The sequence below is a fragment of the Cellulosimicrobium sp. NPDC055967 genome, from assembly GCF_042269845.1.
Lineage (GTDB): Bacteria > Actinomycetota > Actinomycetes > Actinomycetales > Cellulomonadaceae > Cellulosimicrobium.
The window spans coordinates 255,511-310,895 of record NZ_JBHJYJ010000005.1 but is presented as its reverse complement, the minus strand read 5'-3'; the positions used below and the strand labels follow the sequence as shown (position 1 = coordinate 310,895).

General features: G+C 74.4%; 56 protein-coding genes (1 of these 56 running past the window's edge). 36 read left to right on the top strand and 20 right to left on the bottom strand.

Features of this window, described 5'->3' with window-relative positions:
* Window positions 1–126: the end of a LamG-like jellyroll fold domain-containing protein gene (locus tag ACFC2L_RS09775; RefSeq protein WP_375824112.1), read on the top strand. 3,435 nt of this gene lie to the left of the window's left edge; 126 of the gene's 3,561 nt are visible here — the last part of the coding sequence; its start codon lies beyond the left edge, outside the window; the stop codon is at window positions 124–126.
* Window positions 127–217: 91 nt separating this feature from the next.
* Here the strand turns inward: ACFC2L_RS09775 and ACFC2L_RS09770 are convergent, their stop codons facing one another.
* From ACFC2L_RS09770 to ACFC2L_RS09755, 4 genes are all read right to left on the bottom strand, one after another.
* The gene (locus ACFC2L_RS09770) at window positions 218–679 is read right to left on the bottom strand and encodes an ATP-binding protein (protein WP_375824110.1); all 462 of its coding nucleotides are present in this window, start codon (window positions 677–679) and stop codon (window positions 218–220) included.
* Window positions 680–705: 26 nt separating this feature from the next.
* The gene (locus ACFC2L_RS09765; RefSeq protein ID WP_053369168.1) at window positions 706–975 is read right to left on the bottom strand and encodes a GlsB/YeaQ/YmgE family stress response membrane protein; all 270 of its coding nucleotides are present in this window, start codon (window positions 973–975) and stop codon (window positions 706–708) included.
* A 167-nt stretch (window positions 976–1,142) separates the two neighbouring features.
* The gene (locus ACFC2L_RS09760; RefSeq protein ID WP_375824108.1) at window positions 1,143–1,493 is read right to left on the bottom strand and encodes an STAS domain-containing protein; all 351 of its coding nucleotides are present in this window, start codon (window positions 1,491–1,493) and stop codon (window positions 1,143–1,145) included.
* A gap of 124 nt (window positions 1,494–1,617) precedes the next feature.
* Entirely contained in the window at window positions 1,618–1,965 is a 348-nt protein-coding gene (locus ACFC2L_RS09755; RefSeq protein WP_375824107.1) for a VOC family protein, read from the bottom strand.
* Window positions 1,966–2,224: 259 nt separating this feature from the next.
* On the opposite strand from ACFC2L_RS09755, the gene ACFC2L_RS09750 reads away from it, so the two are divergent.
* The 4 genes from ACFC2L_RS09750 (at window position 2,225) to ACFC2L_RS09735 (ending at window position 5,304) form a co-directional block, all read left to right on the top strand.
* On the top strand, window positions 2,225–2,566 hold the full coding sequence (locus ACFC2L_RS09750) for an S-adenosylmethionine decarboxylase family protein (RefSeq protein ID WP_375824105.1): 342 nt from the start codon (window positions 2,225–2,227) through the stop codon (window positions 2,564–2,566).
* A complete protein-coding gene (locus ACFC2L_RS09745) occupies window positions 2,563–3,318 on the top strand; it encodes a DUF4178 domain-containing protein (RefSeq protein ID WP_375824104.1) in 756 nt (251 codons plus the stop codon). The genes ACFC2L_RS09750 and ACFC2L_RS09745 overlap by 4 nt, the downstream gene beginning before the upstream one ends.
* Window positions 3,319–3,427: 109 nt before the next feature.
* Window positions 3,428–3,661 carry a DUF350 domain-containing protein gene (locus ACFC2L_RS09740; RefSeq protein WP_047231757.1) on the top strand — a complete coding sequence of 78 codons (234 nt, stop codon included), beginning with the start codon at window positions 3,428–3,430 and terminating at the stop codon, window positions 3,659–3,661.
* Window positions 3,662–3,663: 2 nt separating this feature from the next.
* Window positions 3,664–5,304 carry a polyamine aminopropyltransferase gene (locus ACFC2L_RS09735; protein WP_375824102.1) on the top strand — a complete coding sequence of 547 codons (1,641 nt, stop codon included), beginning with the start codon at window positions 3,664–3,666 and terminating at the stop codon, window positions 5,302–5,304.
* On the opposite strand, the gene ACFC2L_RS09730 is transcribed toward ACFC2L_RS09735, so the two are convergent.
* Entirely contained in the window at window positions 5,298–6,314 is a 1,017-nt protein-coding gene (locus tag ACFC2L_RS09730; protein ID WP_375824101.1) for an LLM class flavin-dependent oxidoreductase, read from the bottom strand. The genes ACFC2L_RS09735 and ACFC2L_RS09730 overlap by 7 nt on opposite strands.
* A gap of 99 nt (window positions 6,315–6,413) precedes the next feature.
* Here ACFC2L_RS09730 and ACFC2L_RS09725 point away from each other — a divergent pair, with 99 nt between their 5' ends.
* The 11 genes from ACFC2L_RS09725 to ACFC2L_RS09675 all read left to right on the top strand — a co-directional run bounded on the left by ACFC2L_RS09725 (window position 6,414) and on the right by ACFC2L_RS09675 (window position 19,460).
* Window positions 6,414–7,577 (top strand): serine hydrolase domain-containing protein, encoded by a 1,164-nt coding sequence (locus tag ACFC2L_RS09725; RefSeq protein WP_375824099.1) that lies wholly within the window; start codon window positions 6,414–6,416, stop codon window positions 7,575–7,577.
* Window positions 7,578–7,685: 108 nt separating this feature from the next.
* Complete coding sequence (locus ACFC2L_RS09720; RefSeq protein WP_375824098.1) at window positions 7,686–8,420, top strand: DedA family protein; 735 nt, start codon at window positions 7,686–7,688, stop codon at window positions 8,418–8,420.
* Window positions 8,421–8,548: 128 nt separating this feature from the next.
* Window positions 8,549–10,390, top strand: a complete 1,842-nt coding sequence (locus tag ACFC2L_RS09715) for a bifunctional lysylphosphatidylglycerol flippase/synthetase MprF (RefSeq protein ID WP_375824096.1) — start codon at window positions 8,549–8,551, stop codon at window positions 10,388–10,390.
* Window positions 10,387–11,220 carry a hypothetical protein gene (locus ACFC2L_RS09710; RefSeq protein ID WP_375824095.1) on the top strand — a complete coding sequence of 278 codons (834 nt, stop codon included), beginning with the start codon at window positions 10,387–10,389 and terminating at the stop codon, window positions 11,218–11,220. Before ACFC2L_RS09715 ends, ACFC2L_RS09710 begins: the two co-directional genes overlap by 4 nt.
* A 95-nt stretch (window positions 11,221–11,315) precedes the next feature.
* On the top strand, window positions 11,316–12,542 hold the full coding sequence (locus tag ACFC2L_RS09705) for a MalY/PatB family protein (RefSeq protein WP_375824094.1): 1,227 nt from the start codon (window positions 11,316–11,318) through the stop codon (window positions 12,540–12,542).
* 83 nt (window positions 12,543–12,625) lie between these two features.
* Entirely contained in the window at window positions 12,626–12,916 is a 291-nt protein-coding gene (locus tag ACFC2L_RS09700; protein WP_375824093.1) for a DUF1905 domain-containing protein, read from the top strand.
* Between the two features lie 176 nt (window positions 12,917–13,092).
* Entirely contained in the window at window positions 13,093–14,592 is a 1,500-nt protein-coding gene (locus ACFC2L_RS09695; protein ID WP_375824092.1) for a WXG100 family type VII secretion target, read from the top strand.
* Window positions 14,589–15,284: a hypothetical protein gene (locus tag ACFC2L_RS09690; protein ID WP_375824091.1), complete on the top strand. Its 696-nt coding sequence runs from the start codon at window positions 14,589–14,591 to the stop codon at window positions 15,282–15,284. Before ACFC2L_RS09695 ends, ACFC2L_RS09690 begins: the two co-directional genes overlap by 4 nt.
* Before the next feature lie 141 nt (window positions 15,285–15,425).
* Complete coding sequence (locus ACFC2L_RS09685) at window positions 15,426–17,417, top strand: penicillin-binding transpeptidase domain-containing protein (protein ID WP_375824090.1); 1,992 nt, start codon at window positions 15,426–15,428, stop codon at window positions 17,415–17,417.
* Window positions 17,418–17,550: 133 nt separating this feature from the next.
* Window positions 17,551–17,703 (top strand): putative leader peptide, encoded by a 153-nt coding sequence (locus ACFC2L_RS09680; protein WP_375824089.1) that lies wholly within the window; start codon window positions 17,551–17,553, stop codon window positions 17,701–17,703.
* A gap of 278 nt (window positions 17,704–17,981) precedes the next feature.
* Window positions 17,982–19,460, top strand: a complete 1,479-nt coding sequence (locus ACFC2L_RS09675) for a dicarboxylate/amino acid:cation symporter (protein ID WP_375824134.1) — start codon at window positions 17,982–17,984, stop codon at window positions 19,458–19,460.
* An 83-nt stretch (window positions 19,461–19,543) separates the two neighbouring features.
* Here the strand turns inward: ACFC2L_RS09675 and ACFC2L_RS09670 are convergent, their stop codons facing one another.
* The 6 genes from ACFC2L_RS09670 to ACFC2L_RS09645 form a co-directional block, all read right to left on the bottom strand.
* Window positions 19,544–19,852 (bottom strand): SHOCT domain-containing protein, encoded by a 309-nt coding sequence (locus ACFC2L_RS09670; RefSeq protein ID WP_375824088.1) that lies wholly within the window; start codon window positions 19,850–19,852, stop codon window positions 19,544–19,546.
* A gap of 133 nt (window positions 19,853–19,985) precedes the next feature.
* Entirely contained in the window at window positions 19,986–20,651 is a 666-nt protein-coding gene (locus ACFC2L_RS09665) for a response regulator (protein ID WP_375824087.1), read from the bottom strand.
* A complete protein-coding gene (locus tag ACFC2L_RS09660; protein WP_375824086.1) occupies window positions 20,648–21,892 on the bottom strand; it encodes a sensor histidine kinase in 1,245 nt (414 codons plus the stop codon). Before ACFC2L_RS09660 ends, ACFC2L_RS09665 begins: the two co-directional genes overlap by 4 nt.
* 123 nt (window positions 21,893–22,015) lie before the next feature.
* Window positions 22,016–22,495: an SRPBCC family protein gene (locus ACFC2L_RS09655; RefSeq protein WP_076403944.1), complete on the bottom strand. Its 480-nt coding sequence runs from the start codon at window positions 22,493–22,495 to the stop codon at window positions 22,016–22,018.
* A gap of 154 nt (window positions 22,496–22,649) precedes the next feature.
* Window positions 22,650–23,114 carry a hypothetical protein gene (locus ACFC2L_RS09650; protein ID WP_076403943.1) on the bottom strand — a complete coding sequence of 155 codons (465 nt, stop codon included), beginning with the start codon at window positions 23,112–23,114 and terminating at the stop codon, window positions 22,650–22,652.
* 127 nt (window positions 23,115–23,241) lie between these two features.
* Window positions 23,242–24,171 (bottom strand): zinc-binding alcohol dehydrogenase family protein, encoded by a 930-nt coding sequence (locus tag ACFC2L_RS09645; protein ID WP_375824085.1) that lies wholly within the window; start codon window positions 24,169–24,171, stop codon window positions 23,242–23,244.
* A 177-nt stretch (window positions 24,172–24,348) separates the two neighbouring features.
* Here ACFC2L_RS09645 and ACFC2L_RS09640 point away from each other — a divergent pair, with 177 nt between their 5' ends.
* Window positions 24,349–24,732 carry a TraR/DksA family transcriptional regulator gene (locus ACFC2L_RS09640; RefSeq protein WP_375824084.1) on the top strand — a complete coding sequence of 128 codons (384 nt, stop codon included), beginning with the start codon at window positions 24,349–24,351 and terminating at the stop codon, window positions 24,730–24,732.
* A 99-nt stretch (window positions 24,733–24,831) separates the two neighbouring features.
* Here ACFC2L_RS09640 and ACFC2L_RS09635 read toward each other — a convergent pair whose 3' ends face one another.
* Both ACFC2L_RS09635 and ACFC2L_RS09630 read right to left on the bottom strand, forming a co-directional pair.
* Window positions 24,832–25,596 (bottom strand): glucose 1-dehydrogenase, encoded by a 765-nt coding sequence (locus tag ACFC2L_RS09635; protein WP_375824083.1) that lies wholly within the window; start codon window positions 25,594–25,596, stop codon window positions 24,832–24,834.
* A gap of 125 nt (window positions 25,597–25,721) precedes the next feature.
* On the bottom strand, window positions 25,722–26,384 hold the full coding sequence (locus tag ACFC2L_RS09630; RefSeq protein ID WP_375824082.1) for a TetR/AcrR family transcriptional regulator: 663 nt from the start codon (window positions 26,382–26,384) through the stop codon (window positions 25,722–25,724).
* A 176-nt stretch (window positions 26,385–26,560) separates the two neighbouring features.
* Between ACFC2L_RS09630 and ACFC2L_RS09625 the strand changes: the two genes are divergently transcribed.
* From ACFC2L_RS09625 to ACFC2L_RS09610, 4 genes are read left to right on the top strand one after another with little or no spacing between them, the layout of a single operon-like run.
* A complete protein-coding gene (locus ACFC2L_RS09625) occupies window positions 26,561–27,967 on the top strand; it encodes a glutamate decarboxylase (protein ID WP_085386818.1) in 1,407 nt (468 codons plus the stop codon).
* Window positions 27,968–27,994: 27 nt separating this feature from the next.
* Window positions 27,995–29,638, top strand: coding sequence for an APC family permease (locus ACFC2L_RS09620; protein ID WP_375824081.1), 1,644 nt, complete (start codon window positions 27,995–27,997; stop codon window positions 29,636–29,638).
* Complete coding sequence (gene lysX / locus ACFC2L_RS09615) at window positions 29,635–32,976, top strand: bifunctional lysylphosphatidylglycerol synthetase/lysine--tRNA ligase LysX (protein WP_375824080.1); 3,342 nt, start codon at window positions 29,635–29,637, stop codon at window positions 32,974–32,976. Before ACFC2L_RS09620 ends, lysX begins: the two co-directional genes overlap by 4 nt.
* Before the next feature lie 2 nt (window positions 32,977–32,978).
* Window positions 32,979–34,172, top strand: coding sequence for an alpha/beta hydrolase (locus tag ACFC2L_RS09610; RefSeq protein ID WP_375824079.1), 1,194 nt, complete (start codon window positions 32,979–32,981; stop codon window positions 34,170–34,172).
* A gap of 7 nt (window positions 34,173–34,179) precedes the next feature.
* On the opposite strand, the gene ACFC2L_RS09605 is transcribed toward ACFC2L_RS09610, so the two are convergent.
* The 3 genes from ACFC2L_RS09605 to ACFC2L_RS09595 form a co-directional block, all read right to left on the bottom strand.
* Window positions 34,180–34,602 carry a hypothetical protein gene (locus tag ACFC2L_RS09605; protein ID WP_076403937.1) on the bottom strand — a complete coding sequence of 141 codons (423 nt, stop codon included), beginning with the start codon at window positions 34,600–34,602 and terminating at the stop codon, window positions 34,180–34,182.
* Window positions 34,603–34,652: 50 nt separating this feature from the next.
* Window positions 34,653–36,167: a putative glutamine/gamma-aminobutyrate antiporter GadC gene (gadC, locus tag ACFC2L_RS09600; RefSeq protein WP_375824078.1), complete on the bottom strand. Its 1,515-nt coding sequence runs from the start codon at window positions 36,165–36,167 to the stop codon at window positions 34,653–34,655.
* Between the two features lie 79 nt (window positions 36,168–36,246).
* On the bottom strand, window positions 36,247–37,521 hold the full coding sequence (locus tag ACFC2L_RS09595; protein ID WP_375824077.1) for an amidohydrolase family protein: 1,275 nt from the start codon (window positions 37,519–37,521) through the stop codon (window positions 36,247–36,249).
* A gap of 586 nt (window positions 37,522–38,107) precedes the next feature.
* Between ACFC2L_RS09595 and ACFC2L_RS09590 the strand changes: the two genes are divergently transcribed.
* From ACFC2L_RS09590 to ACFC2L_RS09555, 8 genes are all read left to right on the top strand, one after another.
* Window positions 38,108–38,311: a cold-shock protein gene (locus tag ACFC2L_RS09590; protein ID WP_087472681.1), complete on the top strand. Its 204-nt coding sequence runs from the start codon at window positions 38,108–38,110 to the stop codon at window positions 38,309–38,311.
* Between the two features lie 206 nt (window positions 38,312–38,517).
* Window positions 38,518–39,213, top strand: coding sequence for a Pr6Pr family membrane protein (locus ACFC2L_RS09585; RefSeq protein ID WP_375824076.1), 696 nt, complete (start codon window positions 38,518–38,520; stop codon window positions 39,211–39,213).
* Window positions 39,214–39,223: 10 nt separating this feature from the next.
* Window positions 39,224–39,916, top strand: coding sequence for a hypothetical protein (locus ACFC2L_RS09580; protein WP_375824075.1), 693 nt, complete (start codon window positions 39,224–39,226; stop codon window positions 39,914–39,916).
* Window positions 39,917–40,005: 89 nt separating this feature from the next.
* Entirely contained in the window at window positions 40,006–40,704 is a 699-nt protein-coding gene (locus tag ACFC2L_RS09575) for a copper resistance protein CopC (RefSeq protein WP_375824074.1), read from the top strand.
* 88 nt (window positions 40,705–40,792) lie between these two features.
* Window positions 40,793–41,329, top strand: coding sequence for a hypothetical protein (locus ACFC2L_RS09570; RefSeq protein WP_375824073.1), 537 nt, complete (start codon window positions 40,793–40,795; stop codon window positions 41,327–41,329).
* Window positions 41,330–41,495: 166 nt separating this feature from the next.
* Window positions 41,496–42,233, top strand: a complete 738-nt coding sequence (locus tag ACFC2L_RS09565) for a YcnI family protein (protein ID WP_375824071.1) — start codon at window positions 41,496–41,498, stop codon at window positions 42,231–42,233.
* Between the two features lie 3 nt (window positions 42,234–42,236).
* On the top strand, window positions 42,237–43,952 hold the full coding sequence (locus tag ACFC2L_RS09560) for a FixH family protein (RefSeq protein WP_375824069.1): 1,716 nt from the start codon (window positions 42,237–42,239) through the stop codon (window positions 43,950–43,952).
* A complete protein-coding gene (locus ACFC2L_RS09555; RefSeq protein WP_375824068.1) occupies window positions 43,949–44,569 on the top strand; it encodes a DUF1775 domain-containing protein in 621 nt (206 codons plus the stop codon). The genes ACFC2L_RS09560 and ACFC2L_RS09555 overlap by 4 nt, the downstream gene beginning before the upstream one ends.
* 230 nt (window positions 44,570–44,799) lie before the next feature.
* On the opposite strand, the gene ACFC2L_RS09550 is transcribed toward ACFC2L_RS09555, so the two are convergent.
* On the bottom strand, window positions 44,800–45,240 hold the full coding sequence (locus ACFC2L_RS09550; protein WP_375824067.1) for an anthrone oxygenase family protein: 441 nt from the start codon (window positions 45,238–45,240) through the stop codon (window positions 44,800–44,802).
* Window positions 45,241–45,320: 80 nt separating this feature from the next.
* Between ACFC2L_RS09550 and ACFC2L_RS09545 the strand changes: the two genes are divergently transcribed.
* Complete coding sequence (locus ACFC2L_RS09545; RefSeq protein WP_375824066.1) at window positions 45,321–45,914, top strand: TetR/AcrR family transcriptional regulator; 594 nt, start codon at window positions 45,321–45,323, stop codon at window positions 45,912–45,914.
* A 6-nt stretch (window positions 45,915–45,920) separates the two neighbouring features.
* On the opposite strand, the gene ACFC2L_RS09540 is transcribed toward ACFC2L_RS09545, so the two are convergent.
* The gene (locus ACFC2L_RS09540) at window positions 45,921–46,616 is read right to left on the bottom strand and encodes an SDR family NAD(P)-dependent oxidoreductase (protein ID WP_375824065.1); all 696 of its coding nucleotides are present in this window, start codon (window positions 46,614–46,616) and stop codon (window positions 45,921–45,923) included.
* Between the two features lie 95 nt (window positions 46,617–46,711).
* Complete coding sequence (locus ACFC2L_RS09535) at window positions 46,712–47,398, bottom strand: helix-turn-helix transcriptional regulator (protein WP_375824063.1); 687 nt, start codon at window positions 47,396–47,398, stop codon at window positions 46,712–46,714.
* A 393-nt stretch (window positions 47,399–47,791) separates the two neighbouring features.
* Between ACFC2L_RS09535 and ACFC2L_RS09530 the strand changes: the two genes are divergently transcribed.
* Entirely contained in the window at window positions 47,792–52,285 is a 4,494-nt protein-coding gene (locus ACFC2L_RS09530) for a PQQ-dependent sugar dehydrogenase (protein ID WP_375824062.1), read from the top strand.
* A gap of 359 nt (window positions 52,286–52,644) precedes the next feature.
* Here ACFC2L_RS09530 and ACFC2L_RS09525 read toward each other — a convergent pair whose 3' ends face one another.
* The gene (locus ACFC2L_RS09525) at window positions 52,645–53,859 is read right to left on the bottom strand and encodes a CobW family GTP-binding protein (RefSeq protein WP_375824059.1); all 1,215 of its coding nucleotides are present in this window, start codon (window positions 53,857–53,859) and stop codon (window positions 52,645–52,647) included.
* Between the two features lie 175 nt (window positions 53,860–54,034).
* Between ACFC2L_RS09525 and rpmB the strand changes: the two genes are divergently transcribed.
* The 5 genes from rpmB to ykgO are packed head-to-tail and all read left to right on the top strand — an operon-like array spanning window position 54,035 to window position 55,220.
* Window positions 54,035–54,271 carry a 50S ribosomal protein L28 gene (gene rpmB / locus ACFC2L_RS09520; RefSeq protein ID WP_021483267.1) on the top strand — a complete coding sequence of 79 codons (237 nt, stop codon included), beginning with the start codon at window positions 54,035–54,037 and terminating at the stop codon, window positions 54,269–54,271.
* Window positions 54,271–54,438, top strand: coding sequence for a 50S ribosomal protein L33 (gene rpmG / locus ACFC2L_RS09515; protein ID WP_021483268.1), 168 nt, complete (start codon window positions 54,271–54,273; stop codon window positions 54,436–54,438). Before rpmB ends, rpmG begins: the two co-directional genes overlap by 1 nt.
* Window positions 54,438–54,743, top strand: a complete 306-nt coding sequence (gene rpsN, locus ACFC2L_RS09510; RefSeq protein WP_375824057.1) for a 30S ribosomal protein S14 — start codon at window positions 54,438–54,440, stop codon at window positions 54,741–54,743. Before rpmG ends, rpsN begins: the two co-directional genes overlap by 1 nt.
* Window positions 54,744–54,801: 58 nt before the next feature.
* A complete protein-coding gene (locus tag ACFC2L_RS09505; RefSeq protein ID WP_375824056.1) occupies window positions 54,802–55,101 on the top strand; it encodes a type B 50S ribosomal protein L31 in 300 nt (99 codons plus the stop codon).
* Window positions 55,098–55,220 carry a type B 50S ribosomal protein L36 gene (gene ykgO, locus ACFC2L_RS09500; RefSeq protein ID WP_047231790.1) on the top strand — a complete coding sequence of 41 codons (123 nt, stop codon included), beginning with the start codon at window positions 55,098–55,100 and terminating at the stop codon, window positions 55,218–55,220. The genes ACFC2L_RS09505 and ykgO overlap by 4 nt, the downstream gene beginning before the upstream one ends.
* Window positions 55,221–55,385: the final 165 nt, after the last annotated feature.

The following is a 55,385-nucleotide window of genomic DNA, read 5'->3' as shown; positions in this document are numbered from 1 at the left end:
TCGTTCGCGGTGCGCGGCACGTCCGTCGAGGCGGGCGAGGCGACCGTCACGGCGTCGGCCACGGTCGACGGCGAGCAGGTCTCCACCGAGGTCGTCGCGCCGTACGACGCGACCACCTGCGGCTGACCGGCAGGCGCCGACAGCAGACGCCAGGCCCGCCTCGTCCGGTTCTCCGGACGGGGCGGGCCTGGCGTCGTGTCGTGCGTGGAGCCGTCCGTCAGGCGGCGAACGTCGCCCACACGGTCTTGACCGTCTCGGTGCGGTACCACCCGACGTCCAGCGAGAGCTGGCGGGCCATGTGGAGACCGACGCCCCCGGCACCGGGGATGCGGCGCCCGGCGTAGACCGGCTCGTGCGAGACGTCGTGGTCGGCGACCTCGAGGAGGAACCGGTCGTCGGTGCGGGCGAGCCGCACGATCGTCGGCGGCAGCCCGTGACGCAGTGCGTTGGTCGCGAGCTCCGACGCGATGAGGACGAGCGTGTCGGGGGTGGCGGACAGCCGCCCGGTCGTGACCACGCCCTCCGCCTCCAGAGCCTGGACCACTCCGGAACGGAGTGCCGAGAGCCCCTCGGTCGTGCTCAGCACCCACTCCCGGACGGGGCGGTAGCCCTCGGGCGGGTGGGAGGCGGTGAGCTCGTCGTCGTCGGTCGGGACCGCGATGGTCGGCAGGTCGTCCATGAAGCCCCCCGGTCGGTCGGTGCCCGTCAGGCGTTGCGTCGGTTCCCCTTGGTGACCGCGCCGTAGATCCCGAGCGTGATCAGCGAGCCGAGGATCGCGAGGAGCCAGGTCCGGAAGTCGCCCAGGTCACCCAGCGCCGTGCCGAAGAAGACCGAGCCGAGCCACCCACCGAGCAGCGCCCCGAGGATGCCCAGCAGGATCGTGATGATCAGCGAGCCCGTCTGCTTTCCCGGCAGCACCGCACGCGCGATGAGACCGGCGACGAGGCCGAGGACGATGTACGCGAGCCAACCCATGGATTTCTCCTTTTTGTCTGCTGTGCGAGTTTTGCCCCCAGGTCCGTCAGCATGGCAGGGGCTGCCGGAGCTCGCACGCCGACAGCCCGGCCCCCGTGACGACGCGTCGGGCGGCGCGTCTCCGCGGAGAGCCCGTCGAGGGGCGGCGGGGAGGGGGAGCGCGCGGCTCAGCCGGCCGAGCGCTCGTGCGGAGGGTCAGGGTCCGGGGCGCCCGCAGCGGTCTCGGCGAGCTCGACGAGGTCGAGCGCCCCGCTGAACTCGAGCAGCTGGAGCACGTGCCCAGGCGTGCGCAGGAGCCGGGGGCGGTACCCCGTCCGCGTCCCCATGAGCACCAGATGGAGGCCGCCGGAGTCCATGAACGTGACCCGCGAGAGGTCGATGGTCCACGGCCGGTGGCCGATCGTCGCGGCGAGGCGCTCCTTGACCGCGTGGGCGACGGAGAAGTCGATCTCTCCCCACATCACCCAGTGCCGCGCGTCGTCCTCGATCTGGACGCCGCCGGTCGCTCCGTCCGTCATGGTGGAAGGTCTCCCGTCTCGTGAGCGGGACGACCCTACGTGCCACCCGTGTCGTTCGCTCCCTGGGGCACCTCCTCCGAGCTCGCGCCGCACGCCTGAGGGCAACCGGACCTGCGCGCCCCGATCAGGGCGTCGTGGCGCCGGCGACGTTCACCAGCCACCCGACGCCGAACCGGTCGGTGAGCATGCCGAACTCGTCGCCCCACGGCGCCGTCTCCATCGCCATGACCTCCCGTGCGCCGTCGGACAGCGCGGCGAACCAGGCGCGCAGGCGGTCGCGGTCGGCCGGCTCGCCGAACAGCGCGACCGACGCGTGGTCCGTGAGCGTCGTCCCCGGCGGGACGTCGGACGCCATGAGCGTCCCGACGCCCTCGATCGGGAGCTGGGAGTGCATGACCTTCTTCGCCTGCGCGGGATCGTCCACCGGACCGATCGAGTCGTAGGTGCTGATGTCCGGCGTGACGCCGAACACGGTGCCGTAGAACTCGACGGCCTAGCGGGCGTCGCCGTCGAAGTTCAGGTAGGGGCTGAGCCGAGCGGTCATGATGACCTCCACGTCGTGGGTGCGGACCTGACTCCTGTAGGGACCGGTCGCGGCGCCCGGACTGAGCGCACCCGCCGCTGCGTCGGTCGGCTAGGGTGTGCGCGGCCCGACGGCGCGGCCACCGGACAGCGGGCCGCTCACCCGCGTGCGGGCCACGGACCGAGGAGCGCGACAAGGGGGAGCGGGCGTGCAGCGCAACCTCGTCCACGTCTTCGACGTGACGGGCGCGGACCCCGCGCTGCTCGACGACGACCCGACCGTCCGCGGGTGCCTCGACGCGATCGTGCGGCACGCGGGGATGACGCCGCTCGGCGAGGCGTCCCACCGCTTCGAGCCCCAGGGCACGAGCGTCGTGATCCTCCTCGCCGAGTCGCACCTCGCCGTGCACACGTGGCCCGAGCACGGCACCGCCTACGTGACGCTCACGACCTGCCGGCCCCCGGCGTCGGCCACGTTCACCGACGACGTGCGCACCCTGCTCGCCGACGCATGGGGCGCGGCCGACGTCGCCGTGCGGAGCCTCGTGTGAGCCGGACCCGCCCGCGGCTCGCGATGCGGGTCGGCGAGGACCTCGTCGGCGCGCCGCCACACCGCGCCACGCCGCGCGCCGTCGCCGTGCTGTCGACCGTGCACGGCGGCACCACGTTCACGTGGGAGGAGTGGCAGCTCCTCGCCCACGACGGCGCGGACGTCTGGGTCGAGTACGACCACGACACGCGCGACGTCACGCTGCTGCACCCGACCGAGGCGTGGCCGCCGGTCGTCGACCTCTCCGCGCTGCACACCGGGCGCACGCTCGGCCTGCGCCTGGACGGGCGCCAGTACTCGCTCGTCGTGCGCGAGCGCGGCACGGGCCGGGTCGAGCACGTCGAGGGGCAGTTCGCCGAGCCGTTCGTCGTCGGGCAGCAGGTGGAGTACGTCGACCTCTCGGCCCACGGGACGATCGTCTCGATCGAGCGCACGACCGGCCCGCTCGGCCCCGTGACCGCCGTCTACCGCGGCCGGCGCCTCGACGCCGCGGAGCAGCGTCGCCTCTTCGGGCGTCGCGTCGCGCCGCGCACGCTCCCCGGGGGGCGGTTCGTGGCCTTCGCGGTCGCCGCCGTCGTGCTCGTCGGGCTCGTCGCGTCGTGCACGGCTCGCGCCGCCACGGGCGAGGGGGCGTGCACGCCGCGCACCGTCGAGACCGTCGCACCGTCCGGCGAGGTGACCACCACCGAGCAGAGCGGCACGTGCGTGCGCCGCTCCGTGTACGGCGGCGGTGGCGGGGGTCTCGGCAAGTGACCCGCCCGACCGTCGGACGCCCCTGCGGGCGGGACGCCGTGCCCGGCCGCCGACCGCCGTTCCTGCCCGACGCACCCGACCGCCCCACGACCTGACTCCGGGAGACACCGTGATCGCAACCGCCGCCGCCCCGCTGGCGTTCCTCTGGTCCTTCTTCTCGACCATCCTGTACTCGGCGCTCGGCATCGTCCTGCTGCTCGTCACGCTCGTGGTCGCCAACAAGGTGTTCCGGCTCAACCTGCACCGCGAGCTCGTCGACGAGCACAACGTCGCGTTCGGCGTGATGATCGCGGGCCTCGCCGTCGCGATCGGCCTCATCATCGCGGGGACGATCAGCTCCTGACCGTGCTCGACCAGCAAGAGCTCCCGCCCGACGCGCCCGCGGCCCCCGAGGACGGCGTCGCCCCCGCGGCCGGCCGCGCCGGGCGCGCGCACCGCATGGACCGCCCGACGGTGTTCGCCGCCGCGCTGCTCGTCGCCGTCGGGGGCCTCGTCTACGAGCTCATCCTCGGGACGGCGGCGTCGTACCTGTTCGGCGACTCCGTCGTCGCGTTCTCCGTCGCGACCGGGCTCACGCTGTTCGGCATGGGCCTCGGCTCGCTCCTCGCGCCCCGGCTCCAGCGCACCGCGGGGCTGAGCTTCGTCCGCAACGAACTCGTGCTCTCGCTCCTCGGCGGCACGTCGGTGCTCGCGCTGTTCTGGGCGTACGCGTCGACCGAGCTCGCGTGGGTCGTGTTCGTGATCCTGTCGCTCGCGATCGGCACGGCGATCGGCGTCGAGATCCCGTTGCTGGTCGCGGTGCTCAAGGAGCGGGGGCGCGAGGGGTCCGTCTCCCTGCTGTCGAAGGTGCTCGCGCTCGACTACTTCGGGGCGCTCGCGGCGTCGCTGCTGTTCCCGTTCCTCCTGCTGCCGTACCTCGGACTCGTCCGCACCGCGTTCGCCGTCGCCGTGCTCAACGTCGCCGTCGCGGCCTTCATGCTCGCGCGCATGGGCCACCCGCCGCGCTGGACCGCGCTCGCCGGCGTGACGCTCGTCGTCCTCCTCGCCGGGTTCGCCGCGTCCACGTGGCTCGAGACGCGCATCAGCGCCGGGATGTACCAGGACCCGGTCGTGGCCCAGGAGCGCAGCGCGTACCAGCAGGTCGTCGTCACCGAGTACCGCGGCGACACCCGGCTCTACCTGGACAACCAGCTCCAGTTCTCCTCCGTCGACGAGGCCCGGTACCACGAGACCCTCGCGCACGCGGCGATGACGTCCGTGGCCGCGCCCGCGTCCGTCGCGATCCTCGGCGGCGGCGACGGCCTCCTCGCGCGCGAGGTGCTGCGGTACGACTCGGTGCAGGAGGTCACGCTCGTCGACCTCGACCCCGCGGTCACCGACCTCGCGCGCGAGAACCGGCTCCTCACCGACCTCAACGAGCACGCGCTCGACGACCCGCGCGTGACGGTCGTCAACGCCGACGCCTTCCGCTGGGTCGAGGACACCCCGCAGACGTTCGACGTCGTGCTCGTCGACCTCGTGGACCCGTCCACCGAGCGCGTCGCCAAGCTGTACTCGCAGGAGTTCTACGGCATGGTCGCCGCGCACCTGCGGCCCGGCGGCGCGTTCGCGACCCAGGCGACGTCCACCTACTTCACGCCGGACGCGTTCTGGCAGGTCGTGGCGACCGTCCGCGCCGCAGCGCCCGACCGGGCCGTCGTGCCGCTCACGGTCAACGTGCCGTCGTTCGGCGAGTGGGGCTTCGCGCTCTCCCTCCCCGGGCCGGCGGCACCTGGGGCCGGGGATATCGGGGAGCCCGACGACGTCCCCGGGCTCTTCGCGCGCACACCCCTCCCGGAGGGGCTGCGGTTCCACGACGCGGCGTCGCTCGCCGCGACCACGCGCCTGCCCGCCGACAACCCGCCGCGCGACCTGCCGTCGTCGACCCTGCTGTCCCCGACCGTGCAGCGCACGTACCAGGAGGACATGCGCGCCTGGCGCTACTGAGCCGCGTGCGCCACCGCCTCCAGCGCGTCGAGCGCCGCGAACGGGTCGTCCGGGCGGGAGGGGTCGGGGCTCGTCGCGACGAGCACGACGCTCGACACCCCGCCCGCGCCCAGCTCGGTGAGCCGGGCGCGGAAGACGTCGGGCGGACCGACGACGGCGAGCGCGTCGACCCACGCGTCCGGCATCGCGGCGGCGAAGGCCTCGGGGGAGTCGCTCGCGTCGCGCAGGGCGCGGAAGTCGTCGGCGAACGGCAGCGGGTCGATCTGCGCCGACCAGTCGGCCTCGCCCAGGACGGCGAGGTGCGGCCGGACGATCGCGCGGGCGGTCGCGACGTCGTCGTGCACCGCGCCGAGGGAGAAGGCGACGACGCGGTGCTCGGGCGGGGCGGCGTCGCCCGCGCTCGCGCGCCCCGCGTCGATCGCGCCGCGCGCGACGGCCAGGTACTCCGGGGTCACGGGCATGTCGAGGATCGTCCCGTCGGCGACGCGGCCGGACACCTCGAGCGAGCGCGGGCCGCGCACCCCGGCGAGCACGGGCGGCGGCGAGGCGGGCGGGGCGTGCAGCGCGACGTCGTCGACCGTGACGTACCGGCCCGAGGCCGTGACGCGCTCGCCGTGCAGCAGCGCGCGGACGGCCGACGTCGTCTCCTCGAGCATCGCGAGCGGGCTCGCGGGCCAGACGCCGATCTGCCGCATCCACGCGGGCATGCCGTGCCCCATGCCCAGGTGCAGGCGGCCCGGGTGCAGGGCGGCGAGCGTCGCTGCCTCCATCGCGGCGGTCGACGGCGCGCGCGTCGCGGCGGGCAGGATCCCGATGCCGACGGTGAGGCGCTGCGTCGCGGCGAGGACGGTCGCGGCCTGCGCGATCCCGCCGTGGAACGTGAGGTCCTCGACGACCCACACCTCGTCGAGGCCCACCTCCTCGGCGCGGCGCGCGAACGGCACGATCTGGTCGGCGGGCAGCTCGCGCGGCAGGATCACGCCGAGCGCGGGGGTCGTCGAGGTCGCCATACCGCGACCGTACTCTGACAGCGCTCCCAGGGGCGGCGCCCGCCACCGGCACCCGCAAAGCCCTGGCCGCGCCGGGAGTCGTCCGCCTACCGTCGTGGCATGACCGCGCTCGACGACGACGCCCTGGCTGCCCTCGACACCCACCTGCGCGCGGCGGCCGACGCCGACGCCTTCTCCGGCGTCGTGCGGATCGAGCGTGACGGCGACCCGCTGTTCGAGCGCGCGTACGGCGTCGCGTCGCGCCGGTGGGGCGTGCCCGTCCGCACGAGCACGCGGTTCGACGTCGCGTCCGTGACCAAGCTGTTCACCGCCGTCGCGGTGCTCCAGCAGGTCGGGGAGGGGCGGCTCGGGCTCGACGACCGCATCCACGACCACGTGGACCTCGAGGGCACGACGATCCCGCGCGAGGTGACGGTACGGCACCTGCTCACCCACACGTCGGGCATCGCGGACGACGCCGACGAGGAGGCGGGCGAGTCGTACGAGGCGCTGTGGGTCGACCGGCCGAGCTACTCGGTGACGCGCACGGCCGACTTCCTGCCCGGGTTCGTCCACAAGGAGCCGAACTTCGCCCCGGGCGAGGGCTGCCGGTACTGCAACGTCGGGTTCGTCCTCGCGGGCCTCGCGCTGGAGAAGGTCACGGGGACGACCTACCGCGAGCACGTCCGCGAGCACGTCTTCGCGCGGGCGGGCATGGACCGCTCCGGGTTCTTCCGCATGGACGAGGCCGAGCCCGACGTCGCGGAGGGCTGGGAGCCCGTCCGCGAGGGTCCGGACGACGAGGGGCCCGTCACCGGCTGGCGGCAGAACATCTACTCCTACCCGCCCGTCGGCTCGCCCGACGGCGGCGCGCACGTCACCGCGCGCGACCTCGCCCGGTTCTGGTCCGCGGTCCGGGGCGGCGAGCTCCTGCCGCCCGACCTCACGCGCGCGTTCCTCACGCCGCAGGTCAAGCACGACGACGGCGACACGGACGAGACGGACGACAAGGACGCCGAGGGCGTCGAGCGCGCGGCGAGCGTGCACTACGGGTTCGGGCTCGAGTTCGAGCTGCTCGCCGACGGCTCCGTGCGCTCCGCGTACAAGGAGGGGATCAACACCGGGTCGAGCGCGATGCTGCGCCACTACCCGGACGCGGGCGGACCCGTCCCGGTCGGTCTCCCGCCGGCCGGGAGGCCGGGCGTGACGGTCGTCGTCGTCTCCAACGGCGAGGCGGGCGCCTGGGACCCGGTCCGGAGGATCGACGCGCTGGTGCGCGACTGAGGTGGCCCCGCACGCCACGAGACTCCGCGCGCCTCCGCACGAGACCTCCACACGGTCCGGCCCGCATCGGCCCAGCGGGGTCGGGTCGCTCGCCTAGGCTCGGGAACCATGCCCTCCGGACTCTCGACCGCCCTCTCGGCCGCCCTGCCCGCCGCGTCGACGGCGGAGCCCGCGCTCGACGGCGTCGCGGGCTGGGCCGTGAACCTCATGGAGACGCTGGGCCCGGTCGGTGCTGCGATCGCGATCGCGCTCGAGAACCTGTTCCCGCCCCTGCCGAGCGAGATCATCCTCCCGCTCGCGGGCTTCACCGCGAGCCAGGGCAGCTTCGGCCTCGTCGAGGCGATCCTGTGGACGACGGCCGGGTCGATCGTCGGGGCACTGGCGCTGTACCTGGTCGGGGCGCTCGTCGGGCGCGAGCGCACGCGCTGGATCGCGGAGCGGCTGCCGCTCGTCAAGGTCGCGGACGTCGACCGCACCGAGCAGTTCTTCCTCAAGCACGGCGGCGCGACCGTCTTCTTCGGCCGCTTCATCCCGATCTTCCGCAGCCTCATCTCGATCCCGGCCGGGGTCGAGCGCATGCCGCTGTGGAAGTTCACCGCGCTCACCGCCGCGGGCAGCCTTGTGTGGAACACGATCTTCGTCTACGCCGGGTACGCGCTCGGCGAGCAGTGGCACGTCGTGGAGGAGTACGCGGGCGTGCTCCAGAAGGTCGTCATCGCGGTCGTCGCGGCCGCGGTCGTGTGGTTCGTCGTGACGCGCGTCTGGCGCTGGGTGAACGACGACGAGCGCCCCGCCCACGCGCGCGGCGGGCGGTCCTCGTCTCCCGCCCGGGACGACGCCTGACCGCTCCCGACGCCTGACGGTCCGGACCCGGAGCGTCCCGACGCCGGGTGTCCCCGCGCTCGTGTCGCGGCCGCGCCCCGTGGCCGCCCGCCCGCGCGGTCGGGACGGGCCTGGCGGATGATCGGAGCGTGCCCGACGAGACCCCCCGACCGAGCGCGTCGCCGAGCCCGTCACCGAGCCCGTCACCGAGCGCGTCGTCCGGCGCGTCGCGAGCCGCGCCCGCCGCCGGGGCCGACGGGGCGCTCGTCGCGACGGGGCGGCACTCCCCGCTCGCGGCCCAGCGGCACCGCGTCCGCGTGCGCCGGGTCGCCGCGACCGTCGTCGTGGTCCTGGCGGTGCTCTCGCTCGCGGGCCTCGTCGCGCGGCGGCTCTGGGAGCGGCTGACCGTCTTCCAGGACTTCCTGCCGGGCGTCGAGGCGAGCAGCCGTGCGTCGAGCATCCTGCTCGCCGCACTCGTGCTGCTCCTCACGGCGCGCGGGCTGCGCAACGGCCACCGCCTCTCGTGGGTCGTCACGTGCGCGGTCCTGGGCCTGACGGCGGTCGCGCACCTGGTGCACCACCGGCACGCGCTGCCCGCGGCCGTCGTGCTGCTCGCGGTCGGGTGGCTCCTCACGCAGTGGCGCGCGTTCCCCGTCCTGCCCACGCAGCGCGCGGTGCGCCGGGCCGTGCTGCTCCTCGTCGCGATCGGGGTCGCGCTCGTCCTCGTCGTGGTCGCGGTCGCCGTGGTGCTCGCGGCGCGCGACGCGGGCGACGCCGAGCTCGAGAGCGCGGCCCGCGGGATCGCCGTCGTCGCGACGGTGCTGAACCTCGTGCTCGTGGTGCTCGTGCTCTGGTGGCTGCTCTCCCCGCGGTCGCCCAGGCCTGCGACGCCCGCGGAGCACCTCGCCGAGCGGGAGAAGGCGCGCGCCGTCGTGGCCGCGCACGGGGGCGGCACGCTCGACTACTTCGCCCTGCGCGACGACAAGGACTGGTTCTTCGTCGGCCACGGCGTCGTCGCCCACTCGGTCCGCAACGGCGTCTGCCTCGTCTCTCCCGACCCGGTCTGCCCGTCCGCCGAGCGCGAGCTCGTCTGGGCCGAGTTCCTCGACCACGTCGCGCGCAACGGCTGGAAGGTCGCGGTCGTGGCGGCGGGCGAGCCGTGGCTGCCCGTCTACGAGGCGTCGGGCCTGCTCCCGGCCTACCTCGGCGACGAGGCCACCGTCGACTGCCCGTCGTTCACGCTCGAGGGCAAGGCCCACAAGTCGCTGCGCCAGGCCGTGAACCGCGTCGCGCGCGCCGGGTACACGACGACGTTCCACGACCCCACGACCCTCGACCCCGCGCTGCGCGACCAGGTCGTCGCGATGAGCGACGAGTCCCGGCGCGGCGAGGACGAGCGGGGGTTCTCCATGACGCTCTCGCGCCTGTTCGACCCGCACGACACCGGCCTCATGCTGTCCGTCACCCGGTCCGCCGAGGGGCGCGTGGACGCGTTCTGCCAGTGGGTGCCCGCGAGCGACATCGACGGCTGGTCGCTCGACGTCATGCGCCGCCGCCTCGACGTCCCCGACCTGCCGAACGGTCTCGTCGACGCGACGATCGTCGCGACGGTCGCGGAGCTCGTCGCGCGCGGCCAGCGCGGGCTGGGCCTCAACTTCGCCGTCCTGCGCGAGCTCATGGAGGGCGAGCGCGACTCGCGGCTCGACCAGCTCGTGCGGCCCGTCGTCAAGAAGTTCTCCGAGGGCACGCAGGTGGAGACGCTCGCGACGTTCAACGACAAGTTCGACCCCGGCTGGACCCGCCGCTACGTCGTCCTCGACTCGGCGGAGCAGGCCGCCGCGCAGGCGCTCGTCATGGCCGGCGCGGAGGGGGTCACGGAGATCCCCGTGATCGGCCGGTTCCTGCGCGGGGTGGGCACCGCGCCGACGGAGCCCGCTCCGGGCGTCGCGCCGTCCCGACCCGCCGCCGCGGCGGGGGACGAGACCTCGTGATCCTGTCGCTCCTCGCCGCCGTCGCCGCCAGCGTCCTGTACGCGGTGAGCACGATCATGCAGGCCGTCGCGACGCGGCGCGCCCACGGCCTCGCGGCCGTCGCGCAGCCGCTCGTCATCGGCGGGCTGGTGATCGACGGCGTCGCGTGGCTCCTCTCGCTGCTCGCCCTCGACCACCTGCCGCTGTTCGTCGTGCAGGCCGTCGTCGCGGCGTCGCTCGTCGTCGTCGTGCTGCTCGCGCGGCTCGTGCTCGGCGCGACGCTGCGCCGCACGGACCTCGTGGCGATGGGCGTCGTCGTCCTGGGTCTCGTCGTGCTGGCGCTCGCCGCGGGGGAGCAGCCCGCGACGCACCCGCCGGCGGGCTTCGCGACGTGGGTGAACGTCGCCGGGGCCGCCGTCGCGGTGGGCACGGCCGCGGCGTACCGGCGCGGGCACCCCGTGCTCCTCGCCGTGCTCGGCGGCCTCGGGTACTCGGTGGCGGCGGTCGCCGCGCGCGGCGCGCACGCGTCCGGCGACCTGCTCGACACCGTCTTCCAGCCGCTCGCCGTCGCGATCGTGCTGGGCGGCGTCGCGGGCGCGCTCGCGTACCTGCGCGCGCTCGAGCGCGGCGCGGTGGGCACGGTCGCCGCGACCGTGTCCGTCCTCGAGGTGCTCGTGCCCGGGATCGTCGGGCTCGCGGTGCTGGGCGACGTCGTGCGGTCGGGCTGGGCCGTGCCCACGGTGGTCGCGACGCTCGCCGCGGTGGGCGGCTGCGTCGTCCTCGCGACGAGCCCGGCGAACGCCGCCGCAGAGGAGTCGGCCCCCACCCCCGCGGCCCCGGACACGACCTAGGGTGGGCCGGATCGACCCGTCGAACCCGGGGTCGCTCCCCACGCGCACGGCTTCCTGAGGAGATGTCCCGGGTTCGGCACCGAGGGAGGAGAACGATGCGCACACCCCTGGACGTCCTCACGCTCGACGAGCTGCGCCGTCGGACGTCGGTGAAGTGGCGCGCGTTCGACCCCGACGTGCTGCCGCTGTTCGTCGCGGAGATGGACGTCGCGCCGTGCGAGGCCGTGGTCGACGCCGTCACCGCGGCCCTGCGCGCGGGCGACACCGGGTACGACGTCGGCACCGCCTACGGCGAGGCGTACGCGCGGTTCGCCGCGCGCCGGTGGGGCTGGTCGTTCGACGCGTCGACGTCGCGCACGCTGCCCGACGTCATGCTCGCGATCGTCGAGGTGCTGCGCGTGCTCACGGCTCCGGGCGACGCGGTCGTCGTGAACCCGCCCGTCTACCCGCCGTTCTACGGGTTCACCGCGAACGAGGGACGGCGGGTCGTCGACGCCCCGCTCGGCACCGACGGGCGGCTCGACCTCGGCGCGCTCGAGCGCGCGTTCGCCGACGCGACGGGCGCCGCCGCGAACGGGAGCGGCCCCGGGAGCGGGCGCCGCGCCGTCTGGCTCGTGTGCAACCCGCAGAACCCCACCGGGACGACCCACACCCCCGCGGAGCTGGAGGCGGGGCTCGCGCTCGCCGCCCGGTACGGGGTGCGCGTCGTCGCGGACGAGATCCACGCGCCGCTCACGCGCCCGGGCCTCGACGGCCGCCCGGCGACGACCCACACCCCGCTCCTCGCCGTCCCGGGCTCCGAGCGGGCCGTCGCGATCGTCTCCGCGTCCAAGGCCTGGAACCTGCCGGGTATCAAGGCCGCGGCGGCCGTCGCCGGGGCCGACGCCGCCGCCGACCTGCGCAGGATCCCCGAGGAGGCGAGCCACGGCGTGCAGCACGTGTCGGTGCTCGCGCACGTCGCCGCGCTCGACCACGGGGAAGCGTGGCTCGACGCGGTCCTCGCGGGCGTCGAGCGCAACGCGTGGCTCCTCGCCGACCTCCTCGCGGAGCACCTGCCGGACGTCGGCTACCGCCCCGGCGAGGCGACCTACCTCGCGTGGCTCGACTGTCGAGGGATCGACGGCGTTCCCTCTCCCGACGGCGTCCTGGCGCCCGCACAGGACCCGCGCGGTTGGTTCCTCGACCAGGCGCGCGTCGCGCTGGAGGACGGCCGCCGGTTCGGCCCCGGCGGCGAGGGCCACGTGCGCCTCAACCTCGCGACGGGCGTCGACGTGCTCTCCGAGGCCGTGGAGCGCATGGGCGCCTCCCTCGGGCGGCGCTGAGCGGCCGACGCCGCGACCGACGACTTCGCGCGTCGCGCCCGGTCAGCACCTCGACCAGCACCCCGACCCACCTGGAGGCACCCGTGCCGTTCGACCCCGTCCCCCTCGACCGCACGTTCACCGCACCCGTCGGCGTCGACGTCAAGGGCGACACCTGGCCCTGCGTCGAGGTGCCGGAGGCGCGCGAGCTCTTCGGTTCCCTGCGGTCGGTGCGCGTCGACGCGACCGTCGACGACGTGCCGCTGCGGAACGTCGGGCTGATGCCGACCGGCGCCGGCGGGCTGATGCTGTCGCTCAACGCCGCCGTGCGCAAGCGCCTCGGCAAGGACGTGGGCGACACCGTGACCGTGCGCCTCGAACGCCGCCTGAGCTGAGGCCGCGGGTCTTGCGGCCCGTCCCGCGCGACGACGCCCGTCGCGTCGTGCGGGATGGGCAGCACTCCCCATCGCGACGGACGCCCGCGCCGCGTACCGTCGGCGTGCGACCGTCGAGACGAGGCTGTCGACACGTGCGCGTGAGGGGACACGCGCAGGTGCGGGGAGGGGACGGCATGAGCGGCATGTGGGGCGCGGACGTCCGGGCGCTGCGCGCGCTCGCGTCGACCCTGCGCGGGGGCGCGGACGCGCTGCGGACCCACCGGGCGCAGGTGACGTCCGTCGTCGACGCCGCGACCCGGTGGGAGGGCCCCGACGCCGCGGAGTTCCGCGACGACTGGGCGTCGAGCCTCGGCCCCTCGCTCGCCACGACCGCGACCCTCCTCGACGCCGCGGCCGACCAGCTCGCCGCCGACGCCGACCAGCAGGAGTCCGCCAGCAGCGACGGTGGTGGCACCCTCGGCGGCCCGGGTGGCGGTCCGCCGTCGGGACCCGGCGGCCCCCGGCAGAGCGTCCCCACGCCCACCCCCGCCGAGTACGCCGCGATGGACGCGAGCGAGCGCGCGGACTGGCTCGCGAACGCGACGGACGCCCAGGTCGCCGCGCTCTACGCCCAGATGGTGCGGCTCGGCGTCGACCCCGACTCCCCAGGGTTCTCCGACCTCGCCGTCGCGCACTGGACGCGCGTCGCCGCCGGCGAGGCGGGCTTCGACTTCGCCGACTGGGACCCGTCCGCCGGGGCGTCGGCCAACCGCGAGATCATCGAGGGCGTCTACACGTACTACGGCGAGCTCTACCTCGACCACCCGTGGATGCAGTGGGCCGGCATGGCCGCGATGATCGGGCCGTCCTTCGCCGCCGGGTTCTTCGACCTCGACATGATGCGGCAGCTCGCGCAGGACGTCGCGACCGGTGCGCGGGCCCTCCCGCCCGGCGTCGACCGCGCGGCGCTCGAGGCGATCGCGACCATGACCGACGCCGAGCTCGGGTTCTACGAGAACCAGTTCCTGTCGATGCAGCGCGAGATCTTCGTCGACCAGGCCGTCATGCACGAGGCGTACCTGAACGGCGGCATGGAGGAGATGGAGCGGCTGCTCGAGGCCGGCGTCATCGACGACGCCGCGTACCAGGCGTGGTCGGACATCGAGGCCGGGCGCGCGGGCGACGCGCAGGCGCTCGCGGACGGCAACACCGCGCTGCTGTGGCGCGAGCAGAACCAGATCATCGCCGACGACTGGCAGACCATGCGCGGCCACCCCGTCACGGGCGAGGCGTTCACGTACCTCATGACGCTCGTCGGCGAGCCGTCGATCCCCGGCGCGGGCACGTACGCGCAGTACGACCCGTTCACGGTGAGCGTCGAGACGCCCGGCCCCGAGAACATCGGCATCCCGTTCACGGGCATCTCCTTCGACAACCCCGTGCAGGGGACCGTGACGGTCGAGACCCCGCTCCCGGGCGGCAACATCGCCGACCAGGCGACCCGCTGGGAGTACATCTCGAACGACACGCTGCCCGCGTACCAGCAGCTCGTCACCCAGCACCCGGACCAGGCCGCGCAGATCATCGGCACGGACGTGTCCGACCGGATCGACGACTACCGGCTCACGAACCCCGCACGCATCGGCCGCATCCTTGACAGACTGACCGAGTGGGACGTGGACGTGGACCAGTGAGCCGGAGCGACGCAGGCGGGCGGCGAGGGGCGGCGGCGCGGGCCGCGGTCCTCCCGGTCCTGCTCACCGGGTCGCTCGCCGGATCGCTCGTCGTGACGGGATGCACCGTGACGTTCGACGGCCCGGACGACGCGACCACGAGCCCGGGCGGGACGAGCACGGCGACCGGTAGGACGGCGTCGGGCGGCGAGGCCGGGACGGCGACGATCGAGGACATCGAGAGGGGCGAGCCCATGCGCTGGGACGTGAGCAGGCCGATCACCGCGGAGTCCGTGGGGCTGGGCGAGTCGCAGGCCGTCGTGCGGGTGCCCGACGGCGCGGCACAGGTCGAGCTGACCCTCGCCGACGGCACGTGGTCCACGACGGCCGAGGAGCTGACGATCCAGCCGCGGCGCGGGTACGTGAGCACGATCAACGTGTTCCGCACCCTGTCCGGCGGCCAGGCGGTCCACGACCAGCTCGTCGCCGACGCCGAGGTGCTCGGCCTCCCCCGGTCGCAGGTGGACCGCTGGCTCGAGGAGCTGCCCGCGTCGCTCGACGCGTCGCGCGCGGGCGGGACGCGCGAGCGCACCGGCATCAACGGGTCCAACGGCGACGTCGTCACGTCCGTGCAGATCAGCCACGAGCCCGGGCCGGGCGGGGACGAGAGCATCCGCCTCTGGTACGCGATCAGCCCGGTCACGCCCGACTGACGGCTCGGCCGGCCTCGCCCGCGCGCCCGGCGTGAAGAAGCCGGGGACGAACCGGGCCGGTTCGCCCCGGAGGTCCGGGACGTCCGGGGGGTGAGGTAGCGTCCCTCCCGTCCCGAACGGCACGGAGCAGGGGAGCAGCGAGTGAGCAGCGTCGCGCACGACCACGGCCGGACGACCACGCAGGTCCGTCCGCGCCTCCGGCACCGGGCCGTGCGCTGGGCGAGCGCCGCGGCGCTCGCGCCCGTCCTGGCCCTGCCGCTCGCCGCGTGCACGCCCGACCGGCCGGAGGCGCAGGACGCGGCGGACGCGCTCGCGCAGGCGATCGAGGCGGGCGACGTCAGCGCCCTGGAGTTCCGCAACGGCGCCGCGAAGGACGTCCAGGCCCACCTCGAGGCCGTGCTCGAGCCGCTCGCGCCGTACGAGCGCACGGTCGAGGTCTCCACGGTGGACGTCGTGGAGGAGGGCGACGACGCGGGCGACCGCGCGACGGCGACGCTTGCCTACCGCTGGGAGGTCGCCGGGGAGCAGGCCTGGGAGTACACGACGACGGCGGAGCTGTCGTTCGCGGAGGCGGCCGACGGCGAGGACGGGCCCGGGGCCTGGGACGTCGTGTGGGAGCCGGACGTGCTCGTCCCCGAGCTCGGCCAGGGGGACCGGCTCGCGGTGAACCGCGTGCCCGCCGTGCGTGCAGGCATCCTCGGCGCGGACGACGTCCCGATCGTCCAGGACCGGCCGGTCTACCGGATCGGCGTCGACAAGACCCTCGTCGCCTCGGGCGCCTGGGACCGCGCCGCGCGCGAGCTCGCCGCGGTCGTCGGGCTCGACCCGGAGGAGTACGCGCAGCGCGTCGCGGGCGCGGGGGAGAAGGCGTTCGTCGAGGCGATCACCGTCCGCACCGAGGACACCGCGGGCGTGGACGTCGACGCCGCGCGCGGGGTCGACGGCGTCCGCGTGCTCGACGACGAGCTCCCGCTCGCGCCGACGCGCGAGTTCGCGCGCCCCATCCTCGGGCGCGTGGGGGACGCGACGGCGGAGATCGTCGAGGAGTCCGAGGGCGCGATCGCCGCCGGTGACCAGGTCGGGCTCTCCGGCCTCCAGCGTCAGTACGACGAGCAGCTCCGGGGTGTCCCGGGCCTGTCGATCGAGGTCGTGCCGGGCGAGGGCGACGCCGACGGCGAGGTGACCGAGGTCTTCTCGGTGGACCCGGTGGACGGCGTCCCCCTCAGCACGACCATCCGGCCGGACATGCAGGTCGCCGCCGAGGCGGTGCTGGCGGGGCAGGGGCCGAGCGCGATCGTCGCGATCCAGCCCTCGACGGGGGCGGTGCTGGCCGCGGCGAGCTCGACGGCGGGCGAGGGGCTCTCGACCGCGACCACCGGCCAGTACGCGCCGGGCTCGACCTTCAAGGTCGCGACGACGCTCGCGATGCTGCGCGCGGGGCTCACGCCCGACACGACCGTCGCGTGCCCGCCCACGATCTCCGTGGACGGCCGCGAGTTCCAGAACGTCCCGGGCTACCCGACGGCGGCCCTCGGCGACGTGCCGCTGCGCACCGCGTTCGCCAACTCGTGCAACACGGCGATGATCGGGCAGCGGGACACGGTGACGCAGCAGGCGCTGCACGACGCCGCCGCGTCGCTCGGGCTGGGCGTCGAGTCTGAGCTGGGCGCGCCCGCGTTCTTCGGTGACGTCCCGACCGACTCGCAGGGCACCGAGCACGCCGCGTCGATGATCGGGCAGGGCAAGGTCCAGGCCTCGCCGCTGGCGATGGCGACCGTCGCGGCGAGCGTCGCCGCCGGGCACACGGTGTCGCCCGTCCTGGTCCACCCGGACGTGCAGACCGTCGCCGACGAGCAGCCCGCGAGCACCCTCACCGAGGAGGAGGCGGCGACGCTGCGCGACCTCATGCGCGCCGTCGTCACCGAGGGGTCGGCGTCGATCCTCCAGGACCTCCCGGGGGAGCCCGGCGCCAAGACGGGCACCGCCCAGTACGGCGACGGCAGCCAGTCCCACGCCTGGATGATCGCCACCCAGGGCGACCTCGCGGTCGCCGTGTTCGTCGAGACCGGCGACGGCGGCGCCGTCACCGCGGGCCCGCTCCTGCACGCCTTCCTCGACGCCCCCAACGCCTGACCTCGCGAGATAGCGACGCCCGGCCCCGAACCCTGGAAAAACGGTGCCGAGCGTCGCTATCTCGGCGGGGGATCGCTATCTCGCGGGGGGCGGGGAATAGCGCCCCCGGTCGGGTCGTTGTGCACCAGCGGGTATGATCGGTTGCCGCGGGCGTCCGACTGCCCGCTTTCCAGCGAGAACCCACCGTTCCGGGAGAACCTTCGTGTTCGTCAGCGTGCCTGCCTGGCAGCTCACCCAGCGCCGCGACGTCGACCTCCGTCGAGTCGCCAGCGCGCTGTGTCGCTGACCCCCCGTCGCCGCTGACGCCTCTCCGCCTCCGCACACCCGTCAGGACCCCGGGTCGCCTCGCGACCCGAGCCGCTGACGTGCGTGGCGCGCCCCGCGACGTCAGGACCTCACGCCGTCCGGCGTGACGCCCTGCCCGGGCCGCGCTGCTGCCGGCGCCCCGCGACGACGTCCCGAGCCCCTCTCCCGAGAGCGGGCGCTCGTGCGCTCGCGACACCCGAAAGGTCCCCCGTGTCCTCGACCCCCTCACCGGCCTCCTCGAAGGCCGGCTCGCAGCAGGTGAGCCAGGCCCCGGCCGCCGCACCCGCGACGAAGAAGCGCCGGTTCCCCTCGTTCAGCGTCCAGATCCTGCTGGGCCTCGCGGTCGGCGTCGGCCTCGGTGCCCTCGCCCTCGCCATGGGCCCGCAGGACGCGGCCGGCGAGGTCCCCAACGGCCTGACCACGACGCTCGACACCGTCGGCTCGTCGTTCGTCACGCTGCTCAAGGCCGTCGTGCCGCCGCTCATCTTCACCGCGATCGTCGCGTCGATCGCGAACCTGCGCACCGTCACCAACGCCGCGCGCCTCGCCGGCCAGACGCTCCTGTGGTTCGCCATCACCGCGGCGATCTCCGTGGCCGTCGGCATCGGCCTGGGCCTGCTGTTCAACCCGGGCCAGAACGCCTCGGTGTCCGTCGACGACGCCTACGAGGCCGGGCGCACCGGCACGTGGCTCGACTTCCTCACCGGCCTCATCCCGGGCAACGTCCTGGGCCTCGGGGCGTCGACCCGCCTGTCGACGGGCGACGACGGCGCGCTCACGGGTGCCGCCGAGACGTCGGTGAGCTTCAACGTCCTGCAGATCCTCGTCGTCGCGCTGGTCATCGGCATCGCGGCGCTCAAGTCGGGCAAGAAGGCGGACCCGTTCCTCGCGTTCAACCGCTCCGCGCTCGCGATCGTGCAGAAGGTGCTGTGGTGGATCATCCGCCTCGCGCCGATCGGCACCGCCGGCCTCATCGGCTACGCGATCGCCGCCTACGGGTGGTCGTCGCTCGCCTCGCTCGCGTGGTTCGCCGTCGCGATCTACGTCGGCCTCGCGGTCGTGCTGTTCGTCGTCTACCCGATCCTCCTGCGCACCAACGGCCTGAAGATCTCGAGCTACTTCAAGGGCGCGTGGCCCGCGATCCAGCTCGCGTTCGTCTCGCGCTCCTCGATCGGCACGCTGCCCGTGACGCAGCGCGTCACCGAGCGCAACCTCGGCGTCCCGAGCGAGTACGCGTCGTTCGCCGTGCCGCTGGCCGCGACGACCAAGATGGACGGTTGCGCCTCGATCTACCCGGCCATCTCGGCGATCTTCGTCGCGCAGATCTTCGGCATCGACCTGTCGATCACCGACTACCTGCTCATCGCGTTCGTGTCCGTCGTCGGTTCCGCCGCCACCGCGGGCCTCACCGGCGCGATCGTCATGCTGACGCTCACGCTCTCGACCGTGGGTCTGCCGCTCGCGGGCGTCGGCCTGCTGCTGGCGATCGACCCGATCCTCGACATGGGCCGCACCGCGGTGAACGTCGCGGGCCAGGCGCTCGTCCCGACGATCGTCGCCAAGCGCGAGGGCATCCTCGACCTCGAGCAGTACGAGTCCGCCAGCGCGGAGGACCTCTTCGTGGACGAGGACGACGACGCGTCGTCCGAGCCGACCACCACCGCGACCTCGGCGACGTCCGAGACCGCGGAGGCAACGCCGTCGGGCGAGAAGGAGCCCGTGGGCGCCTCCGCCTGACGCCGACCAGGCGATTCCTCGCCGTCGAGCACGACGTTGCTGCCGTTATCCGCGGGATAACGGCAGCAACGTCGTTTTCGGCGTCAGGGCTGGGGGCGACCCTCGCGCAGGACCGCGAGGCGCGAGCGGTACTCCTGCTCGTCGATCTCGCCGCGCGCGTACCGCTCGCCGAGGATCGCGACGGGGTCCGGGCCAGCCGTGCGCCAGCCGTTCGGGCCGCCCGGGGCCCAGCCGCGGCGTGCACGGCGCGCGACGAGGAAGATCACGGACGCGAACAGCAGGAACCACAGCAGGGGGAAGACGAACCACCACGGTCCGGGTCCCCAGCCGGCGTGCGTCACGGACGCGACGGCCTGCGTGGGGACCACGGCCCCGGTGAGTGCGGTGAGCATGACGACCTCCGGTGTCGGTGCGCCCCGCCGGGCGGCGGGTGCGGCCGCGATCCGGCCGCACGTCCAGGCTTCCGGGTGCCCGACGGCGCGTCGTCACCCGTGCGTGCCGACCTCGCTCGTCCCGTGGTGCCGGTCAGCCCGCCCAGCCCGGGCGCACGAGCCCGGACTCGTAGGCCGCGACGACGAGCTGCGCGCGGTCGCGCGCGCCCACCTTGGCCATGACGCGCGACACGTGCGTCTTCACCGTCGACTCCGACAGGTAGAGCGTGCCCGCGATCTCGTCGTTCGAGAGCCCGCCCGCGACCTCGACGAGCACCTCGCGCTCACGCGGCGTGAGCTCCGTGAGACCGGGGACCGGCCCGACGGCGCGCGTCGCGTCCGCGACCCGGGACAGCAGGCGCCGGGTCACCGTGGGCGAGAGCAGGGCGTCGCCGCGCGCCGCGACCCGCACCGCCCGGACGAGGTCGACGGGCTCGGTGTCCTTGACGAGGAAGCCGCTCGCGCCGCCGCGGATCGCGTCCGTCACGTACTCGTCGAGCTCGAACGTGGTGACCACCACGACGTGCACGTGCGACGCGGCGCGGTCGGCGACGATCCGCCGGGTCGCCTCGAGGCCGTCCAGACCGGGCATCCGGATGTCCATGAGCACGACGTCGGGCAGGTGCTCGAGCGCGAGGCGGACGGCGTCGTCGCCGGTCGCGGCCTCCGCGACGACGCGCATGTCGTCCTCGGAGTCGATGAGCGCGCGGAAGCCGCCACGCACGAGAGCCTGGTCGTCGGCCAGCACGACGTCGATCACGGTGCCTCCTCGCGCTGCGGCGGTGCGTCGTCGGCCGCGTCGGACCGTCCGGCGGCGCCCGGCCCGGGCGGGGAGCCCGGCCAGGGAAAGACTGCCCGCACCCGGAAGCCACGTCCAGAGGAGGACGGCGCGGCGCCGGCGGCGAGCGAGCCGCCGACGCTCTCGACGCGCTCGCGCATGCCCCGCAGGCCGTAGCCCGGCTCCGGCTCCGCGCCTGGGGCCGCGCCGTCGTCGGTCACGGTCACGGTCACCGCGCCGTGCGGTGCGGGACGCACCGCGACCTGCACGTCCGCCCGCGTGGCGCCGTGCGCGTGCCGCCGCACGTTGGTCAGCGACTCCTGCACGACGCGGTAGACGACGCCCGCGAGCCGGTCGGGCAGTCCCGCCGCGGCCGGGTCGACGTCGAGCGCGAACGCGAGGCCGCCTCCCTCCGCCTGCCGCACGAGCCGGGGGAGCGCCGCGAGGTCCCACGTCGGGGCGAGGGGCGCGACGTCGTCGTGCGCGTCGCCGCGCACGATGCCCAGCACCGCGCGCACCTCGTCGAGCGCCTCGGTGCTCGCGGCGCGGATCGCGGTCAGCGCACCGCGGGCCTGCTCGGGGTCGCGGTCGAGCAGGTGCAGGCCGACGCCCGCCTGGACGGTGATGGCGGACAGCGAGTGCGCGAGCACGTCGTGGACCTCGCGCGCGATCCGCAGGCGCTCGTCGGCGACGGCGGTCCGCTCCCGCTCGGCGCGCGCCAGGCGCTCGGTCTCGCGAGCCGCGGCGAGCCGCGCGGACCGGTCGCGGACCGTCCCGGCGACGAGCAGCACGACGACGGTCCACGCGGTCCCACCGAGCAGCGTCGCCGGGGGCGGCGCGTCCGGGCGGAGCGCCGCCGCCGTGACGACCGCGCCCGCCAGGAGCACCGCCCCGCCCCACGCGACCCGGCGCGCGCGCACCGCGGGTCCGCTGAGCAGCACCCCCACGAGCACGCCCACGGGACCGGCGAGCACCGGGCCCCACGCGTACCCGGCGACGAGGAACGTGCCCGCGGCACCCACGGACACGACGACGGCGACGACCGGCCACCGCACGAGGAGCACGAGGGCGAGCGGGGGCACGAGGAGGAGCGCGAGCGCCGCGGCGTCGAGCGGCCGGGCACCGGGCTGGCCGTGCGTCGCGCCCACCGAACCGGCGACCGTGACCACCGCGAGCACCACGGCGAGGAACGCCCGGGGGCGGCGGCGGTCGAGCGGGCCCATGCGTCGCACGCTACGCCGCGCGCGGCCGGGCCGCGTCCGACCGGGGTACCGGGCGACGTCGTCCCGGGGTGCCGGGCCGCGTGGCCCCGGGGTGCCGCGCGGCGGCGGACGGAGGCGCGGGCGTCAGGCGCCGTCGTGCACCGCGTCGAGCACGACCGGGTCGGCGCACCCCCGCGCGAAGCCGGCGATGCGCCGGTCGACGTCGCGCTGGAGCACCCACGACCCGACGCGCTCGGCGACCGGGGCGAGCCAGCGCGGTCGGCACCGGAAGCTGTACCGCCACGTCGCGCGCGTGCCGCCGCCCGGGTCGGGCGCGAAGCGCCAGCCGCCCGCGAGGTTCTCGAAGAACCACGACCCGCGGACCATGCGCATGCCGACGTTGGTCGGCGGGTTGTACGAGACGTACTCGCTCACCATGGACAGCCCGCTGCGGTGCCGGGTGAAGGTCTGCACGCCCTTCGCGGGCGCGGTCGCGCCGTCGAGGAAGTGCTGGTGGCGGATGAAGGGGTCCCAGCGCAGGCGGACGGCGCCCGTCGTCTGCGAGACGGCGAACGCCGTCGCGGGGTCGACGGGGACCACGAGCGAGGACTCGACGACGGGCATGGTCGGATGCTCCCACGCCGGGCGGCGCTTCGCCGCCCGCCTCAGGTCGCGACGAGCCCGGCACCGGCGTGCCCCCAGGCGCGAGCAGGCCCCGGACGCGAGGACGGCCCGCCCCTCGACGAGGGACGGGCCGTCCGGACCGCGGCGCGTGGCGTCAGGACGCGAACGCGTACCCGGCCTCGACGCACTGGGCGCGGAACGCGTCGAGCGATGCCTGGAGATTCGACGTGCTGATGGTCTCGCCCTGGACGGCGGCCTCGAAGGGTGCCTTGATCCCGTTGAGGTTCTCCTGGAGCTCCGGGTCGGCGAAGTTCTGCACCGCGGCGATGCGCTCGCGCGTCGTGTAGATCGCGGCGGCGGCGTCCTCGTCGTCCGGCGTGGCGAGCAGCGGCGTCGTCTCGGTGACGAGGCGCTCGGCGGAGTACTCGCCGCCGTAGAAGGTGCTGCACGTCGTGGTGACGGCGACGACGGTCGGCGTGACCTCGGGGGCCGCCTCGGTCGTGGTCTCGGTCGCGGGGGTGGTCGCCGCGTCGTCGCTCGCCGGGTCGGTCGGCGAGGCGCAGGACGCCAGCAGGAGGGCACAGGAGAGCGCCGCGGTGGCGGCAAGAAGCTTACGCATGCTAACGATTCCACACTCTGGCGCACGCGGGGCGCAAGAAGATTGAGCGGGCGCCGGGGCGGGAGCCGCGGAATCTCGCGGCTCGTGCGGCGAGCTTGTGCTCAGCGTCACAAAGGAGCGCGTCGCGTCATACGACGTCGAGGACGACCTTCCCGCGCACGTGCCCCTCGGCGACGAGGCGCAGCGCCTCCGCGGCCTCGGCGAGCGGGAACCGGGCCGAGATCTCCGCCCGGAGCCGTCCGTCCTCGGCGAGCGCGAGCACCTCGTCGAGGGCGCCCTTCGCGTCGACCTTGTCGGCGATCCCGGCGGCGCGCGAGGTGTCCGTCCCGACGACGGTCACGGCGCTCGGCGGGTCGTCGGCGTCGGCGGGGGAGAGGTGCTCGCCCAGCAGCGCGACGGTCGCGGCCACGGTCTCCTCCGTGCCGACGAGGTCGACGATGACGCTCACCTCGTCGAGCCCGTCGGGCAGCGCGCGGACCGCGTCGACGAGCCCCGGGCCGTACGCGACGGGCGTCGCACCGAGGTCGCGCACGTAGTCGTGGTTCGCGGGCGAGGCCGTCCCGACGACGCGGGCACCGAGCGCGGTCGCGATCTGCACCGCCGCGGACCCGACGCCCCCGCTCGCGCCGTGCACGAGCACGACGTCGCCCTCGCCCGTGTCGGCCTGCACGAGCGCGGAGAACGCGGTCGCGGCCGCGACGGGCAGGACCGCGGCCTGGTCGAAGGGGACGGACGACGGCTTGCGCCGCACGTGGTCGGCGCGGACGAGCGAGAGCTCGCGCTGCGCCCCCGTGCCGTGCCACACGACCTCGTCGCCGGGGGCGAGGTCCGGAACGTCGGGCCCGACGGCGTCGACCACCCCGGCCGCCTCGAACCCCAGCACGCCGGGGACGCGGCCACCGAACGCGCCGGCGAGCCGCTTGAGGTCCGCGGGGTTGACGCCGACGACGCGGTTCGTGACGCGCACCTGGCCGGGGCCGGGAGCGCCGACCTCCTCGTCGTCGACCCGCAGGCCCTCGGGCCCGCCGAACTCCTCGAAGACGACGACCGTGCTCATGCCGACCCCCGTGGTCTCGCCGTCGGTCGCCCACCGCGAGGGCGAGTCCGCGCGGTGGCCCCGGGGTGGCCGGGCGGTTCCACTCTTCCATCGCGGACCGCCGCTGTCATGCGGCGGACGTGGGCAGGAGTACCCGTCCGGGACGGTTTCACCCCGTCCCGAGCGTTGGGGAGGGTGATGACGACACCGTTCGAGAGCTCCGACCACCCGCTCGACCCCCGGCCCGCGCGCGAGCGGCTGCTCGCCGTGCGCGCGGAGGCGTCGGAGCGCCTGCGGGCGCTGCGCGCCGACGTCGCGGGCATCGTCGAGGCGTCGCGCGACTCCAACGCGGACGACGAGCACGACCCCGACGGCGCGACGATCGCGTTCGAGCGCGCCCAGGTGGACGCGCTCGCGCGCGACGCGGCCGCGCGGGTCGAGGAGGTCGACGCCGCCCTCGCCCGCCTGGACGCAGGGACCTACGGCGTCTGCGCGGGGTGCGGGCAGCAGATCGCCGCCGGGCGCCTGGAGGCGCGCCCGACGGCGCGGACCTGCGTCGCGTGCGCGGCCGCGGCGCGCTGAGCGACCGGGCCCGCCGCGACCGGGGCCGCCGCGACCGGGCCTGCCGCGACCGGGCCTGCCGCGACCGGGCCTGCCGCGGCCGGGCCGATCGCGGCCGGGTCAGAGCTGGCCGTGGCCCTTCTTGGACGGGACGCCGGCGATGAGGCCGCCGTCCACGACGAACTCCGAGCCCGTCGAGTACGACGCCTCGTCGCTCGCGAGGAAGACGATCATGCGCGAGACCTCCTCGGGCGCCGCGGGGCGGCCGAGCGGGATGAGGAGGTCGTCCGGGTTGAGCGACGCGGTCATGGGCGTCGAGATGAACCCGGGGTGCACCGAGTTGACGCGCACGCCGTACGGGCCGAGGTCGAGCGCGACGGACTTCGTCAGCCCGCGGACGCCGAACTTCGACGCGACGTAGCCGTGCAGGCCCGCGCTCCCGCGCATGCCCTCGACCGACGAGATGTTGATGATCGACCCCGCGCCGGCCTTCGCCATGATCGGCGACACCGCGCGGATCCCGAGGAACGTGCCGGTGAGGTTGATGTCGATGATCCGGCGCCACGCGGCGACGTCGAACTCCGTGATCGGACCGCCGTTGGCGATGCCCGCGTTGTTGACGAGCACGTCGACGCGCCCGAACGCGTCGAGCGTGGCCGCGACGGCGGCCGCCCACTCGTCCTCGCTCGTCACGTCGAGGTGCACGTAGCGGGCGTCGGGGCCGAGCTCGCGCGCGAGCGCCTCGCCCTTCGCGTCGTCGAGGTCCGCGACCACGACCTTCGCGCCCTCGGCGACGAGCGCACGCGCGTTCGTGACGCCCATGCCGCCGGTGCCGCCGGTGACGATCGCGACCTTGTTCTGCACGCTTCCGGGAGTGCTGCCCATGGTGGGGCTCCTTTCCTTGCCGGGCACGGCGGCGTCGGCCCGCCTCGTGAGCGGGGGCGTCGTCGCGCGGGTGGTGCGCACCTGCCCGCCGGGGACCGCGGTCGACCGGCGGAGGGGACGGCTCGTCAGGGCGACGGCGTGGTCCACCAGGCGGGCAGGGCGTCTCGGGCGACCCGCGGGAAGAGCCCGGGGTCACGGGGAGGGGGCGCGGCGAGCCACACCTCGAGCGCGCCGACCGTGCCGAAGCCGACGTACGTCGCGAACGCGCGCGCCGCGACGTCGGCCGTCGCGGTGGTCGTGGCTCCGGCCGACGGCTCGGCCGGGAGTCCCGCCGAGGTGCCGGCCGGGGCCGACGGCAGGAGGCCGGGGTGGGCGTGCAGGTGCTCGACGAGCGTGCCGGTGACGTGGCTCGCGAGCAGCCGGAACAGCGGCGCGCTGAGGCCGCCCTCCAGCGCGCGCTCGTAGACGGGGAGGTGGGCCTCGACGTGCACGACGAGCGCACGGCTCCAGTGGTCGACGACCTCGCGGGAGCGGGCGGCGACGTCGTCGGCCGTCTCGGCGGCCCGGACGTCGGCGAAGAACCGGTCGCGGATCGCGTCGAGCTCGGCGCCGAGCACGCGCGCGAGGAGCTCGGACGGGCTCGACGCGTGGTCGTAGAACGTCACGCGGTTGATCCCCGCCCGGGCCGCGACGGCGGACACCGTGAGCCGGGTGACGTCCTGCTCCGCCGCGAGCGCGAGGATCGCGGTCCGCAGGGCCGCGGCGGTGCGGGCGGTGCGCTTGTCCACGGCCACCTCCTCCGCGTCGTGCCGTGCGCTGCGTCGTCCTCGACGTTACGCCGAGGCAATCACTTAAGCAACAGGTGTTGCCTATCTCACCTGCCCAGAGGCGGTCCCGGGATCGCGGTCGTACCGTCGAGAGAGCGGCCGCAGGTCCGCGGCCACACCAACCCGAGGGGGCGGACATGGTCACGAACACGCGCCGGGCCGAGAGGCACACCGGAGAACCCGACGTCGTCGAGCTCAACCCGATCTTCGCCAGACCGGGGGAGGCGACGGCGCTGCCCAAGTTCCGGTTCCCTGAGGACGAGTCCCTCCAGGAGACGGCGTACCAGATCGTCCACGACGAGGCGATGCTCGACGGGAACGCGCGGCTCAACCTCGCGACGTTCGTCGGCACGTGGATGGACGAGCACGCCGCGCGGCTGTACCTCGAGGCCGCCGACAAGAACATGATCGACAAGGACGAGTACCCGCAGACGGCGGCCGTCGAGACGCGGTGCTGGACGATGCTCGCCGACCTGTGGCACGCGCCCGACCCGGAGCACACCATCGGGACGTCGACCATCGGCTCGTCCGAGGCGTGCATGCTCGGCGGTCTCGCCCTCAAGCGGCGCTGGCAGCACGCGCGCCGCGCCGCCGGCAAGCCGACCGACCGCCCGAACCTCGTGCTCTCGAGCGCGGTCCAGGTGTGCTGGGAGAAGTTCTGCAACTACTTCGAGGTCGAGGCGCGCTACGTCCCGATCTCCGAGGACCACAAGGTCCTCGACGGCCACGACCTCGAGACGTACGTGGACGAGAACACGATCGGCGTCGTCGCCATCATGGGCGTGACCTACACCGGCATGTACGAGCCGGTCGCCGAGATCGCCGCGGCCCTCGACCGGATCCAGGAGTCCACCGGCCTGGACGTGCCCATCCACGTCGACGGCGCGTCGGGCGCGATGATCGCCCCGTTCCTCCAGCCCGACCTCGAGTGGGACTTCCGCGTCCCCCGCGTCGCGTCGATCAACACCTCCGGCCACAAGTACGGCCTGGTCTACCCGGGCCTCGGGTGGGTCGTCTGGCGCGACACGGAGTCGCTGCCGGAGGACCTCGTGTTCCGCGTGAGCTACCTCGGCGGGGACATGCCGACGTTCGCCCTCAACTTCTCGCGCCCCGGCGCGCAGGTGCTCCTCCAGTACTACCTCTTCCTGCGGCTCGGGCGCACCGGCTACGAGGCCGTGCAGCGCACGTCGCGCGACGTCGCCCTCTACCTGTCGGGCGAGATCGCGAAGATGCCCGCGTTCGAGCTGTGGAACGACGGCTCGGACATCCCCGTGTTCGCGTGGCGCCTGCGCGAGGGCCACACGAAGAACTGGGACCTCTACCACCTGTCGGAGCGGCTGCGCACCAAGGGCTGGCTCGTGCCCGCGTACCCCATGCCCGACGACCTCACGGACCTCACCGTCCAGCGCGTCGTCGTGCGCAACGGCTTCAGCCACGACCTGGCGTCCGCGTTCCTCGCGGACCTGCGCGACGAGGTCGAGCTCCTCGACGCCCTCACCGGCCCGATGCCGACCGAGGGCCAGCGCTCCAACTTCCACCACTGACCCGGACGACCGCGGGAAGGACGGACCATGGCACAGGGGGCAGCACAGGATCCGCCCGGAGGCTCGGGACCGCACGTCCGGGCCGACGGCACGCACGCGCCGACGGCGGCGCACGTCCGGCCGCACCCGTACGGGTCGCCCGGCTCCCGGCAGCCGCCGGGCCACGCGGGGCCCGCCATCGGGGCGCCCGCCGCGGGCGCGACGACGTACATGTCGGTCGTGCAGCTCGCGATGCTCACCGTGGTGGTGGTCGCGTCGCTGCGCTCGCTGCCGGCGATGGCGTCGTACGGGCTCGGCTCGGTGACGCTCTTCATCGTCCCGGCGATCCTCTTCCTCGTCCCGACGGCGCTCGTCGCGGCCGAGCTCGCGACCGGCTGGAAGGGCGGCGTCTTCACGTGGGTGCGCGAGGCGTTCGGCGAGCGGGCCGGGTTCGTCGCGATCTGGCTCCAGTGGATCCAGAACGTCGTCTGGTACCCCACGCAGATCGCGTTCATCGCGGCGAGCCTGTCGTTCGTCGTGGGCGACCCGGGCCTCACGCAGAACGGCCTCTACACGGCCGTCGTGATCCTCGTCCTGTACTGGGGGTCGACGCTCATCACGCTCGCCGGCGGCAACCTGTTCGCCAAGGTCGGCTCGTGGAGCGGCGTCTTCGGCACGATCCTGCCCGCCGTCCTGCTCATCGTGCTCGGCGCGGTCTGGCTCGGCACCGGCGAGCGCTCGGAGACGACGCTCGAGGCGTCCGCCGTCATCCCGCCGTGGACCGGGATCGCGTCCATCGTTCTCATCGTCTCGAACGTGCTCGCGTACGCGGGCATGGAGGTCAACGCGGTGCATGCGAACGACCTGCGCAACCCCGGTCGGGGCTTCCCGCGCTCGATCGCCATCGCGACCGTGCTGATCCTCGGTGTCTTCATCCTCCCGACGCTCGCGATCTCCGTGGCCGTCCCGAAGTCCGCGCTCGGCGTGACCGACGGGATCAACCTCGCGTTCAAGGCGTTCTTCGACCACTGGGGCATGAGCTGGGGCACCCCGGTCATCTCGCTCCTCATCGCCCTCGGGGCGTTCGCGTCGGTCGTCACGTGGATCGCCGGGCCGTCGCGCGGCCTGCTCGCCGCGGCCCGGACCGGCCTGCTCCCGCCCGCGCTCCAGCGTCGCAACAAGGCCGGGGTCCAGGTCGGGATCCTCGCGGTGCAGGGCGGGATCGTCACGCTGCTCGCGCTGCTGTTCGTCCTCGTGCCGAACGGCAACACGGCGTTCATCGCGCTGGTCGACATGGCAGCGGCGCTCTACCTCGTCATGTACATGCTCATGTTCGCCGCGGCGATCCGGCTGCGGCGCACCAAGCCCGACGTGGTGCGGACCTACCGCACGCCCGCGATGCGGTTCGTCGCGGGGCTGGGGTTCGTCGCGTGCGCGGCCGCGTTCGTGCTCGCGTTCGTCCGGCCGTCCGGCTTCAGCGGCCTCTCCGAGACCGCCTACCCGATCGTGGTCGCCGGGGTCGTCGTCGTGCTCGGCGGCCCGCCGCTCCTCTTCTACGCGCTGCGGCGCCCCACGTGGGATCGTCGTACCGCGGCGGAGCGGCAGACCGCCGACGACGTCCTCGTCAACCCGCCGACGCAGCCCGCGCCGGCGCCCGCCCGCACACCGCGCGACCCGGAGGAGACCACGTGACGGGTACCAGCACCGTCGGGCGCGAGACGCCCACCCCGGACGGCGGACGGCGCGCTCCAGCGCCGCCCGCCGTCGCGTCGCCCTGGGCCGAGGCGGTCGCACGCTGGGGCGGCCGGATCCTCGAGGTCTACGCGGTGTGGCTCCTCGTCGCGCTGATCCTCCGTCCCGTCGCGCACCACGCCGAGCGCCCGGTCGCCGAGGTCCTGTCGGTCACGAACGTGCCGTCGTACCCGTCGCTCTTCTCCGCGGTCGTGGTCGGGCTCGTCGCGAGCGGCTTCCTGCGCCGGCGCCGCGCCGCGCTGTGGTTCGTGGTCCTCGTCTGGCAGCTCCCGTCCGCGCTCGTCATGCTGCTCGCGATCGTGCTCGACCGGATCGACCCGGCGGCCGGCGTGCTCGACGACGTGCACTGGACGGCGTACGCGGGCGGGCTCGTCGGGCTCGTGCTCGTCGTGGTGCTCGTCGCCGCGCGCCACGCGTTCCCGGCCCGTATTGCCCGGGGTGCGTGGTGGACGGCGGCGCTCGTCCTCGTGCTCGGCCTCGCCGTCGCGACCGGCGTCGTGTGGGCGCTGCTCCAGGTCGTGCCGTCGAGCCTCGACGACCAGTCGGCGCGGCTCGGGTGGGCCCTGAGCGTCTCGGTCGGGCTGTCGCCGCACGAGGAGCCGTTCGCCATCGACGGCGGCGCGCCGGGCTGGCTCGCGCTCGTCGGCGGCCTGCTCGCGGGCGCCGCGCTGCTGCTCGCGGTGCTCGTGTTCCTGCGGACCGGCCCGCGCGACGCCGCACGCACCCCGGACGAGGAGCTCGCCGTGCGCCGTCTGCTCCTGGAGCACCCGAGCGACGACTCGCTCGAGTACTTCGCGACGCGCGACGACCGCTACGCGATCTTCTCGACCGACGGCCGCGCCGCCGTGTCGTACCGCGTGGTGAGCGGCGTGCTGCTCGCCGCGGGCGACCCGCTCGGGGACCCGGCGTCGTGGCCCGACGCGATCGAGCGCACGCTCGCGTACGCGCGGCGCCACGGGTGGGCGCCCGGCGTGCTCTCGGCGAGCGAGAAGGGCGCGCGGGCCTACCGCGACGCCGGGCTCGCCGTCCTCACGATGGGTGACGAGGCGATCGTCGAGACGCGGTCCTTCGACCTCGCGTCGCCGTCGATGCGGCCCGTGCGGCACGCCGTCGCGCGGCCCCAGCGCGAGGGGTACACCGTGCGCCTGCGGCGGCAGCGCGAGATCCCGGCGGACGAGCTCGCGGCGCTCGCGCAGGCCGCCGACGCGTGGCGGCACGGCGAGGACGAGCGCGGCTTCTCGATGGCCCTGGAGCGCCTCGGCAGCCCGCGCGACCCGCGCGTGCTCGTCGTCACCGCGCACGACCGCGACGGCGCGCCGCGCGGCCTGCTCACGTTCGTCCCGTGGGGCCGCAAGGGGGTCTCGCTCGACTACATGCGCCGGTCGCCCGACGCGGTGCCGGGCGTCACGGAGCTCATGATCTCGACGCTCGCGAGCGAGGGCGCGGGCATGGCGATCGACCGGGTCTCGCTCAACTTCGCGATGTTCCGCGGCCTGATCGAGCAGGGCGAGTCGGTCGCGGCGAGCCCCTTCCAGCGCTTCCTGCGCCGCCTCGTCCTCACGGCGTCGCGCTGGTGGCAGCTCGACCAGCTGTACCGCTCGAACCAGAAGTACGAGCCGCGCTGGCGCACGCGCTACCTCTGCTACGCCGCCCCCGCCCAGCTCACGTCCGTGTCGCTCGCGGCGGGGCAGGCCGAGGGCTTCGTGCCGCAGTGGCCCGGCGCGCGCGGCGGCACCGGGAGCCAGCAGGTCGCGACGGCCGACGCCGCGCTCGGCGCCGCCGTGCGCGAGCAGGAGGACGCGCTGCTCGCGCTCGACGTGCCGACCCGGCGGCTCACCGACCAGGAGCGCGCCCGCCGCGCCAAGCTCGACGTGCTCGCGGCGGCCGGCATGCCCGCGTACCCCGTGGCCGTGCCGCGCACGCACCGGCTCGCCGACGTCGACGACCTGCTGCTCGGGCACGAGGTGTCCGTCTCGGGGCGCGTCGTGCGGCTCCGGGACCTCGGGGGCGTCGTCTTCGCCGTCCTGCGCGAGGAGAACCACGAGCGCCAGGTGATGCTCACCGCCGACGGCGCCGCCGACCTCGCGCTCTGGCGCCGCGTCGTCGACCTCGCGGACCAGGTGAGCGTCACGGGGACCGTCGCGCGCAGCCGGACGGGGGAGCTGTCCGTGCACGCGGGGTCGTGGGTCATGGCGTCGAAGTCGCTCAAGGCGCCGCCGGACAAGTTCCGCGGGCTCGCCGACCCGGAGACGCGCATGCGCCTGCGCCACGTCGACCTCGCGCTCGACACGCGGTCGTCCGTGACGCTCCGCGGTCGCTCCGCCGCCGTGCACTCGCTGCGCTCGTCGCTCGTCGAGCGCGGCTTCATCGAGGTCGAGACGCCGATCCTGCAGCGCGTGCACGGGGGCGCGAACGCGCGGCCGTTCCGCACGCACATCAACGCGTACGACATGGACCTGTACCTGCGCATCGCCCCGGAGCTGTTCCTCAAGCAGCTCGCGATCGGCGGCATCGAGCGCGTCTTCGAGCTGGGCCGCAACTTCCGCAACGAGGGCGCCGACGCGACGCACAACCCCGAGTTCACGTCGCTCGAGGCGTACCAGGCGTTCGGCGACTACACGACGATGCGGCACCTCACGCGCGAGCTCGTCGTCGCGGCCGCGGTCGCGGTGCACGGCGACGCCGTGTCGCGCCGGCCCGACGGCAGCGAGGTCCGGCTCGACGGGGAGTGGCCCGTCGTCACCGTGCACGACGCCGTCTCGCGCGCCGTCGGCGCCGAGGTCACCCCGGACACCCCCGACGCGGAGCTGCACGCCCTGTGCGCCCGGCTCGGCATCGAGGTCGGCGAGGACGAGACGCACGGCGCGGTGGTCAACGAGATGTACGACCGCCTCGTCGAGGGCCAGACGGTCGAGCCGACGTTCTACACCGACTTCCCGGTCGAGACGTCGCCGCTCACCCGCGTGCACCGCCGCGACCCGCGCCTCGCGGAGCGCTGGGACCTCGTCGCGTTCGGCGCCGAGCTCGGCACCGCGTACTCGGAGCTCATCGACCCGATCGACCAGCGCGAGCGGTTCACGCAGCAGTCGCTCCTGGCGGCGGCGGGCGACCCGGAGGCCATGGAGATCGACGAGGACTTCCTCTCGGCGCTCGAGTTCGCGATGCCGCCCACCGGCGGGCTCGGCCTCGGTGTCGACCGCATCTACATGACCATCATCGGGGCGTCGATCCGCGAGACGCTCGCCTTCCCGTTCGTGAAGCCGCAGCGCCGGTCCTGACCGTGGCGACCGGCCTCCCCGTCCCCGACACCGACCCGGCCCTGCCCGCGGCCGTGCTGCGCGAGCTGCAGCCCGCCGAGACGTACCTGACGAGCTACCCGGTCGCCGTCGTGCTGACGGTGCTCGGGGCGGGAGCGGTGGCGTGGGCCGTGGTCCGCGCGCGGCGCGGCGCCCGGGCGCGGCGCGAGCGGCGGGCCCGGGGCGAGGACCCGCGCCGGCCGTGGCGCTCACGCGTCGCGACGGCGTCCCTCGCGGCGCTCGGCGCGCTGTCCCTCGTGCTGGGCCTGGCGGTCGGCGCCAACGCCTACTCCGGCTACGTCCCGACGTGGGGGGCCGCCCGGGTGCAGCTCGTCGCGCTGGGTCTGGCCGACCTGTCGGCCGACGCGCCGGGCGGCGCGCACCGGGGCCAGGTGCGGACGCTCGCGATCCCGGGGACGGCCGCCGAGCAGATCGCGGACGAGGACGCCTGGGTGTACCTCCCGCCGGGGTTCGACCCCGAGGGCTCGACCCGCTACCCGGTCGTGTACCTCATCCACGGGTCGCCCGACGACCCGAGCAGCTGGTTCGCCGCCGGGCGGGTGCCGCGCACGATGGACGTGCTCATCCGGCGCGGGCTCGTCGACCCGATGATCGTCGTCGCCCCCACGGTGAACGGCACGGGGCCGGGCGGGCTCGACACCGAGTGCCTCGACTCGACGACGGGTGGCGAGCAGGTCGAGACGTACCTGACGACGACCGTCGTCGACACCGTCGACGCGACGTACCCGACGGTCGCGGACCGCGAGCACCGCGTCCTCGGCGGCATGTCGTCCGGCGGGTTCTGCGCGCTCAACGTGGGTCTGCGGAACCTCGACCTGTTCGGGGCGATCCTCGCGATCGAGCCCTACGGGAACCCCGGCCCCGGGCCGGAACGGACGATGCTCTCGACGCAGGCGGAGATCGACGCGAACACCCCGACGACGTACCTGCCCACGATGACGTTCACGCACCCGATGCCCGTCTTCCTCGACTCCGGGCAGGACGCGCCGCGGGAGGCGCTCACGACGGTGCGGCGGATGGCGCAGGACCTCGAGGACCAGGGGCAGACCGTCGAGCTCCGCGAGGAGCCCGGTCAGACGCACACGTGGGCCATGGCCGCGACCGCGCTCCCGTACGGGCTCGTGTTCGCGCAGCGGCAGATGGCGGGCGGCGGCTGACGCCGCGTCACTCGTCGGTGAGGAACTGCCCGCCGATGCCCGCCTGGGTCTCGAGCAGGTCGCCGGTGTCGCCGAGCACGACCCAGTTCGGCCCGGCGAGCGCGGCCTCGCCCTCCTCGGTGGGCTGACGCGGCAGGAGCGCGAGGAACTCGTCCTCGGCGATCCCGTCGGCGAACACGGCGAGGAGCGTCGTGTCGTCGCACGCGCCCAGCTCGACGTCCTCGCTGTCCGTGCTCTCGGTCGTGAACGACAGGCACGTGAGGCCGGCGGACGTGGCGGCGCGGTGGAGCGCGTCGAGCGAGTCGTACTCGACGTCCTTGTCGCCCGGGCCGGGGCCGGAGCAGGCGGCGAGCGCCCCGACGAGGACGACGAGACCGACGACCGGGCCGGTCGCGGCGCTGCGAGGGCGGGGAGCGGGTCGGGTAGGCATGTTCCGATGGTCCGCCGCCGCGCGGGTTCGCGCCACGGGAACCTCGCCCGTCATCCCGGCGGGCCGGGATCGCCTCGGTCGGGTTCGGCGTCCGCGGACTGCCAGGTGAAGGGCGCGAACGTCGACGAGTCGTCCCGCCAGGCCGGTGTGCGGGCGCGGTACAGGAGCAGCGGGAGGGCCACGAAGACGAGGGCGAGCGCGACGAGCAGCACGACGTACGTCGTCGGGCTGCCGACCGCGACCTGGCCGGGCGGGGCGAAGCTCGTGACGAGCGCGAGCAGCGACGCGACGAACCCGAGCCCGCCGACCGCCCAGACCCCGACGCGGCCCCCCGGCACCCGGTAGGGGCGCGGCCGGTCGGGCTGCGTGCGGCGCAGCACGACGACCGCGGCGAACATCAGGAGGTACGCCACGAGGTAGAGGATCACCGTGAGCTGGCTGAGCAGCTGGTACGCGGACTGCACGGAGGGCATGACGACGAACAGCACCGACAGCACGGTCACGACCAGCGCCTGGACGAGGAGGATGTTCGTCGCCATGCCGCGGTCGTTCGTCCGGTGGAACCACCGCGGGAGGAACCCTGCTCGCGCGACGGCGTGCAGGCCCGTGGCGGGCCCGGCGACCCACGTCGTGACGCCGGCGAGGACGCCGACGGCGAGCATCGCCGCGACGACCGGCCCGGCCCAGCCGATCCCCGCCCACGCGAGCAGGTGGTCGAACGCCTGGAGCAGGCTCGTCGTGAGGCTGATGTCCTGCTGCGGCACGACGACCGCGATCGTCAGCGTGCCGAGGGTCAGCACGACGACGGCCACGAGCGCGGCGACGAGGATCGCGAGCGGGTAGGTGCGCTCCGGCCGCCGGATCGAGCGGACGTGGACCGCGTTGACCTCGATGCCCGCGTAGAAGAGGAAGATCCCGGCGGCGAGCACGATGTTGTCGAGACGCGTGAGGTCCGGGACGAACGCGCCCCAGGAGAGCGTGGTCCGGGACGGCTCGCCGCTAAGGAGGTAGGCACAGCCGAGCCCGACGAGCAGCGCGGCGGGGACGAGCGTCCCGACGATCCCGCCCCAGCGCGCGGTGCGGGCGAACGCGGACGCGCCGCGCAGGGCGATGAGCGTCGCGGCCCAGAACACGACGAGCACGATCGCGAGGACGAAGAGCCGGTCGTCGGCGACCCGTTCGTCGAACCGCGCGTCGGGCCCGGTGTAGGCGAGCGTGACGGCGGCGAACGTGAGGACGGTCGGGAACCAGATGCAGCCCTCGACGAACACCATCGCGATCGCGAGGAAGCCCCACCTGCTCCCGAACGCCTCGCCGACCCAGCGGAACATGCCGCCCTCCTCGGGCCACGTGGACGCGAGCTCGGCCGCGACGACGGCGACGGGTGCGAGGAAGCAGACGGCGGCGAGCAGGTAGTAGAACGCGGAGGAGAGCCCGTACTCCGCCTCGGCGGGCAGACCACGCAGGCTGACCACCGCGGCGACGTTGAGCATGACCAGCGACGTGGCCGTGATGGTCGCCGCGGCGGGCCGGGCGGGGTGCTGCGAGGTGGCGGTCCGGGCCATGGCGTCCCCCTCGGCGGGCGCGACGGCCCTCGGGGGGAACGCTAGCGACGCCGCGCGCGACCGGCGAGCGGGGCCGGTGTCAGGCCCGGAAGCGCTCGCCGCGCTCGACGACGCGGCCCGCGCCGCGCCCGTCGGCCGCCGCCGCGTCCCACGTGTAGACCTCGGTGCCGGTGATCAGCACGTGCTCCGCGCGTGACGTCACGTCGAGCGGGTCGCCCGACCACACGACGACGTCCCCGTCGAGGCCCGGCGCGAGCGCGCCGACGCGGTCGTCGAGACCGAGGAAGGCCGCGGGGTTCACGGTGAGTGCGCGCAGCGCGGTGTCGCGGTCGAGGCCCTCCTTCACCGCGAGCGACGCCTGGTGAACGAGGAAGTTGATCGGCACGACGGGGTGGTCGGTCGTGATCGCGACGCGCACGCCCGCGCGGGCGAGCGCCCCGAGGTTCGCGATGTCGCGGCTGCGCAGCTCGATCTTCGAGCGCGAGGTGAACAGCGGGCCGAAGATCACCGGCACGTCGCGCTCGGCGAGGACGTCCGCGACGGCCGCGCCGTCGGTGCCGTGGTTCACCACGAGCCGGTAGCCGAACTCGTCCGCGAGGCGCAGCGCGGTCGCGATGTCGTCGGCGCGGTGCGTGTGCTGGTCCCAGTAGAGCTCGCCCGCGAGGACGCGCGCCAGGGTCTCCTTGGCGAGGTCGCGGTCGAACGGCTCGCCCTTCGCCTCGGCCGCGTCGCGCTTCGCGGCGTAGTTCTGCGCGTCGACGAACGCCGCGCGGATGACCTTCGCGACGCCGAGGCGCGTGGACGGCGTCTTCTTCTGGTCCCCGTACACGCGCTTGGGGTTCTCGCCGAGCGCCGACTTCACGGAGACCGCCTCGCGGATCACCTGCTCGTCGACGGTGCGGCCGCCCCACGTCTTGATCGCGACCGTCTGGCCGCCGATCGGGTTGCCCGAGCCCGGCTTCACGACGGCGCTCGTCACGCCGCCCACGAGCGCGTCGCGGAAGCCCTCGTCCTCGACGTTGATCGCGTCGATCGCGCGCAGGGCGGCGCCGTTCGGGTCGGTCATCTCGTTGGTGTCGTTGCCCGCCCAGCCCTCGGCCTCCTCCATGACGCCCATGTGGGCGTGCGCCTCGACGAAGCCGGGCAGCACCCAGCGGCCGCGCGCGTCGAGGGTGGGGACGCCGTCGGGCACGACGACGTCCGCGCCGACCGCGGTGATGACACCGTCCTCGATGAGGACGGTCCCGTTCTCGATCGGGTCGGAGGCGACCGGGACGACGTAGCCGTTCACGACGGCGACGCTGCGGCGAGCGGTGCGAGGAGCGGTGCGGGCGGGGGTGGGGGGAGTCGTCATGCCCTCATCATCGCCCGGGGCAAGAGTCGTCGCCGCCCCCTGCTCTCCGGGCCACCGCTCCGGCCGCCGCTCCGGGCGGCGGACCGCTCTCGTGTACCCTGGAGGTCGCGCTCATGTCGCCGGACCCGTTCCGCGACGCTCTTCGGTCCTCAGCATCGGAGCAAGGCCGTGCGCGCCAGGCAGCAGAAGCTGCCGTCGACGATCTCCGCCCACAGAGCGCGGAGCGAGAGCAGAGAACATCTTTTCCTCCATCCTTGAACACCCCGAGACCGCCCCTGCGGTCACGGACACGTCCGGACCAGACCTCGTGCTGCGCCGCGCCGACGACGACCTGTGGGTCGCGACGGCGGACGGCGAGTACGCCGGCCTGGTCACCCGAGTCCCCGACGGCTTCCACGTCCACGACCGCTACACGCGGCCCGTGGGCGTCGTCGCCGACCTCCACCACGCGAAGCGGCACCTCGTCGCCCGGCGTGAACGCCCGGCAGGCCCTCGCGGGACCCGCCTCCACGACCGTCGGCGCCCTGCGGGGCGCGACAACCGGACCCGCGCTCGTGGGCCGGTCGCATCAACGAGAGAAGACATCATGGCTACAGGCACCGTGAAGTGGTTCAACGCTGAGAAGGGCTTCGGCTTCATCGCTCCCTCCGACGGCACCGCCGACGTGTTCGCCCACTACAGCGAGATCAACTCGAGCGGCTACCGCTCGCTCGAGGAGAACCAGAGCGTCTCGTTCGACGTCACCCAGGGCCCCAAGGGCCCGCAGGCGACGAACATCCAGGCACTCTGACCTCGCTCCCGCCCGGCGTGCAGCGCCGGGCGGGCGACGACGTCCCGAGGGGGCCGCGCCACCGCGCGGCCCCCTCGGCGTTCCCGGACCCACCGCACGGCCGGCCTCGCGCGACCCCGGTCGAGGGCGCCCGCCGGGTGCACCGGGGTGGGCGGGGCGCACTAGGCTCCTGAACGCACCACCGCACCGCGCGCGAAGGAGCTCGCATGCACGTCGTCGTCGGACTGTTCCGGCTGTTCCTCGTCGTCCTCGCCCTCGTCGGGACGCGCGCCATCTGGCGCGACGGCGACATCGAGGGCCTCGTCTACTTCACGAACCAGACCGGCTTCCTCATCGCCGTCGTGTTCACGTGGGCGGGCGTCGCGTCCCTCCTGCGTCGTCGGCAGCCGCCGGGGTGGCTCAAGGGTGGGGTGACGCTCTTCGCCGCGATCACCGGGCTCGTCGCGAACCTCGTGCTCGCGCCCGAGGACCCCGGCGCCCCGGCCGTGTTCCTCGGGCTGACCGACGGCCAGATCGAGCACGAGCTCCTGCCGCTCGCGGTGTTCGCCGACTTCCTCCTGCTCGACGCGCACCGGCGTCTGCGCGGCCTCGACGCGGCCCGCTGGCTCGTGTACCCGCTCGCGTACTTCGCGTTCACGACGATCCGCGGGTTCGTCAGCCCCGGCAGCGAGTACCCGTACGGGTTCGTCGACCTCGACGCGCTCGGGTGGACCGGGCTGCTCGTCAACGTCGTGCTCTACGGGGCGGGCTTCTTCGTGCTCGGCCTCGTCATCGTCGGGATCGACCGGCTCCTGCCCGCCGGGCCGGCGATCGGCCGGTACGCGGACCGCTCGCCCGCGCCGGGGACCCCGGAGCCGGCGGGGGCGACGGGCAGCCCGGACGACGCGTCCGCGTCGCGCTAGGGTGGCCGTCGTGTCCTCCCCGGTCGTCGGTCCGCTGCGCGTCGCACGCGCCGCGCTCGTGGCGACCCTCGTGCTCGCGCTGACGGCGCTCGCGCACCGCGTCGGCGGGGGAGTCCTCCCGGACCCGCTGGTCCTCGCCGCGCTCGCCGCGTTCACGCTCGCCGGCACGACGGCGGCCGCGCGGCTGCGGTTCACGCCCGCCCGGCTCGTCGTGCTCCTCGGCGGGGCCCAGGTCGCGCTGCACCAGGCGCTCGTCGTGCTCGCGCCCGTCGGCTCGTGCGTCCCCGCGGGGGCCACGTCCGGCCACGGCGGGCACGTCGCCCCGGTCGGCGACGTCGTGTGCGCGGCGCCGGCCGGTGCGCTCCTGACCGGCGGCGGGGCGAGCCTCGCGCACCCGGAGCACCTCGCGACGTCGGGCGCCGCGGGCCTGTGGATGGTCGTGGCGCACGCGGTCGCGACGGTCGTGCTCGCGCTCGTCCTCGCGCGCGGGGAGCGTGCGCTCGAGCGGTTCCTCGCGTGGGTGACGCCGCGCGCCTCCCTCCCCGCCCCCGCGCCCGTGGCACCGGCCGCGCGCCCCGGCGTGCCGCCGGCCCGCGCGGTCCGCGTCCCGTCGACGTGGCGCTCGCGCCGTGCCCCGACCCGGGGTCCGCCCCGGCCGGCCGGCCCGTCGGGAGCACTGCTGCGCCCCCTCGCCGCGTCCTGACGCGGCCCCCGACGAGGCCGACCCGGTGACGACCGGGCCGCGGGGCACCACCGTGCGGCGACCGCCGCGCCTCGGACGGAAGAACCCTCATGACCCTCTCCCTGCGCCGACCCGTGTCGGCCCTCCTCGCCCTCCTCGCCGCCGCCGCGCTGGCCCTGGGCCTCACCGCCGGGCACGCGGCCCTCACCGCCGCCCCAGCGTCCGCGCACGACCGCATCCTCAGCTCGGACCCGGCCGACGGCGCCGAGCTCGCGACGCCCCCGACCGCGATCACGCTGACCTTCAACACCGAGCCGCTCCCCGTCGAGCCGCAGGTCGTGGTCTCCGACTCCGCCGGGACGGTCGTGACGCAGGGCGCGCCGACGATCGAGGGGAGCGCCGCGACGCTCGCGCTCGACCCCGCCGTCGCGCTCGGCGGCGACACGTACACCGTGGCGTGGCGCGTCGTCTCGTCCGACGGCCACCCCATCGAGGGCACGTTCGCCTTCACCGTCGCGGCCCAGCCCGAGGCGCCGGTCTCCGAGGAGCCCGCCACGGACGAGGCGACGCCGGAGGAGCCCGCGTCCGAGGAGGCCACGACCGACGCGGCCGAGGAGACGTCGCCGGAGCCCGCGACGCCTGTCGCCACGGACGCGGAGGACGGCGGCTCGTCGGTCGTCCCCGTGCTCGTGGGGCTCGGCGCGCTCGTGGTCGCCGCCGCGGTCGTCGTCGTGATCGTCCTGCGCCGCCGCGGCACCGTGACCGACGAGGCGACGAGCGACGACGCGCCGCACGACCCCGAGGACTGACCGTGCCGGTGCACGCCGTCCTCCCCGGCCCGGGGAGGACGGCGGCCGACCCTGCCGCGCGCACCCCTCCTGCCGCTAGGGTGCGTCCGTGACGTCGCCCGGAGCAGGGGTGCTCCGCGGCGTGCGGGTGCTGCTGCTCGCCGCCGCGGTCGTCGGGCTGTCCGTCGTCGCGCACGCCCTCGCCGGCGGCACCGACCCCGGAGCCGTCCCGCTCGGCGTGCTCGCCGTCCTCACCGCCGTCGCCGTGCGACCCCTCACGCGCCGCCAGGTGGGGCTGCCGCGGCTGCTCGGCCTGCTCGGCGCGGGCCAGCTCGTGCTGCACGTCGTCTTCGACCGCTGCGCCGCGCTGTCCCCGGCCGACGCGTCCGCGCACGCGCACGCCGCCTCGCCCCTGACGATGCTCGGCGCCCACGCCGTCGCGACGCTCGTCGTCGCGCTCGTCCTGCGCTACGGCGACGCCGTGCTGTGGCGCCTGTGGACGTGGCTCGCCGGACGCCGGGTCCCCGGCCGCCCGTGGGCCGTCGTGGTCCGCGTGGTGCCGCCCGCCGTCGGCGCGCTGCCGACGGTCCGCGACCTCCTCGCGCGCGGTGCCGCGCCCGGGCGCGGTCCGCCCGCCGTCGCCTGACCTCTCCCGGACGCCTCCGCGGACCCCTCCGCGGCGTCCCGCTCCCGCGCGCCCGCGCGTCCTGTACGCCCACCCGGCCGGCTTCGCCCGGCCGCGCCGGGGCGTGCCCGTGACGTGCCGTCGCGCGCCGGAGCCCACCGTCTTCCTCTCCCCGAAAGGCACCATCATGCGAAAGACCCTGCGCGCCGTCGGCGCCGCCGCCCTCACCACCGGGATCGTCGTCGTCGGCGCGGGCGCCGCGGCCGCCCACGTCACGGTCACCCCCGACACGACCGACGCGGGCGCGTACGCGCTGCTCACGTTCGGCGTCCCGCACGGCTGCGGCGCCTCGCCGACCACGAAGGTCTCCATCCAGGTTCCTGAGCAGGTCGTCACCGTGACGCCCACGGTCAACCCCGGCTGGGACGTCGAGAAGGTCATGGCGACCCTCGACGAGCCGGTCGACGACGGGCACGGCGGCCAGTACACCGAGCGCGTCGCCGAGGTCGTGTACACCGCGAAGACCCCGCTGCCCGACGGCTACCGTGACGCCCTCGTGCTCTCGCTCAAGCTCCCCGACGCGGCGGGCGACACGCTCGTCTTCCCGACCGTCCAGGAGTGCGCCGAGGGCGAGACCGCCTGGGTGCAGGTCGCGGCCGAGGGCGAGGACGGGCACGACCTCGAGGCGCCCGCACCGCTGGTCGAGCTGACGGCCGCCGAGGGCGACGGGCACGACGCCCCGGCCGAGACCGTCGCGGACGGGTCGGCGGACGACGCCGCCGACGCGGAGGCGTCGGGCGACTCCGCGTCCGCGGGTGCGTCCGACGGGCCGGCCCCGGCGCTCACCTGGACGGCGCTCGTGCTCGCTGCGGCGGGCCTGGTGCTCGGGGCGCTCGGGTTCGTGCGCTCGCGTCCGAGGGCCTGAGCCGTGGGCCGCCCCTCGGTGCTGCGCCGGGTGGTGGCCGTCGTCGTCGGTGCCGCGGCCGCGGTCCTGCTCGCGATCCTCGCGAGCGGCCCGGCCGCGGCCCACGCCGTCCTCGTGGGCACGGACCCGCGGGACGGCACCGTCCTCGACGCGCCGCCCGACGCGCTGACCATCACCTTCAACGAGCCCGTCCAGGTCGTGACCGGCGGGACGACGGTCCTCGCCGCCGACGGCTCGCCCGTCGACGTGGACGTCGCCGCGGTCGACGACGCGCTCGTCGTCACCCCGGCCACGACGCTCGACGACGGCACGTACGTCGTGAGCTGGCGCGTCGTGTCCCTCGACACGCACCCCGTCGCCGGGGCCTTCACGTTCTCCGTGGGGGCGCCGAGCGCGACGTCGGTCGAGGCCCGGGTGGCCGAGCCGACGGCGGCGCTCGTCGCCGTGCGCGCGCTCGACCAGGCCGCGGTCTACGCGGGGACGTTCCTCGTCGCGGGTCTCGTCGGGTTCGAGCTCCTCGTGCTGCACGTGTCGCCCGGGGCCGCGCCGGTCCTGCGCCGCCGCCTGCAGCGCGTCCGACGGTGGGCGCTCGTCGCCGCGGGCGCCGGCGTCGTGCTCGGGATCCCGCTCACCCCGGCCTGGCAGGCCGGCGGCGGGCTGGACGCCCTCGTCGACCCCGCGACGTGGGCGGCGGGCCTCGCGACCGACTCCACGGTCGCGGGCGCGCTCGGCCTCGCCGGGCTCGTCGTCGCGACCCTGCTCGCGCCGCGCGCGGCGCGGGAGACCCGGGCGGCGTGGCCCGCCGGGGTCGTGCTCGGCGGGGCGGCGCTCGCGCTGGGGTCGCTCGTGCTCGTGGGACACACCCGCACGTTCGGCCCGCCCTGGCTGGTCGTCACGGCGGACGCGCTCCACGTCGTGTCCGGAGCCGTGTGGCTCGGCGGGGTCGTCGGCCTCGCGCTCGTGCTCGCGCCGTCCGCGCACGTCGACGCGCGTCGCGCGGGCGTCACGGTCGCGCGGTTCTCCGCGCTCGGCGCGTGGGTCGTCCTCGCGCTCGCCGTCACCGGGACGGTCCTCGGGTGGCGCATCCTCGGGACCTTCGACGCGCTCGTGTCGACGACGTACGGCCAGACCCTGCTCGTCAAGGTCGGCGTGGCGCTGTGCCTCGTCGGCATCGCGGCCTGGAACCGGTACCGGCTCGTCCCGGCGGTCGCGGGCGACGACGGTCCGGGCGGGCGCGGTGCCGGTGCGGCCGGCGTGACCGCGCGCCGTCGGCTCGGTCGGACGGTCGCCGTCGAGGCCCTGCTGCTCGCGCTCGTGCTCGCGGTGACGGGCGTGCTCGTCTCGCGCAGCCCGGTCGCGACGACCGGTCCGTCGGCCGAGGAAGCGACGACCCCGGCAGTCGAGGTGGTCGAGGAGCTCGGCGACGGGACGCTGCGCGCGCGGATCACTCCCGGCCGGGTCGGCGTCAACGCGCTCGAGATCGAGCTGCTCGACGCCGACGGGAAGCCCTTGGAGCCCGCCGCTGTGCCCGAGCTGTCGACGACGCTCGCCGACCCCGCGCTCGGCCCGTTCACCCGGCCCCTCACGCAGACCGGGACGGGCGCGTACGAGGCGACGCTCGACCTGCCGATGGCGGGCGACTGGACCGTGCACGTGAGCGTCCGGACGTCCAAGTACGAGAACCCGATCGTCGAGATCCCCGTGGAGGTGTCCTCATGACCGGTCCCCAGCGGTCACGCCCCGGGCGGCGCGGGTCACGCGTCGTCCTCGCCGCGGTCGGCGCCGGCACGCTCGCCGTGCTGACCGCCGGCCCGGCGGGTGCGCACGTGCTCATCGAGACCGTGGAACCCCACGGCGACGGCACGTCGACGCTCACGTTCACGTTCGACCACGGGTGCGACGGCGAGCCCACCGACGCGTTGCGCGTCACGCTCCCCGAGGGCGTCGAGGCGCTCGCCGCGGGCCAGCCGGACGGATGGACCTCGGAGGTGACCGACGACGCGGTGGCATGGTCCGGGGAGCCCGTGCCCGACGGCGAGCGTGCGGCCTACACGCTCGACGTCCGGGTCACGGGGGAGGTCGGGCAGGCGTTCGTGTTCCCCGCCGTGCAGGAGTGCCCGTCGGGGGAGTCGTACGCGTGGACGGACACCGACCCGTCCGGCGCCCGACCCGCGCCGACGTTCGTCGCGACCGCGGCGTCGCTCGCCCCCGCGCCCGTCGCCGCCGGAGCTTCGCCGACGCCGACGGCGCCCCTCGTCGCGGCCGTCGTGGTGGGAGCCGTCGGGGTCGGGGTGGCAGGCGGCTGGTCGGCCCGGCGTCGGCTGCGGGCCACCTGAGAGGTCGCTGCGCGGGCGTCGGGACCGCGGCCGTCGTAGTGTGATCCAGATCACTGTTCGTGAACGTCCCGAACATGCGCCCGCCGCCTCTTGCACTGGTGGGGGACGTCGCCGCGACGGGTCACGCGGCGACACCTGGACCGGTGGCGGTCCGCGACGAGAGCTTCGCTGGGGGGAGCTCTCGCGGCGGATCGCCACCGGTTCCTCTGTGTGCGGGCCCCGGCGCGACGTCAGGCGGCGACCGCGACGGTCAGCAGCGCGAACGCGGCGACGAGCAGCGCGATGCGGACCAGGTGGTACCGGTCCCAGCGACCCATCTGCTCGCGCCAGTCGGCGGGCGCGGTCTCGGGGGTCCACGTCTTCCCGCGGTTGTTGATGGGCACCAGCACGGTGACGGTCAGGACGATGCTCAGCGCCAGGACCGCGGCGGCGGTCCAGGCCGCCCATGCGCCGGCCGGCAGCACGAGGGCGGTGGCCGCGGTGAGCAGGAGCGACCCGAAGTACCAGAACGGCATCGCCCGCCCGAGCATCCGGCCGCCGTCGGCCCGGGCGAGCAGGCCCGCGTTCCCCGGCAGCCGGTCGACGATCGGGTTGATGACGAACGCGACCGACACCTCGACCCCCACCATCAGCCCCACGACCACCACTGCGACGATCGGCAACCACTGCATGTCCGGCTCCTTCGGTCGGTAGGATCTAGCAACGCTAGGAAAACTAGCACAGGCAATCTAGCGACGCTAGACTTGCCGGCATGAGCACACCGGCAGCAGCCCGCAAGGCACGGCTCCTCGAGGAGCGGGAGGCGCAGATCGTCGCGGCCGCGCGCGCCCTCGCCGAGGAGCAGGGATGGGAGGCGGTCACCACCCGCCGGCTCGCCGACGCGATCGGCTACAGCCAGCCCGTCCTCTACGGGCACTTCCCGGAGGGCCGGTCCCAGATCGTCACCGCGGTGGCGCTCGTCGGCTTCGAGGAGCTCGCCGCCACGCTGTCCGCGACCCGCCCGGCGCCCGGCGCGGACGTGAGCGGCGAGGACCGGGTCCGCGCGCTGGTCGTCGCCTACCTCGACTTCGCCGCGCACCACCCGGCGACGTACGAGGCGATGTTCCACCTGCCGATCGCGGCCCCGTTCGCCTCGGAGGAGACGCCGCGCGCGATGCGCGAGGGGTTCGACGCCATCGTCGGCGCGCTCCTCGCGCTCGACCGGCCGCCGTCGGACCTGGGCACGGCCGCCGAGGTCGTGTGGGGTGCGGTGCACGGCGTCGCGACGCTGCAGCGCGCGGGCAGGTTCTCCGCCGACAACTACGAGCGGCGCGTCGACGAGCTGGTGCGCCGCGTCGTCGGCTGACCCGCGTCACGACGCCCGTCCGCCCGGCACCCGACGAGGAGGGTCGGACGCGGCCGCCACGGACGCGGTCCACTGCGCCGGGTGGGTGTGCAGGTGCCAGAGGAGCTCCGCGCACCCCGCCGGGTCGAGGCTCGGGCCGCCGTGCTCGTCGGCGCCGGCGGAGACGAGCCGGGCGACCTGGATCCCGTCCGGTGCGAGCGCGTCCCGGAGCATGCCCAGGTACGCGGTCACGGCGGCGGCCGCGACCGATGCCCCGGCCGCGAACGGGCCGCGGGCGAGCGCGTCGTCGGTGATGCCGAGGACGGATCCCCGGCCGAGGACGCGCTGCCCGCCGACCACGTACTCGACCGCGGTGGCGAGGCCGACCACGGCCCGCTCGACCGCGTCCTGGATCTCCTCGGGCGACGTCTCGAGGACGTGCTGGCGCGCACCGGGCGCGGACGGTGGGTCGTAGACGAGGACCTCGATCGCCGACAGGTCCTGCGCGGTGCGGTCGAGCGCGAGGACCAGCGCGTCGGCGTCGTGCGCGTCCGCGGCGTAGACCCGCGCCCGGACCCCCTCGCCGCGCAGCGCGCAGACGACCGGCCCGAGGCGGTCCAGGGAGCGGGAGACGAACGCGACGTCGTGACCCGCGGCCCCGAACCGCCGCGCGATCGCCGCGCCGCGTTCCGCGCTCGTCCCGACGACCGCCACGGTCGTCATCCTGTCTCCCTCGCTGTCGACACCGCGCGCGGCGTCCTGGCCGTCGAGCGCGTACCGGACGGTAGACAGGTGGAGAGGAGGGCTGGGAGACCCTGTCAGGGCCCCCGACCGTCCGGTGAGACGGCGACGGACCGCATCGCGGTCGACGGTGTCTCGGTGACCCCCGACGTGGTCGGCCGGCCCACCCCGGTGAGCTCTGCGAGCCGCGCCATCCGACGCGCCGAGACCGTCCCGGGCTCGGCGGTGTAGAGCGTGAGCGTGAGGCCAGGCGCGGACTCCAGGGCGAGGGCCTCGTAGGCGACGGCCAGCTCCCCGACGACGGGATGGCGGAACGTCTTGGTCCCGGTGCCGTGCCGATGGACCTCGCCCGCCCGCCACCGGGTCTCGAACTCGGCGCTGTGGGAGAGCGGCTCCTCGACCGTCTCGTGCAGGTCGGCGCTGTGCGGGTCGCGCGCGGCCTCCGTCCGCCGGGTGCTCGTGCGCCGGTCCGTCCCTCCGGCGTGCGCGACGATCTCCGCGAGGTTCGACAGGTGCGCGCGCTCGGCCTCGCCGAGCCGCAGCGCGCGGGCGATCGCGTCGAGCACCTGCGGCGAGACGCGCGCGATGGCGCCGCGCTCGATCCGCGTGTAGTGCTCGACGCTCACGCCGGCGAGCGCCGCCACCTCGCTGCGGCGCAGGCCGCGGACCTTGCGGCCCGGGCCGACGGCGATCCCCACCTCCTGCGGGCTGATCCTCTCGCGTCGCGCGACGAGGAACTCGCGCACCTGGGTCCGGGCATCCATGGGACGAAGGTAGGCCTGCCGAGGATGGTCCGCGCGGGCGTCCTGGCGACGATCCCGACCTCCTCTTTTTGCATGGAGTGCTAACGCAACTTGGTTGTTGAACACGTGACTTCCGGCTGGGTATCGACAAAAGTCAAAGTCGAAGATACGGTCGGGTTTTGTCGGTCGGCACCGGGGACCCCCGGTCCGTCGCACGCGCAGCCTCAGCGTCGAGTGCTCGTCCCGCCTGCTGGGCGGGAACCACAGCGGAGTGGGGGGTGGAGACCCCGCGCCTTGCTCCCCGGCGCGGCGGCTGCCTGGTTCCCCGAACGCCTCAAGGAGGACGTTGTGCACAGAGCTTCCCTAAGCCACCGATGGTGGTCTCGATACGCCGCCGCGGCGGCGACTGCTGCGGTGCTGGTACCGCTGACGATCGGAGGGGCGTCCGCCCACCCGGGGCACGAGGAGGGTGCCGAGGCACCCGCGGCCGCGGAGGCGGCCCTCGACTGGAACAACTACGAGAAGATCCTGCTCAGCAAGGACACCGGCGAGCCGATCGACCTGGCCGTGCTCCCCGACTCGCGCGTCCTGCACACGGCCCGTGACGGCGTCGTGCGTCTCACCGACCCCATGTCGGGTCTGACGAGCCAGATCGCGCAGCTCGACGTCTACAAGAACTCGGAGGACGGTCTGCAGGGGATCTCCCTGGACCCGAACTTCGAGGAGAACCACTTCGTCTACATGGTGTACGCGCCCCGGGTGATGTCGGGCACGTCGCCCTCCGGGGTCGACTACCCGGAGACGACGCCGAACGGCAGCGCGCCGAACTCGCTGCCGGCCGGCGCGGACGACTCCTACTGGGACCAGTGGCTGGGTTACAACGTGCTGTCGCGGTTCACCTGGGACCCGGCGACCGCCGCGATCGACCTGTCCACCGAGCGCGAGATCATCAAGGTCGACGCGCAGCGCGGGCAGTGCTGCCACGTCGGTGCGGACATGGCGTGGGACGAGGAGGGGAACCTCTTCCTCTCCACCGGTGACAACACGCCGGCGAGCGCGCCGGGTGCGGCCGGGTACGCGCCGAACAACAACACCCCGGGGATGAACCCCGGCTTCGACGACCGCCGCGGCGCGGGCAACACGAACGACCTGCGCGGTGCGATCCTGCGGATCAACCCGATCGAGGACCTTGCCGCCGGCACGGAGGTCGGTCCGGGGAGCACGTACACGATCCCCGAGGGGAACCTCTTCGACGACCCGCAGTACGACGACGTTCGTGACCTCGTCCGCGAGGAGCAGTACGTCATGGGTCTGCGGAACCCGTTCCGCATCGACTACGACGCCGAGTCGGGCGCGCTCGTGTGGGGCGACTACGGCCCCGACGCCGCGAACGCCGACCCCAACCGCGGCCCGATGGGGTACGTGGAGTGGAACCTCACGACCGAGCCGATGAACGGTGGCTGGCCCTACTGCCACGGTCCCAACGCCAACTACAACGAGTACGACTACGCGACCCAGACGCCGGGAGACTTCTTCGACTGCGAGGCCGGCGCCGAGAACAACTCGACGTTCAACACCGGCCTCGACGTCCTCCCGCCGGCCGTCGCGCCGCAGGTCTACTACGGCGACCGCCCGGGTGACCAGCCGGAGCTGCTCGACCCGCTGGTCGAGTGGGGTGGCGGTGGCCAGGCGCCCATGGGCGGCCCGGTCTACCGTTCCGCCGACTACCCGGACGCGCCCGGCAAGTTCCCGGCGTACTGGGACGGCAAGCCGTTCATGGCGGAGTTCTCCCAGGACTACGTCGCCGCGTTCACGCTCGACGAGCTGACCAGCGACGGTGTGGTGACCGCCGTGGAGGAGTTCCTGCCGAACGCGCACCTCACGAGCGCCGCGCAGCCCATCTGGGACAACGTCATGGACTTCGAGTTCGGTCCCGACGGCAACCTGTACGTCCTCGAGTACGGTGACGGCTTCTTCCGCCAGAACCCGGACGCGGGCCTGTACCGCGTGTCCTACAGCGAGGGCAACCAGCACCCGCAGGCGTCCTTCACCGCGAGCGCGATCTCGAGCAGCGAGGCTCCGCTCGAGGTCACGTTCGACGCCTCGCGGTCGAGCGACCCCGAGGGTGCGGAGCTCACCTACGAGTGGGACTTCGACGGTGACGGTCAGACCGACGCCACCGGTGTGAGGGTCACGCACGAGTACACCGAGCTCGGGCAGTTCGACGTCATCCTGCGGGTCACCGACCCGGAGGGCCTGTTCACGCTCTCGACGAAGCAGATCACGGTCGGCAACACGGCGCCCGAGATCAGCGTCGACGTCGCGGACGGTGCGATCTTCAACTGGGGCGACAAGCTCGAGCTGGGCGTCTCCGTCCACGACGCCGAGGACGGCGACGAGGTCGTGTGCACCGACGTGAAGTTCACGTTCGGTCTGGGCCACAACACCCACGCCCACCCGGAGGTCACCGGGTCGGCCGCTGCGACCGCGGACGGCTGCGGCATCACGATCCAGACGAACGCGGATGCCGTGGAGCACGGCGAGGGCGAGAAGATCTTCGGCACGCTCGTCGTCACCTACAAGGACAAGGCGCAGGGTGAGGTTCCTGCGACGACCGGTGAGCTCACGCGCATCTTCAAGCCCGAGGAGCAGCAGGCCGAGTGGTACGACGAGGCCGAGGGTGTCGAGGTCGTCCTCGACGAGACCGCCGACGCCGGTGGCTACGTCACGTCCCTCGACGCGGGTGACTCGTTCGCCTACGAGCCCGTGGCCTTCGAGCACGCCCCGTCGGGCGACGCCATCAACCGCGTGACCGTCCTCGGTCGCGGTCAGGGCACCGTCACGCTGGGCTGGGAGGGCGCCGACGGCACGACCGACGAGTCGCTCGCCGAGTTCCGCTTCGCCAGCGAGGGCTGGACCGACGTCACCCGGACGCTCACGAGCGTGCCGGAGGGCTCGGGCAAGGTCGTCGTGACGAGCACGGGCGGCGTCGACGTCGACAACGTGTTCTTCGGGAAGTCCGTCGTGGTCCCGGCCGACCAGGTGTCCATCCAGCTCTACTCGCTGATCCCGTGGGTCCAGGCCGACGGCCAGGAGGCCGTGCTCGACCGTCTGGGTGAGATCGGGCTCAAGAACGTCGAGCCGTACGGCGGCAACTACGCCGGCCTGACGGGCGAGGAGTTCCGTGCCCAGGCTGACGCGGCGGGCCTGAAGGCACCGTCGTCGCACTACAACGTGGGCGAGGCGGACTTCGACACCACGCTCGAGTACGTGGGCGAGGTCGGGCAGCAGTACGTGGGCTCGGGTGGCTTCCCCTCGCCGGGGATCGGCACGTACGAGAACACGCTGGCGACGGCCGAGGCGATGAACCGCCTCGGTGAGCGGGCCGTGGACGCCGGGTTCGAGAAGTTCTTCGGCCACAACCACGACCGCGAGTTCACCACGAAGTACATGCACGACGGTGTCGAGATGTCCGCCTGGGAGATCCTCGTGGCGGAGACGAACCCGGAGTTCGTGACCTTCGAGGTGGACGTGGCCTGGGCGGAGCACGCCGGGGTCGACGTCGCGGCGCTGCTCGAGCAGTACGGCGACCGGATCGAGCTCCTGCACATCAAGGACGCGACCGGACTCGGCGGGAGCATCAAGTTCACGAACCTCGGTGACGGGGACGTGCCGCTGCAGGGCATCCTGTCCGCCGCGGCCGAGGCCGGTGTCGTGTACTACGTCATGGAGTACGACCAGGCACCGCAGGGCGAGGACTTCGCCACGACCGGGTTCGAGTACCTGACCGGCCTGCCGGCCGGTGGCCCGGACGAGCCGACCGAGCCGGTCACCATCCCGGTGGAGAAGGTCTCGATGCAGCTGTTCTCGCTCAGCTCGTGGAGCCGCCAGATCGGCTGGGAGGGCGTCTACGACCGCCTGGGCGAGATCGGCTTCCAGAACGTCGAGCCGTTCGGGTCGAACTACTCCGGCCTCACGGCCGAGCAGGCTCGTGCCCAGTTCGACGCGGCCGGTCTCCGTGTCCCGTCCTCGCACTACAACGTGAACGAGGGCACCTTCGACGCGACCCTCGCGTACGTCAAGACGCTGGGCCAGGAGTACGTGGGCTCGGGCGGCTTCCCGTCCCCCGGCATCGGTGGGGGCCTGGAGAACGTGCTGGCCACGGCCGACGCCATGGACCGTCTCGGCGAGCGTTCGGTCGCCAACGGCACCGGCAAGCTGTTCGGTCACAACCACGACCAGGAGTTCAACACCAAGTACGAGTACAACGGTGAGCTGACCTCCGCGTGGGAGATCCTCGTGGCGGAGACGAACCCCGAGTACGTCGCCTTCGAGCTGGACACGGCCTGGGCGGCGAACGCCGGCGTGGACGTGCCGGCGCTCATCGACGAGTACGCGGACCGCATCGAGCTCCTGCACATCAAGGACGCGACCAACCTCAACGCGGGTGGCCGTCCGACGTTCACCAACCTCGGTGAGGGCGACATGCCGCTGCAGGACATCCTGCGGGCCGGTCTCGACGCGGACGTGGCGTACTTCGTCATGGAGTACGACGGCTCGCCGGCGAACGACGTGTTCTCCGTCGAGGGCTTCGAGTACCTCACCGGCATCCCCGCCGGTGCGGACACCCCCGAGGTCGACGTGACGGTCGAGCCGCGCTGCCTGGCCGGCAAGGTCTACCTCGCGGTCCGTGCGCTCAACGCGGACGACTCCGCGCTGGACGTCGCGATCGAGACGCCGTTCGGCAGCAAGACCTTCGCGGACGTGGCCGCGGGCAAGAACGCCTACCAGTCGTTCAACGCTCGTGCCACGGAGATCGAGGCTGGTGAGGTGACCGTCACGGTCACCGACCCGGACGGAGCGACGGACACGGTCACGGCCGCGTACGACGCGCGTTCGTGCAGCTGATCTGAACCCGAGCGCCGGGCGAGACGGGTGTCCGACACCGTCTCGCCCGGCGTCACCGGGGCGCCACGTGGGGCGGCGGCCGATGCCGCCCCACCGTCCTGGGGTGGTGTGCCCGCCCGGCAGCGGACACACCACCCCCGACCAAGAACCTCCCTTTCGCCCGTGCGGCACCTGACCCGACGTCGATCTCCGTGCCGCTCACGGACGGGGGTGGAGCGTCGTCCGACGCGTTCCACCCCCGGTACCCGGCGGTGGACCGTCGTCTGACGGGTTCCACCCCGGCCCCGGCCCCGGTGCCGGTGCCGCGAGCGCTCGCGCACCGCGTGACGCCACGAGCGATCACCGCGAGCTGCTGAAGGTCACGCGGCCTCGCTGCGGGCGCCGAGCCAGGGCGCGAGGACGTCGGTGCGGCCGAGCCAGCGCAGGCCGCCGTCGGCGAGCTCGTCGGGCGTCGCCAGCACGTCGCGGAAGGCGTCGAGGAGCCGGCGGCGACCGCCGTCGTCGTCCGCGTCGCCCGCGGCCGTCGCCCCGACGATCACGACGCGCGTGTGCGGCTCGACCCGCCGCCCCTCGGCCGTCGTCGCGTCGTCCCACGTGCCGAGGGTGCCGATGCAGAGCTGGCCGCCTGCGCCGTCCCACGCGCACAGCGAGTCGGGCCGGTTGGCCACGTGGAACACCCCGCGGGACCGGACGCGGCCGGTGCCGAGGTCCTCGATGCGGCGCAGCAGTCGCTCGGGGTCGAACGGCCGGGCCGACCACAGCTCGATCGTCCAGCTCCGGTCGCCGGACGGCTCGTCGCGCCGGGGGAGCGGACCCCGCACGCCGAAGGGGTGGGCGCGGCGCTCGCCGGCGGCGGGGTCGTGCGTGTGCCGGGCGAGGCCGTCGGCCACGAGCGCGTGCAGCCCGTCGACCCGCCGGGTGCCGACGCCGCGGAGGCGGTCGACGAGCCCGGACCCGGTGGTCGCGGCCGCGACGTCACCGGTCGTCACCACGAGGTCGGCGTGCTCGAGCTGGGCGGCCAGCACCTCGCCGACCGCCCGCTGGTCGTCCTCCGTCAGCCCGACGCCGCGCTCGGAGACGAGGTCGTCGTCGAGCAGGTCGTGCTCGAGCGTGTCGACGTCGGCGACGGCGAGGACGGTCGCGAGGCGAAGGCGCTCGAGCACGTTGCCGGGCACGGCCTGCGCGGCGAGCGCCCGCACGACCGGCAGCGACTCCGCAGCCACGGGCAGCGCGAGGACCACGTGGTCCCAGCGGCCGTCGTCGGCGAGCCGGCGCAGCGTCGGGACGGCGTCCTCCCGCACCGCGCACGACAGGCACGCGTGCTCGAGCGGCACGACCTCGTCCTCGATCACGCCGGTCGCGTCCACGACGACCCGCCGTAGCGCGCCCTCGGCGGCCCGGATGTCGTGCCGGAGCGCGACGACGCGCGGCGCCCCGACGACGAGCCCGAACACGGCGCTGTCCCGCAGCACGGGGTCGATCGTCGCCAGGACGCTCAGCGCGACGCGCGGGTCCCCGGCGTCGGAGGGAACGTCGGGCGTGGCCCCCGACGCAGGGGGTGACGAGAAGGGCATGAAGCGCTCCGATCCGTGGTCTGGGGCGCCCCGCGTGACCTCGTGGTCGACGCCGGGAACAACCCGCTCCTGAGAACTGTTCTCGACAGCGGGTCAGCATAGCGTCTTGACGGGAATGATTCTCACTATCTAGTGTCGTCTCCCGTCGCCTCACCCGACCCCGAGAGGAACCGCCATGTCCGCCGTCTGCCAGGTGCTCGGCACCGCTCCCGGGTTCGGCCACGCGATCTCGCACTCCCACGTGCGGACCAAGCGTCGCTTCGACCCGAACATCCAGAAGAAGCGCTACTGGGTGCCGTCGCTGGGTCGCCACGTGACCCTGCGCGTCAGCGCCCGGGGCATCAAGACCATCGACCGACAGGGGATCGACGCCGTCGTGGCGCGGATCCTCGCCCGAGGGGAGAAGCTCTGATGGCTACCCGCACCGACCTCCGTCCCGTGATCAAGCTCCGTTCCACCGCCGGGACCGGGTTCACCTACGTGACCCGCAAGAACCGCCGCAACGACCCCGACCGGATGGTCCTGCGCAAGTTCGACCCCGTCGTCCGCCGCCACGTCGACTTCCGCGAGGAGCGCTGATGGCGAAGCGCTCGAAGATCGTGCGCAACGAGCAGCGGGCGGCCGTCGTCGCCCGCTACGCCGAGCGCCGCGCGGAGCTCAAGCGAGTCGTCGCGTCGCCGTCCTCCTCGTCCGAGGAGAGGGCGGCCGCGGTGCGCGAGCTCCAGCGCCAGCCCCGCGACGCGAGCGCCACGCGCGTGCGCAACCGCGACGTCGTCGACGGCCGCCCGCGCGGCTACCTGAGGAAGTTCGGGCTCTCCCGCGTCCGCCTGCGCCAGCAGGCGCACCGCGGCGAGCTGCCCGGAGTCACGAAGTCGAGCTGGTGACGGGCGCCGCCTCGCGCGGCACCTCTCGGTCCGTCACCGGCCCAGCAAGGAGACCACCATGAAGAAGGACATCCACCCCGCCTACGGGCCTGTCGTCTACCGCGACAAGTCCGCCGACTTCTCGTTCCTGACCCGCTCGACCCTCGCGGGCGACCACCCGCAGGGCCCGGGCGTCCCGCGCGAGACCGTGACGTGGACGGACGGCAACACCTATCCCGTCGTCGACGTCGAGATCTCGAGCGCGAGCCACCCGTTCTACACGGGCACGCAGCGCGTCGTGGACACCGCCGGCCGGGTCGAGAAGTTCCGCCAGCGCTACGGCGCCCGCAGCGGCGCGCAGGGCGGGGGCGCGCGATGAAGGTCCGCGCCTCGCTCCGCTCGCTCAAGGACAAGCCCGGGGCGAAGGTCGTGCGCCGGCACGGCAAGACCTTCGTCATCAACAAGGCCAACCCGCGCTGGAAGGCCCGTCAGGGCTGACCCGCGCACCCACCACCACCGGAGAGGAGCGGCCGCCCGGGTCCCCGGGCGGCCGCCCACGCCTGCACCACACCGCCCCCCCCCCGACCCACGCCCACGCCGATCCCGCCCGGGCGCGGGCCCCCTCCCGTGACGCCCCGCCCCGGGCCCGGGCCCGCCGCCGCC

Excerpts from the sequence above, each read along its gene's own strand:
- ACFC2L_RS09635 (WP_375824083.1), bottom strand. The coding sequence starts at position 25,596 with ATGGGCAGCACTCCCGGAAGCGTGCAGAACAAGGTCGCGATCGTCACC.
- ACFC2L_RS09680 (WP_375824089.1), top strand. The coding sequence starts at position 17,551 with ATGATCGGTTGCCGCGGGCGTCCGACTGCCCGCTTTCCAGCGAGAACC.
- ACFC2L_RS09550 (WP_375824067.1), bottom strand. The coding sequence starts at position 45,240 with ATGCAGTGGTTGCCGATCGTCGCAGTGGTGGTCGTGGGGCTGATGGTG.
- ACFC2L_RS09625 (WP_085386818.1), top strand. The coding sequence starts at position 26,561 with ATGGTCACGAACACGCGCCGGGCCGAGAGGCACACCGGAGAACCCGAC.
- gadC (WP_375824078.1), bottom strand. The coding sequence starts at position 36,167 with ATGGCCCGGACCGCCACCTCGCAGCACCCCGCCCGGCCCGCCGCGGCG.
- ACFC2L_RS09725 (WP_375824099.1), top strand. The coding sequence starts at position 6,414 with ATGACCGCGCTCGACGACGACGCCCTGGCTGCCCTCGACACCCACCTG.
- ACFC2L_RS09765 (WP_053369168.1), bottom strand. The coding sequence starts at position 975 with ATGGGTTGGCTCGCGTACATCGTCCTCGGCCTCGTCGCCGGTCTCATC.
- ACFC2L_RS09730 (WP_375824101.1), bottom strand. The coding sequence starts at position 6,314 with ATGGCGACCTCGACGACCCCCGCGCTCGGCGTGATCCTGCCGCGCGAG.
- rpmG (WP_021483268.1), top strand. The coding sequence starts at position 54,271 with ATGGCTACCCGCACCGACCTCCGTCCCGTGATCAAGCTCCGTTCCACC.
- ACFC2L_RS09695 (WP_375824092.1), top strand. The coding sequence starts at position 13,093 with ATGAGCGGCATGTGGGGCGCGGACGTCCGGGCGCTGCGCGCGCTCGCG.
- ACFC2L_RS09670 (WP_375824088.1), bottom strand. The coding sequence starts at position 19,852 with ATGCTCACCGCACTCACCGGGGCCGTGGTCCCCACGCAGGCCGTCGCG.
- ykgO (WP_047231790.1), top strand. The coding sequence starts at position 55,098 with ATGAAGGTCCGCGCCTCGCTCCGCTCGCTCAAGGACAAGCCCGGGGCG.
- ACFC2L_RS09640 (WP_375824084.1), top strand. The coding sequence starts at position 24,349 with ATGACGACACCGTTCGAGAGCTCCGACCACCCGCTCGACCCCCGGCCC.
- ACFC2L_RS09545 (WP_375824066.1), top strand. The coding sequence starts at position 45,321 with ATGAGCACACCGGCAGCAGCCCGCAAGGCACGGCTCCTCGAGGAGCGG.
- ACFC2L_RS09760 (WP_375824108.1), bottom strand. The coding sequence starts at position 1,493 with ATGACGGACGGAGCGACCGGCGGCGTCCAGATCGAGGACGACGCGCGG.
- ACFC2L_RS09535 (WP_375824063.1), bottom strand. The coding sequence starts at position 47,398 with ATGGATGCCCGGACCCAGGTGCGCGAGTTCCTCGTCGCGCGACGCGAG.
- ACFC2L_RS09645 (WP_375824085.1), bottom strand. The coding sequence starts at position 24,171 with ATGAGCACGGTCGTCGTCTTCGAGGAGTTCGGCGGGCCCGAGGGCCTG.
- rpsN (WP_375824057.1), top strand. The coding sequence starts at position 54,438 with ATGGCGAAGCGCTCGAAGATCGTGCGCAACGAGCAGCGGGCGGCCGTC.
- ACFC2L_RS09650 (WP_076403943.1), bottom strand. The coding sequence starts at position 23,114 with ATGCGTAAGCTTCTTGCCGCCACCGCGGCGCTCTCCTGTGCCCTCCTG.
- ACFC2L_RS09525 (WP_375824059.1), bottom strand. The coding sequence starts at position 53,859 with ATGCCCTTCTCGTCACCCCCTGCGTCGGGGGCCACGCCCGACGTTCCC.
- ACFC2L_RS09505 (WP_375824056.1), top strand. The coding sequence starts at position 54,802 with ATGAAGAAGGACATCCACCCCGCCTACGGGCCTGTCGTCTACCGCGAC.
- ACFC2L_RS09575 (WP_375824074.1), top strand. The coding sequence starts at position 40,006 with ATGACCCTCTCCCTGCGCCGACCCGTGTCGGCCCTCCTCGCCCTCCTC.
- ACFC2L_RS09595 (WP_375824077.1), bottom strand. The coding sequence starts at position 37,521 with ATGACGACTCCCCCCACCCCCGCCCGCACCGCTCCTCGCACCGCTCGC.
- ACFC2L_RS09555 (WP_375824068.1), top strand. The coding sequence starts at position 43,949 with ATGACCGGTCCCCAGCGGTCACGCCCCGGGCGGCGCGGGTCACGCGTC.
- ACFC2L_RS09565 (WP_375824071.1), top strand. The coding sequence starts at position 41,496 with ATGCGAAAGACCCTGCGCGCCGTCGGCGCCGCCGCCCTCACCACCGGG.
- ACFC2L_RS09620 (WP_375824081.1), top strand. The coding sequence starts at position 27,995 with ATGGCACAGGGGGCAGCACAGGATCCGCCCGGAGGCTCGGGACCGCAC.
- rpmB (WP_021483267.1), top strand. The coding sequence starts at position 54,035 with ATGTCCGCCGTCTGCCAGGTGCTCGGCACCGCTCCCGGGTTCGGCCAC.
- ACFC2L_RS09540 (WP_375824065.1), bottom strand. The coding sequence starts at position 46,616 with ATGACGACCGTGGCGGTCGTCGGGACGAGCGCGGAACGCGGCGCGGCG.
- ACFC2L_RS09720 (WP_375824098.1), top strand. The coding sequence starts at position 7,686 with ATGCCCTCCGGACTCTCGACCGCCCTCTCGGCCGCCCTGCCCGCCGCG.
- ACFC2L_RS09655 (WP_076403944.1), bottom strand. The coding sequence starts at position 22,495 with ATGCCCGTCGTCGAGTCCTCGCTCGTGGTCCCCGTCGACCCCGCGACG.
- ACFC2L_RS09605 (WP_076403937.1), bottom strand. The coding sequence starts at position 34,602 with ATGCCTACCCGACCCGCTCCCCGCCCTCGCAGCGCCGCGACCGGCCCG.
- ACFC2L_RS09585 (WP_375824076.1), top strand. The coding sequence starts at position 38,518 with ATGCACGTCGTCGTCGGACTGTTCCGGCTGTTCCTCGTCGTCCTCGCC.
- ACFC2L_RS09770 (WP_375824110.1), bottom strand. The coding sequence starts at position 679 with ATGGACGACCTGCCGACCATCGCGGTCCCGACCGACGACGACGAGCTC.
- ACFC2L_RS09705 (WP_375824094.1), top strand. The coding sequence starts at position 11,316 with ATGCGCACACCCCTGGACGTCCTCACGCTCGACGAGCTGCGCCGTCGG.
- ACFC2L_RS09660 (WP_375824086.1), bottom strand. The coding sequence starts at position 21,892 with ATGGGCCCGCTCGACCGCCGCCGCCCCCGGGCGTTCCTCGCCGTGGTG.
- ACFC2L_RS09590 (WP_087472681.1), top strand. The coding sequence starts at position 38,108 with ATGGCTACAGGCACCGTGAAGTGGTTCAACGCTGAGAAGGGCTTCGGC.